The organism is Trichocoleus sp. FACHB-262, from assembly GCF_014696035.1.
Taxonomy (GTDB): Bacteria; Cyanobacteriota; Cyanobacteriia; order FACHB-46; family FACHB-46; genus Trichocoleus.
Genome location: NZ_JACJPK010000117.1, coordinates 1 through 56,908, shown reverse-complemented (window position 1 = coordinate 56,908; position 56,908 = coordinate 1). Strand labels below are relative to the sequence as shown.

Annotated in this window: 48 protein-coding genes and 2 pseudogenes; 35 read left to right on the top strand and 15 right to left on the bottom strand. The window is 46.3% G+C overall.

From position 1 onward, the window contains the following. Positions 1 to 80: 80 nt before the first annotated feature. On the bottom strand, positions 81 to 275 hold the full coding sequence (locus tag H6F68_RS28265) for a hypothetical protein (RefSeq protein WP_190564277.1): 195 nt from the start codon (positions 273 to 275) through the stop codon (positions 81 to 83). Positions 276 to 851: 576 nt separating this feature from the next. Here H6F68_RS28265 and H6F68_RS29550 point away from each other — a divergent pair. From H6F68_RS29550 to H6F68_RS28230, 8 genes are all read left to right on the top strand, one after another. Next, a complete protein-coding gene (locus tag H6F68_RS29550) occupies positions 852 to 1,517 on the top strand; it encodes a type I restriction-modification system subunit M N-terminal domain-containing protein (RefSeq protein ID WP_277876179.1) in 666 nt (221 codons plus the stop codon). A gap of 55 nt (positions 1,518 to 1,572) precedes the next feature. Further along, positions 1,573 to 2,367: a class I SAM-dependent DNA methyltransferase gene (locus H6F68_RS29545; protein WP_277876178.1), complete on the top strand. Its 795-nt coding sequence runs from the start codon at positions 1,573 to 1,575 to the stop codon at positions 2,365 to 2,367. Between the two features lie 40 nt (positions 2,368 to 2,407). Then, entirely contained in the window at positions 2,408 to 2,977 is a 570-nt protein-coding gene (locus H6F68_RS28255; protein ID WP_190564275.1) for a Uma2 family endonuclease, read from the top strand. Positions 2,978 to 2,980: 3 nt separating this feature from the next. Further along, the gene (locus tag H6F68_RS28250; RefSeq protein WP_190564273.1) at positions 2,981 to 4,087 is read left to right on the top strand and encodes a restriction endonuclease subunit S; all 1,107 of its coding nucleotides are present in this window, start codon (positions 2,981 to 2,983) and stop codon (positions 4,085 to 4,087) included. A gap of 93 nt (positions 4,088 to 4,180) precedes the next feature. After that, positions 4,181 to 4,750: a Uma2 family endonuclease gene (locus tag H6F68_RS28245; protein WP_190564271.1), complete on the top strand. Its 570-nt coding sequence runs from the start codon at positions 4,181 to 4,183 to the stop codon at positions 4,748 to 4,750. A gap of 61 nt (positions 4,751 to 4,811) precedes the next feature. Beyond that, a complete protein-coding gene (locus tag H6F68_RS28240) occupies positions 4,812 to 8,225 on the top strand; it encodes a DEAD/DEAH box helicase family protein (protein WP_190564269.1) in 3,414 nt (1,137 codons plus the stop codon). Positions 8,226 to 8,547: 322 nt separating this feature from the next. Next, positions 8,548 to 9,264 (top strand): ParA family protein, encoded by a 717-nt coding sequence (locus H6F68_RS28235; protein WP_190564267.1) that lies wholly within the window; start codon positions 8,548 to 8,550, stop codon positions 9,262 to 9,264. After that, positions 9,257 to 10,042 carry a ParB N-terminal domain-containing protein gene (locus H6F68_RS28230; RefSeq protein WP_190564265.1) on the top strand — a complete coding sequence of 262 codons (786 nt, stop codon included), beginning with the start codon at positions 9,257 to 9,259 and terminating at the stop codon, positions 10,040 to 10,042. The genes H6F68_RS28235 and H6F68_RS28230 overlap by 8 nt, the downstream gene beginning before the upstream one ends. An 83-nt stretch (positions 10,043 to 10,125) precedes the next feature. Here H6F68_RS28230 and H6F68_RS28225 read toward each other — a convergent pair whose 3' ends face one another. Beyond that, complete coding sequence (locus H6F68_RS28225; protein WP_190564263.1) at positions 10,126 to 10,281, bottom strand: hypothetical protein; 156 nt, start codon at positions 10,279 to 10,281, stop codon at positions 10,126 to 10,128. Between the two features lie 421 nt (positions 10,282 to 10,702). Between H6F68_RS28225 and H6F68_RS28220 the strand changes: the two genes are divergently transcribed. Together H6F68_RS28220 and H6F68_RS29940 are read left to right on the top strand one after the other, a co-directional pair. After that, entirely contained in the window at positions 10,703 to 12,808 is a 2,106-nt protein-coding gene (locus tag H6F68_RS28220) for a DUF4157 domain-containing protein (protein ID WP_190564261.1), read from the top strand. Positions 12,809 to 13,442: 634 nt separating this feature from the next. Then, on the top strand, positions 13,443 to 13,745 hold the full coding sequence (locus H6F68_RS29940; protein ID WP_190564259.1) for a BrxA family protein: 303 nt from the start codon (positions 13,443 to 13,445) through the stop codon (positions 13,743 to 13,745). 608 nt (positions 13,746 to 14,353) lie between these two features. Here the strand turns inward: H6F68_RS29940 and H6F68_RS28210 are convergent. After that, the gene (locus tag H6F68_RS28210) at positions 14,354 to 14,944 is read right to left on the bottom strand and encodes a salt stress protein, Slr1339 family (RefSeq protein ID WP_190564257.1); all 591 of its coding nucleotides are present in this window, start codon (positions 14,942 to 14,944) and stop codon (positions 14,354 to 14,356) included. Then, on the bottom strand, positions 14,928 to 15,530 hold the full coding sequence (locus H6F68_RS28205) for a VWA domain-containing protein (RefSeq protein WP_190564255.1): 603 nt from the start codon (positions 15,528 to 15,530) through the stop codon (positions 14,928 to 14,930). Before H6F68_RS28205 ends, H6F68_RS28210 begins: the two co-directional genes overlap by 17 nt. Before the next feature lie 406 nt (positions 15,531 to 15,936). On the opposite strand from H6F68_RS28205, the gene H6F68_RS29540 reads away from it, so the two are divergent. Further along, positions 15,937 to 16,062, top strand: a complete 126-nt coding sequence (locus H6F68_RS29540) for a hypothetical protein (RefSeq protein ID WP_277876177.1) — start codon at positions 15,937 to 15,939, stop codon at positions 16,060 to 16,062. 283 nt (positions 16,063 to 16,345) lie between these two features. Here the strand turns inward: H6F68_RS29540 and H6F68_RS28200 are convergent, their stop codons facing one another. The 3 genes from H6F68_RS28200 to H6F68_RS28190 all read right to left on the bottom strand — a co-directional run bounded on the left by H6F68_RS28200 (position 16,346) and on the right by H6F68_RS28190 (position 18,831). Then, the gene (locus H6F68_RS28200) at positions 16,346 to 16,840 is read right to left on the bottom strand and encodes a hypothetical protein (protein ID WP_190564253.1); all 495 of its coding nucleotides are present in this window, start codon (positions 16,838 to 16,840) and stop codon (positions 16,346 to 16,348) included. 409 nt (positions 16,841 to 17,249) lie between these two features. After that, positions 17,250 to 18,071 (bottom strand): recombinase zinc beta ribbon domain-containing protein, encoded by an 822-nt coding sequence (locus H6F68_RS28195; protein ID WP_190564251.1) that lies wholly within the window; start codon positions 18,069 to 18,071, stop codon positions 17,250 to 17,252. Continuing rightward, the gene (locus tag H6F68_RS28190; protein ID WP_190564249.1) at positions 18,055 to 18,831 is read right to left on the bottom strand and encodes a recombinase family protein; all 777 of its coding nucleotides are present in this window, start codon (positions 18,829 to 18,831) and stop codon (positions 18,055 to 18,057) included. The genes H6F68_RS28195 and H6F68_RS28190 overlap by 17 nt, the downstream gene beginning before the upstream one ends. A 1,345-nt stretch (positions 18,832 to 20,176) precedes the next feature. On the opposite strand from H6F68_RS28190, the gene H6F68_RS28185 reads away from it, so the two are divergent. Further along, on the top strand, positions 20,177 to 23,002 hold the full coding sequence (locus tag H6F68_RS28185) for a phage/plasmid primase, P4 family (protein WP_190564246.1): 2,826 nt from the start codon (positions 20,177 to 20,179) through the stop codon (positions 23,000 to 23,002). A gap of 166 nt (positions 23,003 to 23,168) precedes the next feature. On the opposite strand, the gene H6F68_RS28180 is transcribed toward H6F68_RS28185, so the two are convergent. Further along, positions 23,169 to 23,888: a hypothetical protein gene (locus H6F68_RS28180; RefSeq protein WP_190564244.1), complete on the bottom strand. Its 720-nt coding sequence runs from the start codon at positions 23,886 to 23,888 to the stop codon at positions 23,169 to 23,171. After that, positions 23,888 to 24,082, bottom strand: a complete 195-nt coding sequence (locus tag H6F68_RS28675; protein ID WP_206755573.1) for a hypothetical protein — start codon at positions 24,080 to 24,082, stop codon at positions 23,888 to 23,890. The genes H6F68_RS28180 and H6F68_RS28675 overlap by 1 nt, the downstream gene beginning before the upstream one ends. Positions 24,083 to 24,154: 72 nt before the next feature. On the opposite strand from H6F68_RS28675, the gene H6F68_RS28670 reads away from it, so the two are divergent. The 5 genes from H6F68_RS28670 to H6F68_RS28155 all read left to right on the top strand — a co-directional run bounded on the left by H6F68_RS28670 (position 24,155) and on the right by H6F68_RS28155 (position 28,645). Beyond that, positions 24,155 to 24,445, top strand: coding sequence for a hypothetical protein (locus H6F68_RS28670; protein WP_199300463.1), 291 nt, complete (start codon positions 24,155 to 24,157; stop codon positions 24,443 to 24,445). A gap of 344 nt (positions 24,446 to 24,789) precedes the next feature. Beyond that, on the top strand, positions 24,790 to 24,993 hold the full coding sequence (locus tag H6F68_RS28170) for a hypothetical protein (RefSeq protein ID WP_190564242.1): 204 nt from the start codon (positions 24,790 to 24,792) through the stop codon (positions 24,991 to 24,993). A gap of 127 nt (positions 24,994 to 25,120) precedes the next feature. Continuing rightward, positions 25,121 to 25,477 carry a hypothetical protein gene (locus tag H6F68_RS28165; RefSeq protein WP_313930279.1) on the top strand — a complete coding sequence of 119 codons (357 nt, stop codon included), beginning with the start codon at positions 25,121 to 25,123 and terminating at the stop codon, positions 25,475 to 25,477. Positions 25,478 to 25,873: 396 nt separating this feature from the next. Then, the gene (locus H6F68_RS28160; protein WP_190564239.1) at positions 25,874 to 27,031 is read left to right on the top strand and encodes a GUN4 domain-containing protein; all 1,158 of its coding nucleotides are present in this window, start codon (positions 25,874 to 25,876) and stop codon (positions 27,029 to 27,031) included. A gap of 381 nt (positions 27,032 to 27,412) precedes the next feature. Then, a complete protein-coding gene (locus tag H6F68_RS28155) occupies positions 27,413 to 28,645 on the top strand; it encodes a toll/interleukin-1 receptor domain-containing protein (protein WP_190564236.1) in 1,233 nt (410 codons plus the stop codon). A gap of 495 nt (positions 28,646 to 29,140) precedes the next feature. Here the strand turns inward: H6F68_RS28155 and H6F68_RS28150 are convergent, their stop codons facing one another. The 3 genes from H6F68_RS28150 to H6F68_RS28140 all read right to left on the bottom strand — a co-directional run bounded on the left by H6F68_RS28150 (position 29,141) and on the right by H6F68_RS28140 (position 31,502). After that, entirely contained in the window at positions 29,141 to 30,586 is a 1,446-nt protein-coding gene (locus H6F68_RS28150; RefSeq protein ID WP_190564234.1) for a hypothetical protein, read from the bottom strand. 424 nt (positions 30,587 to 31,010) lie between these two features. Beyond that, positions 31,011 to 31,157: a hypothetical protein gene (locus H6F68_RS28145; protein ID WP_190564231.1), complete on the bottom strand. Its 147-nt coding sequence runs from the start codon at positions 31,155 to 31,157 to the stop codon at positions 31,011 to 31,013. 51 nt (positions 31,158 to 31,208) lie between these two features. After that, on the bottom strand, positions 31,209 to 31,502 hold the full coding sequence (locus H6F68_RS28140; RefSeq protein ID WP_190564229.1) for a hypothetical protein: 294 nt from the start codon (positions 31,500 to 31,502) through the stop codon (positions 31,209 to 31,211). A gap of 434 nt (positions 31,503 to 31,936) precedes the next feature. Here H6F68_RS28140 and H6F68_RS28135 point away from each other — a divergent pair, with 434 nt between their 5' ends. The 15 genes and pseudogenes from H6F68_RS28135 to H6F68_RS28075 all read left to right on the top strand — a co-directional run bounded on the left by H6F68_RS28135 (position 31,937) and on the right by H6F68_RS28075 (position 49,833). Beyond that, on the top strand, positions 31,937 to 32,467 hold the full coding sequence (locus tag H6F68_RS28135) for an NUDIX domain-containing protein (protein WP_190564227.1): 531 nt from the start codon (positions 31,937 to 31,939) through the stop codon (positions 32,465 to 32,467). Between the two features lie 133 nt (positions 32,468 to 32,600). Then, positions 32,601 to 32,990, top strand: a complete 390-nt coding sequence (locus H6F68_RS28130) for a hypothetical protein (protein WP_190564225.1) — start codon at positions 32,601 to 32,603, stop codon at positions 32,988 to 32,990. Positions 32,991 to 33,040: 50 nt separating this feature from the next. Beyond that, complete coding sequence (locus H6F68_RS28125) at positions 33,041 to 34,267, top strand: hypothetical protein (RefSeq protein ID WP_190564223.1); 1,227 nt, start codon at positions 33,041 to 33,043, stop codon at positions 34,265 to 34,267. A 476-nt stretch (positions 34,268 to 34,743) separates the two neighbouring features. Next, a complete protein-coding gene (locus tag H6F68_RS28120) occupies positions 34,744 to 35,193 on the top strand; it encodes a hypothetical protein (protein ID WP_190564221.1) in 450 nt (149 codons plus the stop codon). Positions 35,194 to 35,199: 6 nt separating this feature from the next. After that, positions 35,200 to 36,546 carry an NB-ARC domain-containing protein gene (locus H6F68_RS28665; protein WP_199300461.1) on the top strand — a complete coding sequence of 449 codons (1,347 nt, stop codon included), beginning with the start codon at positions 35,200 to 35,202 and terminating at the stop codon, positions 36,544 to 36,546. Beyond that, positions 36,527 to 37,867: a tetratricopeptide repeat protein gene (locus H6F68_RS28660; RefSeq protein WP_242065697.1), complete on the top strand. Its 1,341-nt coding sequence runs from the start codon at positions 36,527 to 36,529 to the stop codon at positions 37,865 to 37,867. Before H6F68_RS28665 ends, H6F68_RS28660 begins: the two co-directional genes overlap by 20 nt. Positions 37,868 to 38,049: 182 nt before the next feature. Further along, a complete protein-coding gene (locus H6F68_RS28110; RefSeq protein ID WP_190564219.1) occupies positions 38,050 to 38,310 on the top strand; it encodes a hypothetical protein in 261 nt (86 codons plus the stop codon). Between the two features lie 78 nt (positions 38,311 to 38,388). Continuing rightward, positions 38,389 to 38,976, top strand: a pseudogene (locus H6F68_RS28105) (tetratricopeptide repeat protein); the annotation flags it as partial. Next, positions 38,959 to 39,183 carry a tetratricopeptide repeat protein gene (locus H6F68_RS29935; RefSeq protein ID WP_399315343.1) on the top strand — a complete coding sequence of 75 codons (225 nt, stop codon included), beginning with the start codon at positions 38,959 to 38,961 and terminating at the stop codon, positions 39,181 to 39,183. The pseudogene H6F68_RS28105 and the gene H6F68_RS29935, both read left to right, overlap by 18 nt. 104 nt (positions 39,184 to 39,287) lie before the next feature. Continuing rightward, positions 39,288 to 41,180: a tetratricopeptide repeat protein gene (locus tag H6F68_RS28100; protein WP_190564215.1), complete on the top strand. Its 1,893-nt coding sequence runs from the start codon at positions 39,288 to 39,290 to the stop codon at positions 41,178 to 41,180. A gap of 14 nt (positions 41,181 to 41,194) precedes the next feature. Continuing rightward, on the top strand, positions 41,195 to 42,757 hold the full coding sequence (locus H6F68_RS28095; protein ID WP_190564213.1) for a tetratricopeptide repeat protein: 1,563 nt from the start codon (positions 41,195 to 41,197) through the stop codon (positions 42,755 to 42,757). Between the two features lie 68 nt (positions 42,758 to 42,825). Then, a pseudogene (locus H6F68_RS28085) lies at positions 42,826 to 44,064 on the top strand (tetratricopeptide repeat protein). Between the two features lie 88 nt (positions 44,065 to 44,152). Further along, positions 44,153 to 46,600, top strand: coding sequence for an NB-ARC domain-containing protein (locus tag H6F68_RS28080; protein WP_190564210.1), 2,448 nt, complete (start codon positions 44,153 to 44,155; stop codon positions 46,598 to 46,600). Positions 46,601 to 46,632: 32 nt separating this feature from the next. Continuing rightward, complete coding sequence (locus tag H6F68_RS28775) at positions 46,633 to 46,896, top strand: hypothetical protein (RefSeq protein ID WP_206755572.1); 264 nt, start codon at positions 46,633 to 46,635, stop codon at positions 46,894 to 46,896. Between the two features lie 216 nt (positions 46,897 to 47,112). Then, positions 47,113 to 49,833, top strand: a complete 2,721-nt coding sequence (locus tag H6F68_RS28075; RefSeq protein WP_190564209.1) for an NB-ARC domain-containing protein — start codon at positions 47,113 to 47,115, stop codon at positions 49,831 to 49,833. A gap of 20 nt (positions 49,834 to 49,853) precedes the next feature. On the opposite strand, the gene H6F68_RS28070 is transcribed toward H6F68_RS28075, so the two are convergent. The 3 genes from H6F68_RS28070 to H6F68_RS28060 all read right to left on the bottom strand — a co-directional run bounded on the left by H6F68_RS28070 (position 49,854) and on the right by H6F68_RS28060 (position 51,593). Next, on the bottom strand, positions 49,854 to 50,393 hold the full coding sequence (locus tag H6F68_RS28070; RefSeq protein WP_190564208.1) for a hypothetical protein: 540 nt from the start codon (positions 50,391 to 50,393) through the stop codon (positions 49,854 to 49,856). A 36-nt stretch (positions 50,394 to 50,429) separates the two neighbouring features. After that, positions 50,430 to 51,056 (bottom strand): hypothetical protein, encoded by a 627-nt coding sequence (locus H6F68_RS28065; RefSeq protein WP_190564207.1) that lies wholly within the window; start codon positions 51,054 to 51,056, stop codon positions 50,430 to 50,432. A gap of 345 nt (positions 51,057 to 51,401) precedes the next feature. After that, a complete protein-coding gene (locus tag H6F68_RS28060) occupies positions 51,402 to 51,593 on the bottom strand; it encodes a hypothetical protein (protein ID WP_190564206.1) in 192 nt (63 codons plus the stop codon). A gap of 199 nt (positions 51,594 to 51,792) precedes the next feature. Here H6F68_RS28060 and H6F68_RS29930 point away from each other — a divergent pair, with 199 nt between their 5' ends. The 3 genes from H6F68_RS29930 (at position 51,793) to H6F68_RS28050 (ending at position 56,800) form a co-directional block, all read left to right on the top strand. After that, positions 51,793 to 52,053, top strand: coding sequence for a tetratricopeptide repeat protein (locus tag H6F68_RS29930; RefSeq protein WP_399315341.1), 261 nt, complete (start codon positions 51,793 to 51,795; stop codon positions 52,051 to 52,053). 248 nt (positions 52,054 to 52,301) lie between these two features. Continuing rightward, positions 52,302 to 52,427, top strand: a complete 126-nt coding sequence (locus H6F68_RS29535; RefSeq protein ID WP_277876175.1) for a hypothetical protein — start codon at positions 52,302 to 52,304, stop codon at positions 52,425 to 52,427. 119 nt (positions 52,428 to 52,546) lie between these two features. Continuing rightward, positions 52,547 to 56,800 carry an SEFIR domain-containing protein gene (locus H6F68_RS28050; protein WP_190564203.1) on the top strand — a complete coding sequence of 1,418 codons (4,254 nt, stop codon included), beginning with the start codon at positions 52,547 to 52,549 and terminating at the stop codon, positions 56,798 to 56,800. Positions 56,801 to 56,908: the final 108 nt, after the last annotated feature.

Sequence of the window (56,908 nt, the reverse complement as noted above, 5' to 3'; positions counted from 1 at the left end):
CTGCAATTAGCAGAGCTGACCACGACACTAGCAAAGCTGGAGAGCCAGGTATACCAGCAGCAGGCCAGCCAACCTGCGGCTTAAGCCAAGTGTCCTACTGCTGTTCGAGCAATAGGGCGAACTCGGCAAGAAGGAGCTTGGGCGTTCTGATGGGCAGCTGAAATCTGCAAGAAGCCAGACGCTTGACTAACAGTGATTAGGAGAGAGTGGTAGAACGCTTGAGCTAGAAGTGCTATGGAGATGTAAGCTCTGCTGTCGGTGGTATTGGCAGTCATTTTTATGCTGATCAACTTTGTTGGCCCTAAAAGGGAATTAGGGAAATTAGTAGTGCCTAATAAGTAACGATACTTGGTGGAGTGGAGTTGTAGTTCTCAGTAATCTTCTGCTTTCGATCTCTGAGTGTTTGCTGGTAGGAATTGAGATTCTGCGTAGGCAGAAATCGAAGTTGTTAACTTCCAATATCTTCGATTTCTTATCAGCCTGATACATTGCAAGATGCTGTGGAAGCATATGAAGAAGTAAGCACGTCGCACCTCCAGGTTTAATAATTCCCAGCACAATATCGGCAACTTACTCATTCAGTGCCAGTTTTTCCTTTTGGAGCTGTTGCTTAGGTCTGTGATGAGCGGAAGAAGTTTCCTCTATTTTGGCTCACTTAGCTAGAGGTAAAACCCAGGTCATCTAGTGGGCAGGAACCTTTACGTTTGGGCATTCAGTGAAGCGCTTGCCAGATTTGGGCATTTTGTAGTGAAGACTGAATTACGTTGCGGAACAACGATAGTCTAGTTTTCTTGGCTCTGATACGATGACGCGGGTCCTTGTGTAGGGCAGCCTTCTCAGGAGATGAACGGATGATCACAGGTGAGTTGAGGTCGAAGGTCGATAAGCTGTGGGAGACATTTTGGAGCAATGGGATCAGCAATCCAATTTCGGTGATTGAGCAGATCTCGTACTTGCTCTTCATCAAGCGGCTGGATGACCTAGAGCTGACGAAGGAAAAGAAAGCGCAACGGCTCAACCGACCTGTGAAAGACCCGATTTTTTCGGGTAAGGATGATCCGCGTCGCTGGTCCTATTTCAAGAATCTGGACAACCCAGAAGAGAAATTGCAGGCAGTGCGGGATCAGGCATTCCCATTCATCAAGAATTTGAAGGGAGAGGCAGGGGATAGCACCTATGCCCACCACATGAAGGATGCCATCTTCTTGATTGCGAACCCGGCGCTGCTGGCGAGTGTGATCGAGCAGATTGATAAAATTTTGGACCTGTTGGATAAGCAGGCGCAGACATCTCAGGATCAGTCCTATGTGGATCTGATGGGAGATCTGTATGAGTACATGCTGTCGAAGCTGACTCAGGCAGGGCAAAACGGGCAGTTTCGCACACCGCGCCACATCATCAAGATGATGGTGGAGTTGATGGATCCGGGGCCGAGGGAGATTATTTGCAATCCTGCCTGTGGCACTGGGGGATTTTTGGTGGCGGTGGCGGAGTATTTGCGGGGACTGAAGGAATAGTGAGGGAAGCTCGATCCTGAATGCGCCAGGGAACCGGGAGCACTTCAACAAGGAGATGTTCCACGGGTTCGACTTTGATGCGACGATGCTGCGAATTGGCAGTATGAACCTGATGCTGCACGGCATTGAGGAACCCAAGATTGAGGCCCGAGATTCGCTGTCGGAGGACCATGCTGGGGTGGAAGAGGCATTTACGATGATTCTGGCGAATCCGCCGTTTAAGGGTTCGCTGGAGAAATCTACGATTGCCAAAGACCTGACCAAGATTGTTTCGACTACCAAGACAGAGCTATTGTTTGGGGCGCTGTTTTTGCGGTTGTTGAAGAAGGGCGGACGGGGCGCAGTAATTGTGCCGGATGGCGTGCTGTTTGGCTCATCAACGGCGCATAAGGCACTACGCAAGGAGTTGGTAGAGAATCACAAGCTGGATGGGGTGATTTCGATGCCGTCGGGGGTGTTTAAGCCCTATGCGGGGGTATCCACAGCGGTGCTGATGTTTACAAAGACGGGAGCAGGGGGAACAGATTGCGTCTGGTTTTATGACATGGATGCAGATGGGTTGTCGCTGGATGATAAGCGGCAGCCTGTGCAGAAGAATGACATTCCTGACCTGTTGCAGCGGTGGAAGCATCGCAGTATCCAGGCGGATACTAATCGGGCAGCGAAAGCATTTTTTGTGCCGAAGGCTGAGATTGCTGCAAATGGCTATGACCTCTCAATCAATCGCTACAAAGAGGTTGCCCATGAAGAAGTGCAGTATGAGTCGCCTAAAGTAATTTTGCAAAAGCTGCGATCGCTCGAAGATGAGATTCGGGCAGATTTGGATGCTCTGGAGGGGTTGTTAGGATGAAAACCATACCTCAACTGTTCGTACAGGAGGCTGGGCAATCATGGCTATTGCATCTCAGAAAATGACTCTGGAAGAGTACCTCAACTATGACGATGGTACAGATACCAAGTATGAATTGGATAATGGAGAGCTAGTTGCTGTGCCTCCAGAAAGCGAACTGAATAGGCGGATTGCGTCTTTGCTATTTGCCTTTTTCTTAAAGCAAGGAATTCCTAGCTACCGTGTCAGTATTGGAACTGAAATTGTGGTGAGTGGTTCACGCGTAACGACACGCTTCCCGGATGTGATGGTGTTGTCTGAGGAACTGGCAACTGCTCTCGAAGGGGCACGCCGATCGACAGTCATACTCGATATGCCGCCGCCGTTGCTGGTGGTTGAGGTGGTGAGCCCAGGGCAGGAGAAGCGAGATTATCGCTACAAGCGATCGGAGTATGCGGCGCGGGGCATTGTGGAGTATTGGATTGTGGACCCGATGCAGCAAAAGGTGACGGTGCTGGAGTGGGTGGAAGGGCTGTATGAGGAGAAGGTGTATGAGGGAGATAGCACGATTTCCTCACCACTGCTTGGGGCTCTGAATCTCACAACCTCACGGATTGTACAGGGACAATAGAAAATGAGTTCATTACCTACTGGCTGGACAATAAAGCCCTTGGGAGATGTTGCAACACTTCAGCGCGGATTCGATTTGCCTGTCCAACACCGTATACCCAGCGATGTACCTGTATTTGCAGCTAACGGTCCTGTAGGAACTCACAACACACCAAAAGTGAAAGGTCCAGGTGTTGTTACAGGTCGCAGTGGAACTTTAGGTGAAGTTCACTATGTAGAGACTGACTACTGGCCTCTAAACACAGCACTCTGGGTCAAAGATTTTCATGGAAATGATCCAAAGTGGGTTGCAAGGCTTTTGAAATGGATGAGATTAGAAACACATACTAGAGGAACTGGAGTTCCAACTTTAAATCGCAATCTTGTACATGTGGTACCTGTCCTAGTCCCTCCCCCAGAAGAACAACGCCGCATTGCTGCCATACTCGATCGCGCTGATGCAGTTCGACGAAAACGACAGGAGGCGATCGCCCTAACTGAGGAACTGTTGCGATCGACTTTCCTGGAGATGTTCGGCGATCCGATTACAAATCCCAAGGGCTGGGAAATGAAGCCTCTAGGTTCTCTCTGCACTATTGTACGGGGCGGATCACCACGACCGATTAATGAATATTTAGGTGGCACAGTACCTTGGATTAAGATTGGTGATGGTACAGATAGTGACGATATTTATATCTCTAAAACTGCTGAAGCTATCAAACCAGAAGGTGTAAAGAGAAGCCGCTATTTAGAACCAGGCTCCCTAATATTTGCTAACTGCGGTGTAAGCTTAGGATTCGCGAGAATCCTTCAAATTGGAGGTTGCATTCATGACGGTTGGCTGGCTTTCTCTGATATCGATCAGTCCCTGAACAAAATTTACTTACTGAAGTTATTGAACTCGATTACTAATCACTTCCGGGCTATTGCTCCTGATGGTACTCAGCCAAATCTAAATACGTCCATCATGAAGGAATTTAATGTTCCTGTTCCACCACTTCACTTTCAGGAAAATTTTTCTGCTCTTACTGAAGAATTAACTTCTAGCAAAGAGCAATTTGTAGGAGCAAGCAAAGAATCAGATAACCTCTTCAACTCCCTTCTTCAAAGAGCTTTTCGGGGAGAGCTTTAGATTGGGAAGGTAGGGGCGATCTTGCTAGGATGCCAAAATAGAGACAGATCAGTGGCAAAGGATTGAAACGTTGCTAGAAGGAAAGGTTTGCTGATGATTGCTTCCCCACAGCCTTACCTCAATCCTGAAGAATACCTCCAGATGGAGGAGCATAGCCTCATCAAGCATGAATACATTAACGGGCAAATCTACGCGATGGTTGGGGCAAACGATGCTCATGTGACGATTGCTGGAAATTTGTTTGTGCTCCTCCGCAGTCACGTTCGAGGTTCTGGTTGTCGAGTCTACATGTCTGACATGAAAGCCAGAATTGAATCACTCAATCGGTATTTTTATCCCGACGTGATGGTGACGTGCGACCCTCGCGATCGAGAGACTCCGCTGGAGAAGCGATTTCCTTGCCTAATTGTCGAAGTTTTATCCAATTCAACTGAAGCGTTCGATCGAGGCGATAAATTTGCCGATTACCAGGCGCTAGACAGCCTGCAAGAATATGTCTTAATCAATTCCAAACGTCAGCGAGTTGAATGCTTCCGCCGCAATGAAACAGGGCTATGGGTATTGCAGTTCTACACCGACAAACAGAACTTTCGGCTGGAAAGTATCAACTTTGAAGGGGCGATCGCAGACCTTTACGAAGACGTCAAGTTTGCCTCCCCGTAAGTTCACGGTTTTCCTCTCACAATTGGGAATGTTGCAGTAAGAGCAATCTCTGGAGAGGGTAATGGCATCCAACTTCGATTTCTTGCGCGATCGCCAACCCGAACTCTTCAAACATGCCACCCAAGCCGAGAGTTTGGTCTATTCTGCCCCTCGTGCCAGTTGCTTCTATGTCCGCTTCACCCTAGAGCAAGCTGTCCACTGGCTCTATGCCAACGATCCCTACCTCCAGCTTCCCTACGCCAATAACCCGAACGACAACACCCTGGCTGCCCTCATCCACGAGCAGACCTTCAAAGACAACCTGAAACCAGGACTTTTTCAGAAGGTTCGTAGCATTCATAAAGTCGGAAATCTTGCCGTTCACGACTCCACAAGCATTGCTGGGCGAGATGCGCTCCATATTGTTGAAGAACTCTTTCACTTTCTCTACTGGCTCTGTCGCTACTACGCCAAAGACGGCAAAACCATCCCCGCTCTAAACTTCGATCGTGCCCTAGTTCCTCAACCGCAGACCGCTAGCCAAGATCTCTCTCTGCCACAGCTTCAAGCGTTAGAAACCCAGCTTTCCCAGGCAGAGGAGATGCGCCGCATTGCCGAAGAGCGGCAGCAACAAACCGAGCAGCAGCTCGCAGCCCTCCAAGCTGAAATTGCTGCCCTCAAGCAGCAGAACGAAACCGTTCCTGACACCCACGACTATCGCGAAGCTGACACCCGCCGCTACCTGATCGATATCCTGCTCAAAGAAGCCGGATGGAATATTCATCAGCCCAACTGGACAGAATACGAAGTTCAAGGAATGCCCAACCCAACAGGCAAGGGCTATGTGGACTATGTGCTGTGGGGCGATGACGGTAAACCCCTCGCCCTGGTCGAAGCCAAACGTACCACTGCAGACCCCAAAGTTGGCAAACGACAAGCCGAACTCTACGCCAACTGCTTAGAAGCTCAATTCAACCAACGTCCCATCATCTTCTACTCCAACGGCTACGAGCATTGGATTTGGGATGACCAGAGCTACCCGCCGCGCAACGTTCAAGGCTTCCTCAGAAAAGACGAACTCGAACGGCTAATCTTTCGCCGCACCAGCCGCAAGCGACTTCATTTGGTGCAAATCAATTCAGCGATCGTCGAGCGCAGCTACCAAACTGAAGCGATTTGCCGCATCACCGAAGCGTTTGATCAGAAAAAGAGCCGCAAATCCCTGCTGGTGATGGCAACCGGAACCGGAAAGACACGAACAGCGATCGCCCTAGTTGACCTGCTGATTCGCGCCAACTGGGTGAAGCGAGTTCTGTTTCTGGCCGATCGCACTGCCCTTCTGACTCAGGCTTTCCGCGCCTTCAAAACTCATCTGCCCTCTGTCACCCCGATCGATCTCACCAAAGATAAAGCCGTTGAGAGCGCCAATGTCGTTCTCTCCACCTATCCCACAATGCTCAACTTTATCAACCGGGTAGACGGGAACGGGCGCATCTTTGGCTCTGGGCACTTTGACCTGGTGATTGTAGACGAAGCCCATCGATCGATCTACAAGAAATACAGCGCCCTATTTGAATATTTTGATGCCCTGCTGGTCGGTTTGACCGCCACCCCACGCGATGAAGTTCACCGCGACACTTACCGCATCTTTGAACTAGAGAAAGGCAACCCCACCTTTGCCTACGAACTCGAAGACGGGGTTAAAGATGGCTATCTGGTTCCTGCAAGTGGTGTAGACGTTCCCTTCAAGTTCCTGCGTACTGGAGTCAAATACTCTGACCTTACTCGCGAAGAACAGGAAGAATACGAAGAGAAGTTTCGAGACGACGAAACCGGAGCCATTCCTGACCAGGTCAATGCCGCTGCCCTGAATCAGTGGTTGTTCAACATCAACACAGTGGATCAGGCTTTAGAACTGCTGATGCATCGGGGGCTAAAAGTCGAAGGAGGCGATCGCCTCGGCAAGACTATTATCTTCGCCCGCACTAAAAAGCACGCTGAGTTTATCGTCGAACGATTTGACGCTAACTACCCTCACTATAGAGGCAAGTTTGCCCAAGTTATTCATAGCGACATTTCCTACGCTCAGAGCATTTTGGATGATTTCTCGGCTGCTGCCAAAGAACCAACGATCGCTGCCTCCGTCGATATGCTCGATACCGGCGTTGATGTCCCCGAAGTCGTTAACCTGGTCTTTTTCAAGCCTGTCTACTCACGGGTCAAATTCAACCAGATGATTGGGCGCGGCACTCGCCTCTGCACCAACCTCTTTGGAATAGACGATCATAAGACCGAGTTTCTTGTCTTTGACCTCTGTGGCAACTTCGATTTCTTCAAGCAAACCATCCCCGAAGCCAATCAGAAGTTACCCGAAACCCTCACCAGTCGCCTCGTCAAAGCTCGATTAGAGCTGGCTCAACTCCTGAACCAACAGGAACTGTCTGATCGAGACCAAAGCGAACTGCGATCGACACTTCTCAACGACCTCCACCAGCATGTCTCGACAATGGAGCGGGACAACTTCCTGGTGCGCTGCCATCTTCAACAGGTCGAGGAATTCTCGAATCGAGATCGGTGGGAGCAGCTCAATGAAGAAGATGCAGAGACGATCGCTAGTTCTCTAGCGACTCTCCCTAACGGGATTCTGTCTGAAGATCGCCTTGCGAAAGAATTTGACCTGCTCTGCTTCAAGCTGCAACTTGCAATCCTGAAACGAACCAACGACTTTGTACGGCTCCGTGACCAGGTGCGAGATCTCCTCAGCCAGCTTGAAGCGAAGCGAGAAATCCCAATGGTCAAGGATCAACTCTCTCTGATTGAAGAAGTTCAAGCAGAAGACTGGTGGACAGACGTAACCCCTTGGCTGATTGACTACGTGCGACTCCATCTGCGCGATCTCATCAAGTTTATCGATCGCCAGGAGCAGCGCATTGTCTACACCAACTTTGAAGATCAGATGGCAGAAGTGCGGGAAGTAGGCGTTCCCAATCAACAAACTGGCTTCAGTCCCTATCAGTACCGCAAGAAAGTTGAAGCCTACATTCGAGCTAACGAGAATCATGTAGCGATCGCCAAGCTGAAGCGAAATGCCTCACTGACCGAATCCGATTTGGAGGCTCTGGAGGACATGCTCTTCGGTTCAGATGCCATTGAGAGCCGAGAGCAATTTGAAAAGGTCTTTGGCAAAGATTTGAGCCTGAAGCGCTTCATCCGCGAACTGGTAGGGCTAGACCGCAACTCTGCCAAGCAAGCCTTTGCTCGGTATCTAGAGGGCAACAACTTCAGCGCCAATCAGATCCGCTTCGTCGAAACCATCATCGACTACCTAACTCAGAACGGTGTCATGGACCCCGGTATTCTCTACGAGCCTCCCTTTACCGAGGCCCATCCTGACGGCTTAGATGGCATGTTTAAGGACAATGATGCCGATCAGATCGTAACGATCGTTCGATTGTTCAACCAGACCGTTGAAGCAGAGTTTGGAACAGCAGGCTAATACTACTCGGCCTACAACCAGTTCATGTCCGGCTCCTGAAGCCCCCAGCTGACGATAGTAAGTTCACCACTTGGTAGGTGGTTCAGTGCTGTTCGCGCAATAGGGTGAACTCGGTAGAAGGTTCTTCGATAACCAAAGAACCTGAAGTGCAAGTGCTTGTCAAAAAGTGGTTAACCGTTTATGTTGCTGGTTACGGTTGACTGCTTTTTGCATGGGACGTAAGGCAAGCGGGCGTAGCTCAAAGCTGATACGAGTACCCCTAGAATTTGAACCGCAGATAAAGCAACTGATTCAAGCATTGAGGTTCCAGCGAGGAAAGCGTATGAGGACCATTGCGGTCGCAGCTAGAAAGGGAGGTGTAGGTAAGAGCACAATTGCTTGCGGATTGGCATCTGTTCTAGCGAACCAAGGTAATCGAGTCTTGGTGGTCGACTTGGATCCACAGAGTAATGCAGGGTTCGTGTTAGGTGTGAACCCTACTGCTCCAGGAAGTGCCGAATTGCTTAAGGGCAATTCACCGGTTCCTTTGCAGTCAACTGAGATGTTACACGTTTTGCCTGGCGGTCCAGAACTCAGCAGCCGTCATATTCAGTCTTTGCATCCTGAAGACTTAGCTGAGGTTCTTCTGCCCCTTGACTACGATATTGCCTTAATAGATTGCCCTCCTGGGGACGAGCACTTAGAAAGGTTAGGACTGGTCGCCAGTACAGTGGCCTTGGCAGTAACCGACTCACACCCTTTGGCAATTATTGGGGCAGGTCGTGTCCTAGCAGAGCTAGAGACTTACCAGGCGAAAAAACGTAAAGGGCCTTCTCGCTGGGCCATCGTAATGTCTCGTATTGATCTGCGTCGGGTACTGGACAAGGAATTAGAGGACCTTCTGGACCAGGCACATCCGAGCACTCCCCGAATGATGGTCCATCAGGATACAAATTTATCTCTGGCTGCTGCTGACCGTGTACCTTTGATGCAATATGCTCCTACCTGTAAAGGGGCAAAAGACTTGATGGCTATCGCTGATTGGATTAAAGATGCCTAGACGACGGAGCAGTACGGAACGCCTGGCAACAACTAAAGCTGTTGTTGCTGATATGCATGCCTCGGATCAGGCTGCCGAGGAACGGGCCAATCGAGAGCGGGAGGAGCGCTCAAGGTTGCCACTCTCCCAGATTCAGCTTCGCCACACAGATACCCGAGAGCTGAGTTCCAAACACGTTGAGGCTCTGGCTGAGTCAATTACCCATCTCGGCTTACTAGAACCACTAGTGGTAGACAAGACGGGTCGGCTGCTAGCAGGAGGCCATCGTTTAGCCGCCCTCAAACTGCTGCAAGAAAGACAACCTAAGAATTTTGAGAGCTGGTTCGCGGATGGTATTCCAGTTCGTGTGCTCAACATTGATGCTGAAGTAGAGACAGAGCGGGCACTTGCAATTGAGGTAGCTGAAAATGAACAACGCCGGGACTACACACCTGCAGAGGTGCGGACGCTAGCAGACCGATTGAGGAGAGCGGGCTACGTCGAACGTGCTGGGAGACCAGCCAGAGGTGAAAAGGCGCTAAAGCCAGCACTCCAAGTAATCATTGGAAAAAGTTGGCACCAGGTACACCGATATCTGAATGTTGAGAAACAGAAAACCCTAGCATCTGCTAGGGTTTCCAAAGCTGAACATCATCTAATTAAGGCGGCCACCGAGCTGAAGGCCTGGTTGGCACAGCCAGAGAAACAAAGGCAAACCGAGCCCAAGAAGGCTTTAGCCAACAATCTGCCCCAGCTTCTAGAGCTTATTAAGAAAGTTTTAGATGAATCTAAGGGTTAGAACTTCTGAAATCTATAGAGGGGGCTTGACAGTTTCCTATTCCACCCAATGTCCACCACCCAATAAGACACTTGGCAACAGCCCTATGACGAAGCAATTCTGAAAAACTGCTTCGCCATAGGCTCGGCTGGCTTCCGCTGCCAACCTTCTAGAAGAATAGTAAACCGAGTTTCGACCGACTCTTCAATGGTAAGTACCGAGTAAGACTTACGCAGTTTATTGAAAAACGGGGACGGCATAATAGATCCTCCGTATTTTAAAGTGTTGTACTGGTCTTTGGATTAACAGTAAACAGGCAAGACTTCTCAGCGTAACCAAAAAACATCAGTGGGCTATTTTCATCTCGCCATACTGAAAGAGGAAGACTAGCCCCACCCCCAACCGATGCTCCCGTTTCGGCAGCTGCCTATCTATTGATTTTTTTATAAGTCTCATACCGAAAGCCTGGACGAACTTCTTTGGCTACCAATTCAAATTGACTGCCTATTAAATATTGATAGTCAGGAAAAAAAGTATTTCCTTCAAAGTTTCCCATTTGTCGAATACCATTTTCAACCAACTGAAGCTAAATTGTCTGTGGCGGCAACTCTACCATCAACGGTGTCGCATTAAGTTAGCAAGTGAGCTACTACTTCACGTAGGCTGCAAGGAGAAAACAGGATGAGCGATCGTATCAGTATTCGGCAGAAGTCACCGAATGTCTCTGGCTTTACGCTTCCAACTCAGGTTTCTGATTCCGCTGCAATACCGTCTCATCCTGATATTACCCCTCAACCTACACCTGGTACTGCAATTTCTGAATCTACTGCAACGGCTCATATCCAGCGGCATACTCAAACACAGGACACACCAGAAACCAAAACGCTAGCGGAGCCGCACTTTGCTGCTGACTTTAGCCAGGTACGGGTGCATACCGATAGCGCAGCAGTGCAGATGAATCAGGGGTTAGAGGCACCAGCATTTACTCACGGTCATGATATTTATTTTGGAGCTGTCAAGTCACCCAGCATCTCCGACCTGACAGCCCATGAGTTGACTCATGTATTGCAGCAGACAGGTAGAGTTCAGCCTCAGCAAGGGGTTAGAGATATTACAGTCAACACCATACCAGGCATCTACAGACAGCAGCAACCAGGAAGCAATAATCCTACCAGTCAGAACAATACGACTATCCAGAATGACACTAGCAATCAGAATGGTGGCAGTGAACCTGGGGCTGAACCCACTTGGCGGGAGATGGGAAACCTACTAGGTGAACCGCCAGTACGCTCTGAGACCAATCCTCCAAACAAGAATATTGTCGAGAATGAAGCGGTTTACAACCAACGACGCCAAGATGCCGAGGCAGCATTGAGAACTCAGAAGTCAAGAGCGGAGTCTTTAGTGACCAAAAACTTTCTTGGTCAAGAATGCATTAGAGACTACCGCTACTGGTTTGCCAAGGTTTATAGCTATGTGACTGAGAATGAACTGAAATTCGCTGCCAGCAACACGTTCTACTACCCCAGCTTTGTTATGGCCTCAGTTCTCTACTTCGACAAAATCTATGAGGATAACTTTAAAGCCTTTGATGAGGGCAAAAAAGTAGAAGAACACTGGCTTAGTGCTTTCAAGGAAGCTCGTAGTAGACAGGGATCAACATGGCAACAAGCTGTAATGACTGTTGGGGGTGTCTTAGCTGCTGGAGCAGCTACTGGTGGGTCTGGTATGCTCCCAGGCGGAATTCTTGGCTGGGCAGCAGGTCGCGTCAATGACGTAGTAGTGTCGCTTACTGCCGCCATGAAAGCTCACATTCGTTACGATCTGCCACGATCAGAGACGTGGGTATTCAATAGTTATTACAGCCACTTTCCTGAAGCCAAGCTTGACAACTTCCGCGCTGACTTTATGTCAATGTCTGGCGTCTTTGATAATGCTGCTCAAGAAATGAACGGCGACATGGTGAAAAAGCTGGGAATTCCTGACGGTGCGATAACGTGGTTGATGCCTCAACTGGTTCAAGATGCATCCATGCGCCTCTGGTTTAAAGCTGACATGGCTGCAGAACGGGCAGATACCTGGCAGCGAGCAGAGGAGTTAGTATTCAGCGGTAAGACTGCCAACGATCCATATCGCTCCAAAAACGGAAAGTTAGAGGGCGACGTTACACAGTCTGATAGCCTCTCTGAAATCAACAATCTGCCTACTAAGTCATTGCGACCTGAAATGGATAAGCCTGCAGAAGCGTACGATGACGATCAAGTCCGCAGCATGGCTAGAGAACAGATTACTGCTGCTTCAACAACACAAAAGATACGAATGATTCGAGGCTTGTTTAATGGTTATACCAGCGGCGATGATGAAAGCACAATTCTGACAATTTTAGATGTGTCACGGGGTACTGGAGACTTAGTGACAGTGATAGATGGAGCAGATGCATGGGACTTGATGTACGCCATTGATGGTGAGAACGCAACTCAACTTCGAGCTCTCTTCAAAAATCACTACTACGAGCAAACTGTTTCTCAGACTGCACTGCGTCTCATTCGTAAATGTATTGATGGGGAAACAGCAGAATGGGAGGAAGAAATGGTGGCAGACATTTTAGGTTGTCGTAGTGGCGATCGCCATTCCATTGTTGAGCAGTTAGGAAAAATTTATGAGGGTCCTGCAACGGGAGAGGATGCTCACTTCAAGAATGGTTTATACAAACTGGAGTGGCAGCTAGACGGAGCAGAAGAAAAGGCTTTGCAGCAGTTATTTGGCTCTAGCGGTATCGGATGGTGAAGCTTTTAAGGGGTTAATGTGATGAATCGGTAGAAGTAACTGTAAAAATCCCTGATGGAGTCCCAGACACCGTAGCTCAGACAACTACCGAGAATTGCCAGACACTAAAGTTCACCAGTTGTGAGTTCGAAAAGGGTTAGTAGCTGTTCTCTGTCGGTCACGAAATAGGTCGGCGATGAAATTTAGAGTAGCTAGAACCCACACTAAGGTTATTGCGCAATACATTAACATTCTACTTGTAGAATGAGAGTCAGCGAGGTTTCGCTCACTTTTACACTAGCTATGATGTACCTTAACTGATTCGCAACATCCCTAGTTTACTTTCTCTGAACGCAAACTAGGGAAAGTTACTCTGCCCTTTTTCAATCTATAAACTCTGAAATCAGTACAACGAAGAAGCTTGAGCTGACCTATTGGTCGGGGTGCAATAGGTCTAGATTAGAAAAAGTAGCTTGAGAAACCAACTAATCAAAACCTAATCTCTATTTCTAGGAGAGTTTCCAATAGTCCAGGTCTCTAACGCCCTGATTGGCGAGAACCTCGAAAGCTCATGATCAAACTAATAGGTAGAGTAAAAGGCGTTTTTCAAACAATCTGTAAACGCTTAGAAAAGCTTTCACCTGACTAGATCAAGTTGATTGCAACTGGGAATGCTGATGTTCGGCGCTTCACGGTGTTGTTTTCTATTCTGCTCGAACACCGACTACTGCGGGAATTGATCACCGAGACTTTGCTGGATAAGCTGAAGCAATTTGACTTAATAATTAAACCTTCAGACCTAAGAATTTTTTTTGAGACCAAGCGAGAGGAGAGTCAATTACTTGCCAAATGGTCAAATGCTACATATCAGAAGGCAGCTAGCAATGCAGTCTTGGTGCTAATTGAGGCTGGATTACTTCAACCAGCTAAACCAATCCTCGAAACTCTGAAAGCTTAATATAAGTACCAACCTGGTCTTTATTGTTTGTTTTCTTCAAAGCAAATGTGCAAACAGGAATACAGGCAGGCTCAAACGCATTATATTCAAGCTGTACTAAAGATGTAAAATGTGTCGTTTAGTCCAGGTCTAGCCCAGGGCTGTAACGGGCTTAAGACTTAACTTGAAACTTTGAGTTGGAGCAGAGGGAATCAGCCGTATTTGAACTTTCATAGGCTCAAGTACGGCTGATTCGCCAAAAAGTGGAATTGAGCCGCCAGAAGCTTCTCTCTACAAGGGTTCCAGCCTTAGCGACCAAAATTTCTCCATTTCTATACATAGGCCGATAGCGTCGATGACTTTTTGACGTAAATCAAGGCTATAGGGCTTGGCCATGACACGGGAGCGTAGAAAGGCTTCTCTTCTACTCTATGTCCTAATCCTCTTGGCTGTAGCTATATACACGGCTCGTTTCATACACTTCTATCTATGCGGTGTAGAATTTCACCGTTCATCCATATTCTAAATCTGCTATCTGGCTCCCTCGCCCTGCGTCTCCTCTGCCCCAGCAACCGGCTCAGCAAGATAACATTGCTTCCTGCTGCGCTTCCTGGTTCCGCAACATCGCCTCAACCAGGCTGACCGCCAACGGAGTGTAGCGCCTCCAGGTAGTCGATCGCCGCTTCCAACCGCGACTCATATCCGCAAGCAAACTCTTCAAACCAGCCTCCTTCGGTCGATCGGGGATCAAATTGCTTTAGCCATGCCTGCGCTTGCTCAGAAAGTTCCGCCCGCCGCTTGAGCCGGAGTTCTTCCAGTCGTCGCTGCTTCTCCTGCGCTTGTTTTTGCCGCCGTTGCTCGGCAGCCTGGATTTCCTGCTGTTGCTGCATCACCGCTGCCCGATCGCGTTCCTCATACCGAGACTTCATCTCTGCCAGCAAGGGATTTGATCCAGATTCAACGGGGCTGCTTGACGGAACTGGGCGGGTGGCAGGTTTAGTCGAGTGGTGCAGCAATTTCGTCTGGACAGATCGCCGGGTGTCCTGATCAAGATCCTGCAACAGGGTATCAAGCGATCGCACCATTGCCCCTGTATCTGTTGCCCCCGTATCCGATCGGACTGAAGTTGAGTTTGTCTGCGCTGTTTCTGGCTTTTCCGCTTCGGCTTTGAGATCGGCAAGCAGTTTATCCACCGCGTCCATATCAATCGCCCACTGCATTCGTCAATACTTCCGCGAGGCTCATATCCGCCATGTCATCCATCGTGATCGTGTCACAAATGTCGAACTTGGCCCCCACGCCTTCCAACTGGTCATCCAATGCGTTAAGAAACTTGGTAGCCTCAAAATCCGTCCCTACCTGGATAAACGAGATCGCCAATTCCTCATCTCGCTCCATCCGGCGCGTTGCTTCGATAATCGTTTCCACCACCGATCGGCGATCGTCCGGTGCGCCATCCGTCACAACCAGAATTGTTTCACCTGCTGGTTTCGTTTTTCCGGCAGCCTTGCGCTGGAAGTAGTTGTTCGCAGCATCCATCAGCACCGCAGTCAGATTGGTGTTTCCGACGGGATCGTTCTCCATGAAGATCTGTTCTACCTTGCTGGAAGTCACATCGTCATAGCGTTTGAACCGACTGGAGAACAAATAAACCGTAATTCCATCTGGGTCAAACTGCTCACACTTCCGCGCCAGTGCCAGAGTCGATTCTTGAGCAGCGTCCCAGCGGCTTTTTCCACCTGCTCGATCGCAGATAGACATGCTGCCGCTCTTGTCAAGAATCAACGTATAGTCCCGGTCTTTCATACAACACCTCTCTGACGTTCTGGTTGGCGCTCAGGCCGGATTTTGCTCTATCAATCTAGCCGATCGCAGCCCAACCTGGGTAATCATCTGCAATCCTTTTCCTTGCGGGGGTAAACGAAAATCTCCGCGATAGTGATGGATGAGCAACGAATACTTTTTCTTGCTTCACCCTGTGATGTCTTGTTTAGTACCGACATTCCGCAGGTTGACAAAAGGAATAATTAGGGGGTGTGGTTTAAGCAAGCTATAGCTGATTTGTGAAGTAATTGTAGAGGAGACGAAACAACGCAGAATGAGCCAAACGCCCAGCAAAAACAATTGCCTCATTCATCTGGGACAGGTGCTCGTAATCCTTGTTTAAGCGTGATACCGGCCTAATAACCAAGCAAAGTTCTTCCTCTAAGTGGTGAGGCATCATATCCCAGCGAACATTGTTTGCGCGGAGCCGATGTCAAGTGAGGAACGGCTGATGAATGCCATTGATATCACTGCTGGAAACGCCGGAGCGCAACTGTTTGAGCAATTGGTGTGACGGGTGTTTAAGACAACAAAACTAGCAGAGGAAGACGAACTGCTGTTTTAAACTGAGCAGGAGGTCAACAAGAACCTTGAAGAAGTCAAGTAACAATTGCTGAGCCATTCTAAAACCGAGCAATTGGTGTTTATGAAGGTTGAGACGAAGGAACGTAACAACGGGAACTACTGTCTCGTGCAAGTTTAGGAAGGTTTGCTTAAAACTTCAAAAAATCCCAAAACTTCCACGATAAGAGAGTTTAAGGGACTAGACCTACTGCTCGGGGTGCAATGGGTCTAACTCAAAACTTCGACTTCAGCCACCTGCTGACAAGCTTTACATCAACCCCAGTAAGTTTTGCAACCTCATCTGGATTCTTTCCTTCTGAGGATAGCTTCATGCAACTTTTCCTCACCCATTTGTAAACAGTTTCAGCATTAATACCTGTCAACTCTTCAATTTGATTGCAGCTCTTACCCTCAGCTCTTAACCGAAGGCAGTCTTGCTTGACTTCCTGTGAGTACATAGAGGGACGACCACCAGTGTTTACCCCCCGAACACCTGCTTTCTTAGCCCAATCCTTCACCCGTTGAGCAGGTACGCCAGTCAGCCGCGCAACTTCAAGCATTGTTTTTCCTTCTCGATATAACGACACGCAGCGTTGCTTCAACTCATCCAGGTACTTGGATTTGCGGCTCCTGCTCGGGCTAATTGCCCAACGCTTAATCAGCTTTATCGAAACTCCTGTTATCTCTTGAATCTGTTTAGGCTTGTTGCCCTGCTCTAGTAGTTGCAAACACTGCTGTTTCAGCCCAGACTGCAGAACCCAACTGAACACAGTTTGAGCAGGAACTCCTGTTAGCTCACGAATCTTCCCTGGAGGATGCCCTTGAATGTACAGAGCTATACACTGTTGTTTAACTGTACTAGCGTGTGGAAGCTTAATGATCGGAGCCCAAGCGGTCGGAAAAACTTGCTCGGGAGGCTGATGCAGTTGCCTTTGGATGAGTGACCCTAGTTCAAGACAGCCAGAACAGCTTTGACATTCCAAACGCTGACCAGGTGTGGGACAGTTGCAGGCTGGCTGCCAGGTTTTCAGTACCTCTTTCTCTGCCTTAATAAAGCTATCAACAGCTTTATGAAATTGTCTCCGCACAAACTCAGCCATGTTCAACTCCTTCTCCTACTAAACAACTGGACAAGCACTAAACCTTCAAACTCACCGGTAAGATCACTTCGCCGCCTAGAATAGTCACCCTATTCACAAGCTTCCTATAAATCACTTCTCGGTCTTCTTTTGTGCGTGTACGCCAGAAATTGATGTTCTTAGCCGTCGGGTGAGAGATGATGTACTCAGCTGTTCCGTCTAAAGTAAGCTCCTGTTTTGCCAAGGCTTTAGTTCTCTCTATTTTTGCAGTCAGTTCATCTTTTGTAGCCCTAAGGGAAGGGATAGAGGCATAACCCGGTACATTCTCGAGGTCGGCTAATATCTTCTCTAAAGTTGTTAACCCAGCTGGCTGACTCTGCTCTTGCAATGAGTTCTCAGGTTCCTGGCCAGTAGAAAGCGCTCGTGTAAACAAGGCATTAACGATAGCTTGGTCTATTTTCTCCAACCTCACGCACTTACGATTGCTGCATCCCCCTCCCGAATGCCTGCACCCGTAGTAGCTGTGTTCCGCAGTACGCTTGAGCACACACTTATAGCCACACTGACCGCAGAAGACTAGTCCAGTCAGAGCAAAGTTGGCCCCCTTGACCTGGCCTATATTTCTGGAGTTCTGCTTGAGAATCGCCTTGATCTCAGCAACCTCCTCATCGCTAATTAATCGCTGGTCAGGATGAGTATCACGATGTATCTCCCATGCACTGGGGTCCTGCCTGCGTCTGTTTTTAGACTTGTGATAAACCGTATGCCCTTGAAGCACAGGGTTATTCAGCCAATCTCTAAGATCACCACCGTAACTCCAAAAGAGCAATTGCTCAGTGAGGACTAAGTTTGTTCGGACTTCCTTAAAATGCTGCCTCATCTTCTATCTCCTCAATCATGACAGGCACGAGCTTGGTCTTGGCTTGCTTGGGCACTCCATAACGGCTGTGCAAGTATTTCAGGACTTGTCTAGGCCGTCTTAGGCTTAAAAAAACGTCAACTGCTTCACGAGCGATTTGAGCTTTGCTCCTACTAGCTAGACGCTCAGAACTATCCGGTTCGCTGTATAGCTCTAAATAATTCTCAGGTCTCTCCTCGAGCAAGCATAGAAAAGGTCTGTCGTCTAAAACGTATTTGTCAGTCTGAATTGCCCCACTGTAACTTTTAACGGTTGTATAGCCCCAGGGAGCTCTTGCTGCTGCTGCTCGCTTTTTTCGGCGGTGTTCAAAGCCTCGTGTGACCCGTTCCCGCAGCATCCGCCGTTCGTGTACAGCGAAGATTGCCTGCATATCAGCGCTGAGTTCTCCTGCTGCTGTTGAAAAATCTACCTCTCCTTGGTCCAACAATCTCAACTTGACGTTGGAGTCCTGCAGTAGCTTTTTCAGCTGCAGATACAGTGCTTCGTTTCTGGTCAATCTATCCCAGCGAGTAGCGATAATTGTTTCGACCTTGCCCTCACGAACTAGGTTGAGGAGTTCTTTGAAAGCTGGGCGTTCAACACTCGCTCCTGACTCAACGTCAGTGAAAATGCGCTCAACACCTGCTTCTTTAACTCTTGCAGTTTGCTGCGCTAAAGCATTTGAGTTCTGGGCCTGTTCACGGCTAGATACTCGTACGTATCCAAAATGACGATCGTGCATAAATCCTCTTAAGTCTAAAGAAAAAGGCTCTTTTCAGCTGGCACACTTAACTAAGTCCAATCGGTACCTAAGACCAAGTCCTGTTTTTAATCCAAGCAGCTAGGGTCATCTACTCTGCTGCCATAGCAAACGAAAGCCTGTGTCTTAGGCAGCTACTGGCATCGGTGATCAAAGCTTTGCTAAGGCCACTCAAACCCTTTGAAGGCTCATTCTCTTGAGTGGTTACACATTAGAGACAAGGGGTGCCAGAACTGGATAGGCTCATGGTATTAACCTAATGGTATTAACCTAAATGAATCTTACGAAAGTTACCAAATTTGTGCAAGTGTTATCCAAGTGACTCCTGCACAACTTCTGTTGAGAACTTCAGAGAATCAAGTTAGTTAATTGTGGTTCATAAATTTCCTCCAAAGAGACTAAGGCCGCAGCAATAGACCTCCAAGCTTTTTGGCTTTCGGGTGTGGCTACGACCTTCCTTAAGGGGCTAGGCAGTGTTTATTGTTTTGGTGCAAGCCTGTTTTAGGCTGCTAGCAGCATAACTACAACCCAGCCTGAAGTACAGGTCACTCTACATTTCTTCACAAAGTCTAATGCTTAGCCTCAGTCAGGTATCCCTCTAGGGACAATAACTCCTCAAGTTTAATCAGGTGATTCACTAGCTACTTCAGGCGGTGTAGATGGCTAGGTAAGAACATTTACTGTCCTACCAGCACAGCTAGGAGCTATCTACTCAATCACTCAGACTCGACTATGCAAATCTGGGAGTCGTCTTAGGTCTGGCTAATACTTTACATTGAGCCGTTGCTAGAAAAATGGCTCATTATTCATCGCGCTTAGCACAAGTGCTCTCTCAAATATGAATAGAGATAGTAGATCCTTTTGATATCCTCTCAAATCCGTTCAGGCTGCCTGTAGGGCTATTTTTTCTGTCTGAATTCACTGCTCGAAAATTGCTTCTTATGCAAATTACTCGTGCCCCAGAACTTTTAATTTGAGCGGTGATTTCTCGCTCTACTACATCAAATTTAGTTCTGGGGCACGGCACATTAAGATTATCTTGGTGCCCCAGAACTATGCTCTTGTAGGCAGAAATTGAGCCAAAAAATCTAAAAAAAACGATCCAAAGATGGACTTATAGGTGTACGCTTTTTAGTCGAGCAGCCGGATATTCAGTGCGAGTTGCTTAAAATCGAGATTTCAAACGGAGGATTAGCGGTCAGCGAGGATTTGTTAAGGCCGAAAAACTGGAAGCGCCACCAGTTGCCACTGGAGACGCTTCACCTGTAAACCCGGAGCGGACTGCATTCCACCGCGGGATGCTCCGGATCACACATCTAAACTATATATGCCTAGTCTAGACGATTCTTGCCCACATAGGGCAAGCAGTTCTGTTGTCGATTCTCAAACATCGCCTCATACACCTGCTCCCTTGTCTGTCGCAAGGCAACGTCTTGCCGAACACCATTACCAGGATCTACGCTCCTCCGGCTTAAGTGATAGCCAGATTGCTCAAACCGGGCACCGCTCCGTAGATAAAGCTACCGCTAAACAACTGGTCGGTATCGATCAGCCTGGCCTACTCTTCCTTTACAGGGACATCCATGGCAATTTAATTAAACGCAGTGACGGTAAACCGTTTCTGCGTTTAAAGCCTGATTACCTTGGTGGTCGGCCTGAGGGAGCACCGAAGTACCTCAGCCCTAAAAATCAGGGTAATAGACCCTACTTCTCGCAGCTTCTGGAAAACTGGCCAGGGGTGGCTAAGTCACCTAAGCACGATCTCGATGAGACCGAAGGTGAAAAAAAGGCTGATGCCCTCTGCAGCCATGGCATTGCAGCTATTGGTTATAGCGGGGTTTGGGGGTGGTTAGATAAAGAGCCTCGACTGGTTGAGCAGGTGCAGGAGCCTGCACAGCTGCTAGAGGATCCATTCGACCCAACGGACTTACAACACCTGTATAAGCTCGAAGAAAGTCGACCACTGCCCGAATTACAGGACTTAGTTTGGCCCAACCGCCGGGTGAATCAGGCTTTTGATAGCGATTGGCGTTTTAACAATGCTGTCAAGGCGGCGCTGTTTCATCGAGCACGGGACTTATACCGTAGAGGAGCCAGACCGCATCTTGTAGACCTACCTAACGAGGTTGATGGTGCCAAGAACGGGGTTGACGATTTTATTGTGAGGCACGGGCCCGAAGCTTATCGAGTACTGCGAGCTAATGCCCGCCCATCGCTAGTACCCAAAGGTAAAGGACAGAGTCGCCGGTTATGTCTCAATATTGGCGAGCCGACCAGTCATATCAAGGCGCTAATGGCTTGGTCTGTCCTCAAGGAACGGTGGGCTTATCGCCCGGCGTTAGGCTGGTACGAGTGGCAAGGCAATCGTTGGCAACCTCAGTGCAAGAATTGCTTCGAAGCAGAACTCATGCAGTTCATGGATGCTCAAGGCTGGCAAGACTACAGCAACGGGCAGCTTAATTCCCTAGTGCGCGAGCTAACTTCCCGCTTGATAGTGAAAGTTTGGTGTCCCGAAACTAAACTCGCTTTCAGCAATGGAACACTTGATCTCGTTAGCGGCGAATTTACAGACAAGCATGAGCCGCTCGACCGTCTCACTTCAGTCCTGCCCTACGCTTTTGACCCCCACGCTCACTGCTCAATCTGGTTAGCCTTTCTACAGGAAGCTACCGGCGACGACCGAGAAGTTATTAAGCTGCTGCAGGCCTGGCTGAAGTACGCTATCTTGCCTGTACCTCAGGACCGTAAGTCAGGAATTGAAAAGAGTCTGGACCTATTCGGCGCTAAGGGAACAGGTAAGGGCACCTTTCTCGATATCCTGGGTGCTCTGGTGGGGGACGAGAATGTGGGTCCAGCCAGCCCAGAGACCTTCAAGTCGGCCCAAGGTCTGGCCGCACTGGTGGACAAAACTCTAGCTATAGATCACGATTCGTCAGGGTTTCTGGAAAACGTGGGGGTCTATAACAAGGTGGTATCCAACGAACCCGTGGAAGTTCGGAAGCTCTACCGCGACAGCACAACAATACGCTTGGGCGTCAAGGTAGTCAGGAGCTATAACCAGTTTCTCCCTGTTCCCGATGGTAGCGAGGGTCTTGACCGGCGGCTAACAGTGGTCCAGTTCAAAAACAAACCACAGCATCGGGACGAAGACCTCAGCGAGAAACTGCGAAACGAGCTACCAGGTATCTTCGCTTGGGCTTGGGAACTGAACGTTGAAGCAATGAAGAGGCGTATTCTTTGGTCTGGCTCGATCGAAAGTGTTGCCCGAGCAAGTATCGAGCGCTTTGAGGCAAACAACCCAGTCTTCCTCTTCCTTTGCGAGAAATTTCCCAAGGGGAAGGCAGAGATCCAGGCTATAGAACTCTTTACGAGTTGGAGTGACTGGGCCAGAAACCGCGGGCATACTGTTGGCTCCCAAAACCGATTATCCGCAGCATTAAAAGCTCTGAATTGCCAGAAGTCACCTAAAACCAACGGCGTCTACTTTTGGAACATTCCGGATATGTCGCAGTTTGATGTGTCTTGCCATCTAGGCACCTTACCAACAGTGGTCGAGGACAATCTCAGGGACAATCTCAGGGACACCTCAAACCCAGAGTTGGAAAGCAATAGGGACACTTGGGGACACTTAGAGAGGCAAAGTAATCTAGAAGAGGAAGAAACCAGACAACAGGCACTAGCTGATCCACCAGCTTTAGAGAATTATTCTGACCTCGAAGTGTCCCCAAGTGTCCCTAAGCCTGATGAGAAGCGCAAAGCAGGTGTCCTGAGTGATGCAGATGGCTTGCGGCAGTCAGCTACATCTTCCTCCATAGATTTAGCCAAGCGCCTGCTAGCTTGCCGCACGTCAGCCGAGCAATCCACATTAAAAAGCAACACAAGCATTGAGAGACTGAAACAGGCCTACAATCGCTACCTCACCCCTGCGCAACGCTCCCTCATCAAGACGATCCATAAGCATGGAACAGAGCCTACTCTCTGTAGTGATTTTGCTGAGGGTGAGGTTGTTTGCTTGCGATACGAGCCTGGAAAACAAGGTCAGATCATCCGATTTTGCTCAACTGGTAGGTTCGAGGTGCAAATTGGGGCACGCACTGATTTTTACCGAGCCCGAGAACTGCTAAAAACATCCTTGAATGGGCAGAACGGATAGGTAAGTCCCGGCAAAGCAGTTGAGGTTACTGGTTGTATCTTAAGGTGAGCACCATGATGACGGTGGCTCAAAGAATTGAGTGAACAGAGAGTTGGTCAGCTGCAGCGAGTGGGATAAGAGAATCTACAACTTCACAAGCACCCTATTGTGTTTGTAGAAGACTCGATTAGCTCAAGGCTTGACGATCTGGATTACCCTGAGACTCAGAGAGCTTGAGCCACACACCAGAAGGCTCGTAAAAATCTAGCCGTTGCTCCAATGTATAGTGCCATTCACTAGTCAACAAAAGCCCTAGCCAAACCTCAACCAACGGCATCTCCAACCCCTGCTGCAACTCCAGCAGAGACACCGCTCTACTGGTAGCTAATCTCTCCAGCCATCCCACCACTGCTCGGGACCAAGCCGCAACATTCTCTGCATGAGCAACTGCTAGTGGATCAGATGCCTCTGTTGGGGCTATCTCATCCAGCGCTTCTAGTAAAACTGCCTTATCCACCACGCCAGCGACTGACTCGCCTGTCCCCTCTGCCCCGACTCGTCTGCGTCGCTGCTCGGGTACCGGTGGTTCTAGTAACTGGGCCAAGTCAAACGTCATCGTCTGTCGCACGAGTGCTGTCAACCAATACCCACTCACTACAGGTCCTTCAACCCTACCCCTGTCTTCCCAATCCCCTAGCAGAGCCCCAGAGCGCAGCTCATACAGCTGTACCATCTGCTCAATCGCAGCAGCAGCCACTTGTAGCCGGTTCTGCTCTTCTACCGTCGCAACCACTGCTTCCAATTCCCCTAGCAGCAGGCCAATATCAGCTCCCTCAGGATCTGCACTTGCAGCCTTGAGGTCCTCCCACAACTTGAGTTCCAATTGCTCAGTGAAGCTAGAGGTCATCAGGGGTGTAAGGGGCAAGGGCGAATCGGGCAGTTTTGGGGGTTCAACTCCACATGGCTGGCAAACTTCTCCAGCCGCAGCGGTTTCCCATCCTGAGCCCCATACTTGGCCGAGAACACTGCCAACACCTGCTGAGCATAAGCAGACAGCTGGCTCGGGGTTAAGCCAAAGCAGTGGACCGGTTCGATGCGCATTTTGCGCTCCTGACCAATCCATAACTCGGCACCGAGTGCATGCACTGGGTCGTCCACCCTAGCTCGATATAAGTGCAGCACGGTAGCCGGGACCGCCAAAATCTCAACCCGCTCGACCGCCAGTTCCCCACTGCGTTGCAGACGACGGCTTTGATTGAAGCGGTCGCGGTGACGGTAGTAACTGCGGCGGCGATTGTAGCGGTTGGCATCATCGGTCCAGCAGCCATCACCTTCGGGTCCGTGGAGCCGTTATGCTCCAGGGGCTGTGAGCTTGGCACAGCGTCGGCATTTCTCAGCTTGGGGACGAGGCATGGCACCGCCACTTGCAGCACCAGCAGTTTACCTCATCCTCATCTTACTTAGTCGTAGTATAGTCGTACTTAAGATAAACGATACTTATCCAACATTAGAGCGGCGCTGGGCCTGTAAAACTCGCCTTGGTTCGGGGCTACCGACGGGTTTGAAGTTGGGAGGAGATTAACGGCTCGCCTGATGAAAAAGGCGTTTTGCCTCCCATCCCTTTGATTTCCCTCAAGCATGACGGTGCCCAGACCACTGCTTTAGAAAGGTCACCTTCAGACTTACGCGGCTTGAGAGTGGAGGAGTTTCTCTCTGCTCGCTCGCCTCAAATTCTCGCAAGGCATACCATCAGGAGCTGCAGCGCTTTTTAGACTGGGCAAACCGCTCCTCGAAGGACATCACTCCTCGTGGTTCAGTTCAAGGAGCATCTTAAGGCTCAAGGTCTAGCCCCAACCTCCGTCAACCGAGCACTAGCCGGTCAAGAGCTTCTTAAGTTGGCTCGATATCCCCACGCTCTTGAGTTCAATCCTGCTCCTGCTGTGGCAATGGAAAAAGTCCCAGAGCTGGAGGCCCATGACCTTCTGCCCATCGAAGTGCAAGCACTCCTATAAGCCCTAAAGACGAAGAAAACGAATCAGCTCAGGGACCAAGCCATCTTCGCTGTTCCCACTCATGACCCGAGAGCCAGTGAGGTCTGTGACTTGAACATGAGGAATTTCGACGGGGTAAGGCTGCGAAATCGTAAAGCCAAGGCGACAGCACCGGGACGGTTCCCCTACTCCAAAAGGGACGAGAGGAGTTGAACCGGTACCAGACGATTTCAATATGATCCTCCTTTGTGTGCGAGAAGCCATGCTCTCTCGCCCTGACCTAAAAGCAGCTGTGTTTATTGGTGGTATGGAAGGGGTTGAGATTGAGTACGAAATGTTTAAGCGATTCCATCCTGAAGCGAAAGTGTTACCTGTAGCAGCACCAGGGGGCGCTGCACAACAGCTCGCGATAAAGCTTGAAGGCTATAGCGAAGCTGATCTAGAAGATGCTGACTTTGCTCATCTCTTTCACAATGAGTTAAATTTAGGAGTACTTGGGCATTAACCTAACAGTCATTTCTGTTAAGTTGGTTAATGAAGGAACAAATTCTTCTACCGCTCCTAGCTTTCTTCAAACAATCGACTTCCTCCACAGCAAAGGTTATTTAGGAGCAAAATTGTAATTAAGAACGTAATTGAAAAGAAATATTAGAAGATTTCAGGATGCTATCTCTATTGAATAATTGCTTTGAGAACAATAGATAATTGAGAGTTTTTGAAGAGAACAGAATTAGCTACGTAGCTGATTTTAGAATTTCTGGTGGTGAAGAGATTGCCCGTTCTACTTTGCTTTAAGTGAGAGCGCTACAACATAGGCTTTTCAAAAAAGGACCTTTTAGCTCTAGAAGGGAGTCAAGTATAATCGATCACAAACCCCATTCAAGCCTTATTGGAGAAGTCAGTGTCAGCGGAAGCACAAGTACCTACAAAAGTTTTTATCAGCTATAGCTGGGACTCAGAAACTCACAAAGAACGTGTGTTAATGCTGGCGAATACGCTACGAAACCCGTGGGGAATAGAAGCTGATATAGATCAGTATGTTAGAGCTAAACCTCCGTATACCCCAGGACAAGGATGGGATCTATGGATGGAAAAAAGGATTGAATGGGCTGAATTTGTTCTGATAGTTTGCACTGAAACATATAAGCGGCGATTCAGAGGAGATGAAGAGCCAGGGTTTGGTCGAGGAGTTACATGGGAGGGAACAATCATTAGGCAGAACCTGTATAACGATCAATTGAGAAACACTAAGTTTATTCCTGTTGTATTTTCTTCTCAAAACCTGGTTCACGTTCCTATTATCCTCACTGGGAACGATAAATATGTCCTTCAAGATGAAAAAAGCTTTAGAGAACTGTGTTACCGCCTCAGAAAAGAGCCGATTGTTGCAATGCCAGATGTTGCATCAGCGAAGTTGCCAGCACCGCCTGAACCCAAGTTCTTCTCTCCCCAAAACCCCTCGACAGAACCTCCACCAGTTCGTTTGGATGTTCCTGAAATTCAAGACCCAAATGCTACCTCTAAAGGACAGAAAACAACTGAACAACCACCACTCGACACTCCTAGAGGGGATTATACTTACCTGGAAGATCTGTTAAAGGCAGGAAGATGGAAAGAGGCAGATCAGGAAACGGATGAGCGAATGTGTGAAGTGATGAGGCGACAGAGAGCAGGCTGGCTGCGAAGTGAAGATCTCGAGCAGTTTCCCTGTGCTGACCTTCGCGAGATCGATCGCCTCTGGTTAAAGCACAGTAACGGTAGATTTGGCTTTAGCGTCCAGAAAGAAATTTGGCAGAAGTGTGACAGTCCAGAAGGTTACTATCAAAGAAAAGAATGGAAAAGGTTTGCAGAGGAGGTGGGATGGAAGAAAATGGGTGTGCTTGGTATAGGAGGCGACTGGAAGTCGAGGGATGAACACACTTTTTCATTAAAAGCTCCCCCCGGGCACCTCCCGCTGGTTCCTGTTTCGTTGTGGATGGCGATTGGGTGGGGAATGATGACTAGGGGGGTGTGGAGGCTTGGGAAGTTCTTCTCTCGCGTCCAGACTTGTAAACTGTAATATTCAATAGTTTCAGCTGTTCCCAAAGATTTGTAATAACCTTCTCGTCTAACGTATTACCTGCATTTCGACAATTCATTATCTGGTATCGAACTAAAACTTTGATAGGATCATTGCGGGCTGATGATTATAACAATTTGCCTCAATAAATGTTTTCGCTACTTCATAAATGTCTGGTGTTAGTTTCCACATATCCCAAAGGTCCATTTGCCAAAGGCTAGCCGATCGCTATCTGAACTTCCTCCTATCATCTCGAATTTGATGTTTCTAAAATCAACGTTGCCATACTGCCCATCTTGGTGTCAATGCAGGGTTTTGTGGTTCCTGAGAGAGTGAATATAATCGATCCGCAAATCTCATTCATATCTTTCGGAGGAGTCCGTGGCAGAGGGAGCTATTAGAGTCTTTATCAGCTACAGTCGAGATTCTGAGGAGCACCAGAAAAAGGTTCTGGGTCTTGCTCAAGCTCTACGAGACGATGGAATTGACTGCATGATCGACGAGTTTGTTTTATCGCCTGATAATTGGGATCGTTGGATGCTCAATCAAATTGATGAATCAGATTTCGTTTTGATCATTTGTTCTGAGAGGTATTATCGACGTTATAGGGGGCAAGAAGAAGCTAGTAAGGGATTAGGTGTTACTTGGGAATCAACCCTCATTATGGGGAGAATTTATGATGCTCAGGGAAAGAATGGCAAGTTTCATCCCGTCTTCTTTGGTTCTCCTGATAAAGCAATTATTCCTGATGGAATTCGTACCTCTTTTTACAATTTATCGCAATACGATTTACCTAATTTAGAGACAAACCCAGATCGCTTGAAAAATGATGGAGGTTATAAGGAGCTTTACAGACTTCTCACTGATCAACCTTTTGTAGTGCCTAAAAAAGTAGGATCACTTAAAAAACTAGAGCCGTTACATGGACAATCTGAACTCTTGACCGTTTCACCCTCGCAAGATGCTGATTCCTTAGCAAACTTGGTATTAGAAATGGATTCAGGAACATTACAGCAAAATCTAGTTAACCTGCAAAAGCAGGGGACAGCAGAAGAATGCAGAAAGGCGATTACACAAACATCTCAATGGTTGCTCCAACATCCAAACGAGTCCTATGTTCGTAATCAACTCCTTAAACTAGTTCAGTCAAAAGCAAAAGTAGATCAGCAATATCAAGTCATTGATCAAACAACTCTCTGGCTGTCAGAAAATCTTGAGGCTAGCAATTCATACACTCTGACGGAGTATCTGAAACTAGTGACCTCACAAGGAACACCAGAACAGGGACAAAATGCTGTTTCTCTAATATCAAAGTGGTTGGAGCAGGTTCAACCAAATGATCCTTACGTGCGTAGAAATTGTCTGATTCTCGCTAAACAAAAAGCTACACTTGAGGTGGCTCAAGAATTTCTTACCCAAACATATTCTTGGTTAAGTAAGAATTTAAAAGATTGTGATTCGTACATAATGACAGAATATCTTCGATTAGCGATCGAAAGCGGAACTACTGAGCAAAAACAAAAAGCTAAGGAGAAAGCTGCGAGTTGGTTAGAAAGTTCAGACAATTCTTATGTTCGTACTCAATATCTAAAGTTGCTAAAAATTGTCAGGTAAAGCTTCAATGAAGTTTTGAAGTGGGCCCAGTTAGTTGGCACCTTTGGAGCCTGCTCTAGGAGTACAAGCAACGATAGAGCTTCTGCTTCCTCAAAGTCCCGCTATTCTCACCAGCCGTGTCTTTGTCAGGAAGCCGCAATGGGTAGAGGTATTAGTCCTCATCATGGCTCTGACTCTATTGGCTTACACCTTTGGACAACGCAAGCTCAGGCACTAAACAACAACTGAGCTTGACAAACCAGACCTCTTGACCAGAAGCAGAAACCGACAGACAACCCTACGTTGCGCTGGGTCTTGCAAAAGTTTCAATCCATCTATCTGGTAACCCTCAACAGCACTCAACAGGTGAGTAATCTAACTAACGAGCGCAAAAAATTATCTGTCTGTTTGAACTACCTTATTGCCGCAAATATCTCCTCAACTAATTCCTGTTAACCCGCAGAATGTTGGGCTCTGAGCTTCAGCCCTCTATTCTTCAAGATTTGCAATATTATCTTACCGGAACCTGAGCCACTGACTGAGTAGCTTTCCAAACTCCTGCTTGTCGATTTTGTATTGCCTATTCACCGCCTTCGTAATTGTGTCTGGAACGTTGGTCGAGTTAGGTTCAGTTGGCGTTGTCTTTTGCTTAGGCCACTGAAGTTCCTTATCAAAAGCTGCTGAGATTTCTTCTTCCGTCCATAACTCAGTTTTCCACTCGCCAAGGTATGGAGTCATCTGCTGCTTCTTACTTGGTAGCTTTGACATAAGATGCTGGCGGAGTAAGCCTGTCACATAACTATTGTCATACTCTGTCCTGAAGCACGAATTTTTATACACTGGAAGAAGTCGATTGACGGTAACTAGAATCTGCTCGTTAATGTAGTTCTGTTGCATTGACTCAAAGCCATCATGAAATAGGTTATAAGGTATGGGAGGTATCGTTGATGTCCAGTTTCGCAGCGAGACAAAATCTGGATGTTGAACCTCATCACACACAATTGAACATTTCAGTGAAGACACGATGTACTCATATACACACCATCCTCGGCTCATATAATCAGGGGAATGAAGAATAACAACGTTTTTAATTAACTCGTTCATGTTCTTCATAATCTGTTGAAAGTCAGCTTCCTCACTTTTACTCCTAGGAATTTGCGGAAAAGAACTATAGTCATAGATGATGAAACAGTTTTCTAGGAGACATAACTTGGGCAATTGTTTTGCTAATGGATCAGGATGCTCCTTGGACTCCCATCTATGTGACACAAATAGAACAGGTTGTGTGAATTTGCTCTGCTGAACCTCAGCAACTTTTTGCTTCTCATCCTCATTCATCTCTGATAACTTCTTGCGGAGTGATCTAATCTCGTCTTCATATAGCACTCTAGAAGGACAGGAATAGGAAACCTTCACCTCTCTCTTGAACCATCCAGTTTCTACAATTAGTGCAGCATTCTTCACATTGCCAAATTCGCTGTTGATTACGGTTGCTCTCAATCTATTCCGCATTAACGCGATTTCCTGTTTTTTGCGAGAAAGCGATCCAGGCACAGTTATGTAGAAAGTGTCATAGACAACAAGCTCATTGTGATCAATCTCATCTAAACGCTTCTTGACATCGAGAAACTTGCTCACCTCACTTCTAAGCTTCTCGATGTGTTTTGAACCAAGCAGGTACTCGCGATAAGAAATTCCTTTAAAGTCTTGGCATCTCTTAAAGCTATGCCAAGTTCGTAGTTCCTCAACATGAATGAGTTTAACTGCATCCCAGTAATGTGGAATTTTATCTGATGTCATTTCATGAATGGGTTCAACTACATCCCCGGGATTTGGAATTTTATCTGACGTTATTTCATGGATAAGGTCAACTGCATCCCAGAGATTTGGAATTTTATCTGACGTTATTTCACGAATAAGTTTAACTGCATCCCAGGGATTTGGAATTTTATCTGACGTCATTTGACTTTTCCTCCTAATAACTTTTATCGCCGGCAACTAACAAATACTGTGAAAGACTCAACTCAACCGGTAAAAACATTGTGACGATTGTTTTGAACCTAAGACATTCCAGAAATATTGAATATGTCAATCAATGCCGAAAATGTCTCTTTTTGCCAATAAGTATCTGGGGAAGGGATACAGGTATTTAGAAACATCTGAATCATAGATCATCGAGTTAAGAGGTTGTGAAGCACAAGAAATCAATGTAAAGCTTGTGACAACTTTAGGAATAGCTATCCCTATTTGCTTGCTGGACAATCTCCATAAGTGCCATGAAGAGTTGAGTCCCCACAGCGAGAACAGGATCTGTCAAGTAACCAGTTTCTCGGTTACGGTCAACAATATATAGCCCTCCATAGGTAAGAACGGTGATCCTTGGCTGCTATGTCGGAGTCGTGTCTTGATGCTGCTCGACGGTAGGTGTACTTCCAACTAAGGATGCCGCAGCATCCATTACTTGCATAACGAGCGGACGAGTATAGGGATGATCTACGTTTTCCCAAATAAGCAAGCCAGCAACCCCTTTCATTCCATTTAGGTAACGCAGTCTACCGTCTGAGTAAGCTGCCAGCGTATCAACTCAAGTTTCTACAGGAATTTCAAAGACAACGCCATGCACCTCATTTGCTACCGAAGCAGACAATTCCTCTCCCATCTGTCGTAGCGCCTTCCATGCCCACAGTTTGTGACGTACTTCAGTTGTGGGGTCAGCCGAAATTTGCTTTAATCTCGCGATCACCGCGTCTAAGCTACCTTCGCGCCAGAGTTGGTAAGGCTCAGAAAACAAGCTACTCTCGGAATTGTATTGTGTTACCAACTCTTCAAGAGACTGATCAACAAACAATAGTTTCTTGTAATGTGCATCCTGGTTCATAGGATCTTAACTGAAGTGAACCGGTCTGTAGAAAAGGGAATAGGGGAGAAACCAGAGAGGAGTTCAACAAGCGTAGGGCAGTCAATTATCTACACAAGTGGGTGTATGCCAGCTTATCGCCCACAAAGTCAAGATCGAGAGCAACTACCCTGAGGCAAGCGTTCATAGACCTGAGTCGATAGAGGCAGATGGTTTAAGTGTTTGGTTGGCTGGGTAGGCAATAAGGTGGTGTGGTCAGCCAACCAGCATAGCAACAGAGTGCAGCAGGTGACCTGAGTACTGAAACTTAAAAACACTCTGATTCTGTAAGGTTGAGCCAATATTCATGTGGCTTCTACCAAGCTGAATCTGTTATTGGCAGCTGCGGTTATTCCTTAACCAGGTCAAGAGTCTCAATCTATAAGAAAATAGGTACAGAGGGGCGGACTCAATCTATGGAAACAGATCGGACTATTTTTCAAACAGAATGGATTGCTGTCAAGGAAAGCCCTCGAGGGTTTCAGTATCTGGAGCGCAAGGGTAAAAATTCCGTTGCTGTTTTTTTATTAAGAAGAACTAGCGGGGATCCACAGAAGTATGAAGTTTTGATTCGGCAGCAGCATCTCTGTATTGATAATCAGGAAGTGGATGGAGCACTAACCCTCTTTCCCTGTCCTATTACTGGAGCACTAGAGGAGGGAGAATCGCCAGAATCTGCTGCAATACGAGAAACCTATGAAGAAACTGGGTATCGTGTGCAGGTTTCTTCCTTTGGCAAGTACATCGTAGGCACTCAAGTAAATGAAATCTGTTACCTCTACTATGCCGATGTTACTGAGATAGAGCCTGATTTCGCTCAACAGGATGGCACCTACCTGGAATCGATCGGAAAAAACGAATGGCATCCTTTCCATTACTTAAAGAACTGTAACTATGCAGCCTGTCAGATTGGGTACTTTAAGTTGCAAGAGCAGCACTTCCAGTAGAATTGGTTGGCTTTCGATCGTGAAGCGATGATTGCTGATCGTAAACAATGTCAGAACTATGCCAAACCTAAGCGAAGAAAACCGTGATTACTGGATTAAACAAAGCGAGATGTTGCAGAGCACAATCGCTCGTATGGCAAACAACTCGTTAGAAGTAAAGAAAGTCGGCATCACGGTTTGGGCGGCGATCGTAGGGTTTGGGTTTACTAATCGAAATACTGCATTGTTTGTGTTAGCATTTGTCGCCTTTTTGCTGTTTGGTGTCTTAGATATTTATTACCTGTATCTGGAGCGGAAGTTTCGTGATAACTTTAACCGCCTCACTCGCATTATTGGGGGGTATGGAACTAATGAGGATGACGCATGGAGTGAGAGAGCTAAAGGAAACTTCTTGAAGCCAGATTCCTCAACCACATTCTTACAACAACTGCCTAGCACGCTTAAGTCTTGGTCAAACCTTCCCTATCTAATCGCATTTTTGATTACGATCGCGCTTCTAGTTGTGTCTCTACCAGCTGCATAGAGTGAATTACCAATCTGAGCTAGACAAATTGGGGAGATCGAGCAGTAATTATGACAACAATTTTCTTTTTCAGGGTTCATAATGATAATGGTCAAAGCCTCTTGGATCGCTATGTTCAGCCTGCTTGCAACCGTCTTAGCCTCAAGCTAACAGTATCCCAATCTGGTGCAGATCGTTTTGATTCATTTAGAGCAAGTATGAGCTCAGATTTAGTACTTTGGGATGGGTCTGTTGAACCTGGTCACGCTTACCATGCCTTCAGCGAAATACCTAAACAGCGAGGAAGCAAGCACATAATTATTAGCAGAACCTCGTTGCCACGCAATGTGCTGGCTTATAATCAGTTTGCCCCAATTCATGGTGAGGCATTTACAAACGAGGAGCTAGGAGAATGGCTCGACCAGTATCTATCTGCAATTCTTGCTGGTAAGCGTTTCACACCTAGCAGAGCCAAAAACTCTACCAGTTCAATAGCAAGCCAATATTGGATGTTTAGTAATGCTGCTGATGTATTTTTAAGCTTTCGTGGAACTCAGCAGAAGGCCGCAGAAATTTGGAGTCAAGAATTCGCAACGTCATCTGGTCTCAATGTTCGGATGGTGCCCGAAGCAGAATACTCATATAGAACAGAGTGCGTTACACATCAACAGATGTGGGAAGGTGTAGCTCGGTTAGGACATGAAATAACATCAACAAACAAAGCCGTTGTTTTTCTTACAGATGATTACTTCGATTCCTTTTGGACTTGCTCAGAACTACTCTTTTTGATTGATCGTCGAAGAAATTCAGACAAATCCATTCAAGGAGCTTATGTTATCCCAGACAAATCTCGTCCTGATTTGGCTCCTCTTTTTATTGAAACTTCTCAATTACCAATACCCTCATTAACGTCCACTCAATCCCATCGTTTATTCAAAATATTAAATAATAGCGACCCGCTCACAGTTGGTCCTGATACGCGAATTTCACCTTCAGGACCTAACAAGTTATTAGCTTTAGTGCTTCGCCCTATCTTTGGTTGGTACGACCCTGAATTTATGGAAGACTCTTTTTGGAAAACGGTTCGAGTGCCTTGTCCACACTGTCGTCCTCAAAATCGTTTCCCAGGGCATATTGATTGGGATAGGCATCTCAATTTGGCAGCCTGCGATCCAGAAGTTGACTACTTCGGGTACTTTCCTACTTCTTCAGAGCGACTTGCTAATAAAGTCGTCGAATGTCCGACCTGCCATAATCGAATTCGCCTAGAAAATAAGCGTCCTCCTAGAACCCTCTAGTGTCCCATTAAAACTACTGAGCGAGATCAAACCCGCTCTGTCGTTGAAGAATATCCAGTTTGGGAGGTTATCGTTTAAAGAATCTGTGCCGAGCTGACTACACCCATGTAGCAAAGTTGATATAACCTTTATCTTCACTCCAATCGTAAACTCGCTTCAGTTGAGAAAATTCAAAAAACTTACCTCTGTATTCTACTGCTATAGAATCACATCTATATGATGCTTTGAAGAGGAGCGCCGTAACAAGATTACTGATAGCAGCAACCATTTCCTGGAATCCCTGGGGCAAGTTCTTAAGGAAAGCCATCATGAAATGCAGTTGATAGTTTTAGTTTAAGAGAAAATTGAATGCTGCTTGGTAGCTCCAGTAGGAGTTTGAGGCGCTTAAACTTTGCCTCTCCAAAACTCTCCATTCCGACCCTCGTTTACCAAGAAGGCTATAACAGAAAGAGGTATTGCCTTCAGGAGAAACTTTTATGGCAGACCCAGTTACAACAACACTGACCGGTAGTGCGATCGCCACCTTAGCATTCCAAGAATTCATTAAGTCCGGAGCAGGTGAACTAGCGAAGAAGTTTTCGGCAGAGGCGATCGCCAAAATGAGCGAACTCCGTAAGAAGATTTGGGATCGGTTGAGAGGTAAACACCCAGCGGCAGAAGATGCATTGGCAAAAGCTGAAACTGGGGATAAGACTGCGATCGAAACTGTTGGAACCCTATTAGGAGTGGAAATGCTCGACCCAACGTTTGCTGCGGAGGTTCGGGCGATCGCCCAAGAAATCCACGCTGGAAAGCTACAAGATAACAGCAGCATGACTCAAAACAACTACGACAACGCCAAAGGGTGGCAAACCAAAGTCGAGGGTGGCACGGCTTACATTGGTGAAATTCATCAACACAATACTCCTAATCCTCCACAGCAGTGACTATCTATGGCTGATGAACTGATTCAGAAACTTAAACAATTGATCGAAGAAGATTTACAAACGGCACCTGCGGCGGCTTCGATCGAACAATTGGTTGAACATCTACAACAAGACAAGCGGTTTGGACAAGTTATCCAAAACAACTCTGGTGATGCCGTTGGATTTCAAGCCCTAGTCGAAGATGGCGGTGTTGCCAATATGGGCATTCACCTCCACGGCTTAGATGAGGAAAAGCTAACAAAGGCTCTCCAGTTATTTCTGAAGTCACTTCAACCTAAAGAAATCCCCAACAACGTCCCCCGCAGTGGCGTTGCCAAGTTCATTGGACGCGAACCAGAGTTAGAACGGCTTCACACGCAGTTGCAACAAGGCAACCTAGTTTCCATCTCCGCAGTTGAGGGCATGGGGGGTGTGGGCAAAACTGAACTAGCAATCCAGTACACTCAGCGATATGCCGATGTTTACACAGGTGGCATCGCCTGGTTATTTGCTAGGGAATTTAATCTGGGCACCCAAGTGGTGGGGTTTGCCCAGTCACAACTGAACCTGAAGATTCCCGAAGGGCTGGAACTTCCGGATCAGGTTGCCTTTTGCTGGCGCAACTGGAGAGAAGGAGAAGTGCTGCTGGTCTTAGATGATGTGGTTAACTATAGCCGCGATGTGGAACCCTACCTGCCACCCCCTGCCTCTAATCGCTTCAAGGTAGTAATGACCACCCGACTCACCTTTGGTCCCCCGATCCAATCTCTCTCCCTGGATGTATTGTCCCCAGAACAATCTCTGGAACTGTTGACTGTGCTAGTCGGGGAAGCACGGGTACAGCCAGAGCTGGAAATTGCCCAATCTCTTTGTGCCTGGTTGGAACATCTGCCCCTAGGGATTGAGTTGGTTGGTCGCTATTTGCTCAAACGCACGGATCTATCGCTAGCGACGTTGTTGTTTCGGTTGCAAGAGAAAGCCAAGCAACGCAAAGCAATCAAGCATGATGCCCTGCAACGAGATGAGGCAACAGCAACATCGACGGCAAGGCAGGGAGCAGAGGCAGCGTTTGAGTTGAGTTGGGAGGAGTTAGATGAACCCAGTCAACACTTGGGCAAGTTGTTGAGCTTATTTGCTCCTGCTCCGATTCCCTGGTATTTGGCAGAATCTGTGGAGAAGAAGTACTGTGAGAATTCTGAGGGGAGCAAGGAGTTTGATGTTGAGGGGTTCGAGAAGGCTAGAACTAAACTTCTGGACTTTCATTTACTGCAACTCTCACAACAACAAGCGCAAATCTATCGTCTCCATTCATTAATTCGAGAGTTTTTCAGAAGCAAGCTGGAGGATGAGACAGATGTTGCAGCTGGAGATTAAGCAAAACACAGAAGCAGAGCAGCTGAAACAGTCATTGTGTCAGGTAATGCTCCAGATTGCCTATCAGATTCCGCAATCGCCCACACAAGATTTAATTCTAGCAGCTACCCTTGCTCTACCTCATCTGAAAGAAGTAGCAACCGTCCTAACTCCCTGTATTCCCGATGAGGAACTAATTTGGGCATATGTTGGTTTAGGTCGTTTTTACCAAGGACAGGGAGCTTACAATCAAGCACAACCTTGGTATGAGCGATGCCTTGCCGCCATCAAAGTCCGCCTAGGTGAGACGCATGCTGATGTTGCCGGAAGTCTCAATAACGTGGCAGGGCTTTACCAGTCTCAAGGACGCTACAGCGAAGCAGAAGCGCTCTATGTGCAAGCACTAGAGCTGAAATGGCAACTATTTGGCAAAGTGCATCCTGACGTCGCGCTCAGTCTCAACAACCTAGCGTTACTCTACTATGCTCAAGGACGTTATAGCGAGGCAGAACCGCTCTATGCACAAGCCCTGGAACTGAGACAAGTGCTGCTGGGTGAGACGCATCCTGACGTCGCGCTCAGTCTCAACAACCTAGCGTTACTCTACTATGCTCAAGGACGCTATAGCGAGGCAGAACCGCTCTATGCACAAGCCCTGGAACTGAGACAAGTGCTGCTGGGTGAGACGCATCCTGATGTTGCTCAGAGCCTTAACAACCTGGCAGAACTCTATAGGTCTCAAGGACGCTACAGCGAGGCAGAAGCACTCTATGTGCAAGCCCTGGAACTGAGACAGGTGCTGCTGGGTGAGACGCATCCCGATGTTGCTCAGAGCCTCAACAACTTGGCGTTACTCTACTATGCCCAAGGACGCTACAGCGAGGCAGAAGCACTCTATGTGCAAGCCCTGGAACTGAGACAGGTGCTGCTGGGTGAGACGCATCCCGATGTTGCTCAGAGCCTCAACAACTTGGCGTTACTCTACTATGCCCAAGGACGCTACAGCGAGGCAGAAGCACTCTATGTGCAAGCCCTGGAACTGAGACAGGTGCTGCTGGGTGAGACGCATCCCGACGTTGCTCAGAGCCTCAACAACCTGGCAGGTCTTTGCCAATCTCAAGGACGCTATGGCGAGGCAGAACTGTTCTATCTAAGGGCACTGAGCATTGTGGTCGATTGTTTGGGTGAGAGCCATCCTACCACCATTACAGTGTGGCAAAACTTTGTTGAGTTGATCTCTCAGGTTATCCAAGCAGAGCAGACTGCTCTCCTTTCCGATCATCCCCTCGTGCAGCATACCCTCCTCCAACTTCAGTCCATTCCCAATCGCCCCTCCATATGAACCTCCACTCCTGCCTCCTCATAAAATATAAAATCATAGATTAAGGTCAAACATCATCGCCACTACATTCCTAGTCAGGCATCACCAAAATTTATCGCTAGTCTAAGCCGCTTATTAGAACAAGTATCAACTACCAAAACTAACTACAGAACAAACAAAAAATGTGATGACAGGGAAAGGTGATGTCAAACTTTGATAAACCAGAAGCTTCTAAAACTAATCGATTAAAGCAAGCTTTCTGCCAAGTCATGGCAGCAGAAGCGATCCGAATTCCTCAAACACCCACTCAGGCTTTAATCGAAGAAGTTACCCCACTCATTCCTCATATCATTGCGGCTACTGAAATAGATTCAATGTTGGATAAAGAATCCTTGATTGTTCCCCATACTCGTATCGCATGGTTCTACCAGGGGCAGGAAATTTATCCTCAAGCATTACTTTAGTTAGAACGATGTAGGAGCATTACGGAGCAACATTTGGGCAAAACACATCCTGAGTCAGCGGCTAGTTGACACAATTTAGCTGCGCTCTACAGTCTACTGGGACGCTTTACCGAAGCTGAAGCACTCTATAAGCAAGCGATCAATGTTCTAGAAAGCCAATTTGGTAAAGAAAACGTGATCGTTGCAGTTAACTTCAATGCTCTGGCAACTCTATACGACGCACAAGGGCGCTACGCCGAAGCTGAATCTTGCTTTCAGCGATCGCTGAAGATTCGCCAAAACCTGTTAGAAACAGACAGTCCCGATGTCGCAAGAGTTCTCAACAACTTGGCGTCGGTTTACAACAACCAAGAACGTTTTACTGAAGCTGAATCCCTACTAAAAAGAGCTATAGAGATTTACGATCATCAATTAGGCTTGGAACATCCTGTTACTGCTACTAGCCTCAACAATTTAGCAGAAGTCTATCGTGGTCAAGAGCGTTATTCTGAAGCAGAATTGCTTCATCAACAGGTACTTGCTATCCGGAAACGTCATCTAGGGAAAGACCATTTAGACATTGCTCAAAGCCTTAATAACTTGGCGATAACTTTGACTGCTCTGAAGAAGTTTGATAAAGCTGACCCCCTCCTGCGACACTCCTTAGAAATTCTTGAGTATCGACTAGGGACAGGGCACTATCAAGTTGCTATTAGCCTCAACAATTTAGCAATGTTTTACAAAGCTCAAAAACGCTATGAGGAAGCTGAACTTCTCTATAAGCGATCACTGCAAATCCTGGAAAAGCAATTATCACATAATCACTCCTTTGTAGTCTTTGTACAAGAAAATCTGAAGAAGCTTCACCGTCAACACGTGCCGCCCAAAAATTAAAGATAATTCCGCGATTGTTACTCTTCTTGTTTTCACCCATCCTTCTAACTATTTTGATTAAAGGACTAGTCCATTCAGTTAAGCAGTTCATGAGGTAACGAATCATGCAACAGTTGGTTCAAATATGGCAAAAGTCCGAAGCAGAGCAACTCAAGCGAATGTTTCTAGCAACAATGACGGAAGTTGCTAGAAATATCCCCGACTCATTAGCTTTTGGTTACATTTCAGAAGTTACTCTAGAAATTCCACACTTAATTGAAGCAGCTACTAATCATCAAGATTCTCTACAAGATGACGATCTAATCTGGCCCTTTGTAGGTTTGAGTCGCTTCTACACTAGACAAGGAGCCTATACAATGGCCACCTCCTGGTATGAGCAGTGCCTCGCCATTGTTCGCGATCGCCTTAACGAGGATCATCCAGATTTATCTACCAGCCTGAATAATTTGGCAGCAGCCTACGTCATGCAAGGACGCTACGCTGAAGCAGAACCGCTCTTTATAGAGGATTTGCACCTGAGTCAAAACCTCTTTGGTGAAGCCCACGCCAATGTTGCAACTAGCATGAACAACCTGGCAGAACTATATCGTCTACAGGGGCGTTATGCTGAAGCAGAGCGACTGTTTGCCAAGGCTTTAGTATTGAGGCAACAAGTGCTGGACAAAGAGCATCCAGAAGTGATTCAGAGCTTGAATAATCTGGCAACCCTTTATGCAGAGCAGGGACGTTACAGCGAAGCAGAGCCACCACTTACAGAAGCCTTGACCTTGAGTGAGCAGGGTTTGGGTAAATCCCATCCTCTAACGATCGCTACTATGAACAACGTAGCAGAACTCTACCGCTTTCAAGGACGTTACGAGGAAGCAGAATTAGTGTTCCAAACTGTTTTGGAGCAGCGGCAGCAGGCCTTAGGCGAAAATCATCCAGATGTAATTCAAAGCTTAATCAACTTGGCAGCCCTCATTGAATCTCAGGGACACTATAGAGAGGCAGAAAGTTTGTATGGACAAGCGCTGGAAGGAAGCCAACAGGCTTTAGGAGAAGCACATCCATTAGCGATTGCCACTTTAAACAACTTGGCAAGCTTGTATCATTCTCAGGGACGCTACAACAAAGCAGAATTGCAACTTACTCAAGTCCTGAATTTGTTGAAGTCAACTGTTGGCGAGGAGCATCCCTATTTTGCTAGCAGTTTGAATAATCTAGCCGGAGTGTATCGCGATCAAGGACGTTACACCGACGCACAACCCCTCTACCTACAAGCACTAGAACTCAGGCAGCAGATTCTAGGACAGGTACATCCCGACGTTGCCATTAGTTTAAACAATTTAGGGCTGCTTTATGCCATACAGGGGCGCTATCCCGAAGCAGAACCCCTTTATAGACAATCTCTAGAAATCACTCAGCAACTTCTGGGTGAGTTTCACCCAGAAGTTGCAACAACTTTGAACAACCTGGCGGAACTGCACCATTTACAGCAACATTATTCTGAAGCAGAATCCCTTTACAAACAGGCGCTAACCCTCACAAAACAGGCTTGGGGTGAAACTCGTCCAGATGTTGCTACGATCCTGAACAATCTTGCAGAAGTTTATCGGCTTCAAGGCAACAATGAAGAAGCTGAAGCACTACATCTCCAAACCCTTGAAATGCGACGACAACTCTTTGGAGAGGTACATACAGATGTGGCAGATAGTTTGAGCCATTTAGCACTGGTGTACACCTCACAGGAGCACTATTCCCAGGCTGAAGATCTCTTGAAACAGGCATTAGTAGTCAGACAGCAGATTTGGGGCGAGATGCATCCAGATATAGCTCAAAGTTTCAACAGTTTAGCCGTGTTGTATTTTGCTCAATCTCGCTATAGCGAAGCAGAATCTCGTTTGGTTCAGGCACTAGCTGTTGCCGGGCATGGATTTGGAACCGATCATCCTCACACAGTAACTATTCGTAAGAATTTGGAGAGTTTGCGATCGCGCCAAAATTGTGTAGATTAGCAGGAACAAACTTTATGCAGCGAGAAGAGGAACAACTCAAACAGGCATTTGCGACAACATTAGCAACATTGGCTAAGCAAATTCCAGAGTTGCCAAGTTATCAATTACTCACATCAATCTTGCCCGCCATACCACACATAGAAGAAGTGGCTACAGAGCTAACTAATTCTTTGAGTGATGAGGATTTAATTGCTCCCTTCACTAGTTTAATGAGAATCAGTCAGGGACAAGCGGATTATGCTCATGCCGCACATTGGGGTGAACAGAGTTTATCAACTATTCAAAGACGCTTGGGTAATGAGCATCCATACACAGCAAGCAGTTTGAATAATTTAGCTTTGGCTTATGAAAAACAAGGGCGTTATTCTGACGCTGAACCACTTCTTTTAGAAGCTATAAGAATTTATAAAGCCTCCCAAGAAATAGACGACTATCGTATAGCTAATACTCTAAATAGTTTAGCAGGACTCTATGTTTACCAAGGGCGTTATCAAGAGGCTGAAGATTTTTATCAGGTAGCTCTTGAAATTTCTAGAAATCTTTTTGATCATCTTCACCCATTGATAATAAATATCACAAGTAATTTCGCCTATTTACGTCGTATCCAGGGATATTATCAGGAAACTGAAAAACTTTATCTAGAGGCACTAGAAAATTCTGCGAAGGTCTTGGGTAAGAATCATTTAGAGTTTGCCCAGATTCTAAACAACTTAGCAGGTCTTTACGAAGCACAAGGTCGCTATAATGAGGCGGAACCTTTGTATTTAAAGACTCTTGAGCTTTACAGGGAGTTGCAGGGCGAAGACCATCCAGATTTTGGTGTCATCCTTAATAACTTAGCTGGCTTTTACCGAGTTCAAAGACGTTATCAAGAGGCGGAACCACTCTATCTACAAGCTCTTGAGCTTTCTAAACGCTTTCTAGGTGAAAAGCATGTGGACTTTGCCCAAACTTTAGACAGCCTTGCAGTTCTTTACGAAGCACAAGGGCGTTATAGCGAGGCAGAACCCCTTTATTTACAGTCTCTTGAGCTTTATAGAGACTTATGGGGTGACAATCATCCCGACACAGCTCGAGTAATGAATAATCTCGCAGTGCTCTACTACTATCAAAATCGCTATACAGAGGCAGAATCACTTTATTTGCAAGCGTTAAGCCAGAGAAAGCAGTTTTTTGGAGAACAGCATGTAGATGTTGCTCAAACTTTAGATAACCTTGCGACACTCCACCTTAGTCAAGAGTGTTATAACGAAGCAAAATCACTCTATTTACAGGCTCTTAAAATTTACAAGGAGCTGCTTGGTGAAGCTCACCCAAATTTCGCTCAAAGTCTGTACAACCTAGCTTTTCTTCATGCATCTCAAGGGGATTACGCAACAGCTGAACCTATTTTTCAGCAAGCCCTAGTCATTTTTGAAGAAAACCTTGGAAAGAGCCATCTAAATACAATCAAAGTTCGTAATGAATTAATAAGTTTACGGTTGAATATAGGTAGAAAAAGAAAAACACCTAAGGGTAAAAGAGCTAAACACCGTGAAGGTGGACGTGGTTTTGGCAACAGCAAGGGTAAAAGTTAAACCCAATAAATACTCTTTTTTCAGAAACATGGAGCAGTTCGATCGCGTAAATCTAGCTTGGCAAGTATATGCAATCTATTGAAGTAGCGCAACTTAATCAGGCATTTACTTCAACCATGGTAAGCATAACAAAGCAAATTTCAAAATTGCTGACTCATGAACTCATTATGAATTTTTCTTTAGCTATACCTCATGTGGAACATTTAACATATGAATTTGATGAATGGCTAAGTAATGAAGATCTGATTCAAACATTCGTAGGTCTAGCTCGATTTTATGAAGGGCAAGGAGCTCATAACCAAGCAATTAACTGGAGAAAAAGGTGTCTTTCAACGGTTAGCGAGAAACTTGGTGAAGCTGATCCAAATATCATTGCCTCTCTAAATAACTTGGCAGAATCATATCGATTGCAAGGGAAGTACAAAGAAGCAGAAAGTTTTCTGCTATAAGCATTTGAGGTGATCAAGAATTCGTCGGATCAGGAGAGCTTAGATATTCTAACTAATCGTATTAACTTGGGATTATTGTATACGCATCAAGGACGTTTCTGTGAAGCAGAATCTCTTTACCAAGAAGCATTGGAGCTTTCCCAGGGGGAATCAGGAGAAATCCAGCTCTATATGGCTCAAGTTCTAAATAACTTGGCTGGTCTTCACAATTTGCAAGGACGTTATTCTGATGCAGAACTGCTTTATGGTCGAGCGATAGAAATTCGTAAGAACTTGCTAGGGGAGAAACATCCCGACTTGGCCCAAACGTTGAGTAATCTAGCTAGTCTCTACTACGATCAGAATTACTTTGATGAAGCAAAGAAATTGTTCTTGCAGGCTCTTGAAATATATAAGCAATTTTTTGGGGAGACTCATCTCTATGTAGCATGGATTCTGAATAATCTATCAGTAATTTACAAACGACAAGGATGTTTTGATAAGGCGGTACTACTATGTAGCAAAGCTCTAGAGCTTAGGAAGCAGTTGTTGGGCGAGAATCATCCAGATATCGCAATTAGCCTAAATAATCTGGCGGCTCTTCATCGTTCACAGGGTAACTACAGTGAGGCAGAACCGCTTTATCAAGAGGCTTTGAGACTCAAAAGACAACTGTTAGGTGAAGATCATCCTGATGTGGCAATTGGTCTGAACAATTTGGCTTTTCTATACAAAGCTCAATGCCGATATGTTGAATCTGAAACTTGCTACCAACAAGCTTTAGAGATCTCCGAACGTCAACTAGGGATTGATCATCCCAATACGCAAACATTCTGCCAGAACTTAGAAAGGCTTCGATCTCACAAATCCGAACATTAGAGTCTGGGGCGTAACCAGCAGCCATAGGACAAAGAACATAAATAGGGCTATAACAGAATCAACGCCTTCACCTCATTTCAAGTGATTGATGACAGACCCTGTGACCTTGCTGGCGGAATTGATTGCGGATGATATTGCTGGCAATCCTACAAAAACACAAAGCGAATTTAATATCGCCCAAACGCAAACCTTGTATCAACTGGTTCAGGACAAGTTTCAGCACGATTCCGAAGTTGCAAATACTTTGGCATCTATTGAGCAGGGTTCCAGCCCAGAATTGGATCATCTGATCGAGCACTTAAAATCGACACTTCAGCAGGATGCTAAATTCGCTGCCGAAGCGCAAGCAATTATTCAAAATATTTACCCAGAAAAATTCCAGAGTCTGGATGGCATGACTATGACTGCCTCTGGCCATGCTCAAGTCTTTCAAACCAAAGTCGAGAATGGAACTGCCTATATTGGCTATATCCACATCAATCAACCCCAACCCTTACCAGCTCCTGTTGGGATTCCCGAAAATCTACCTTGTAGTGGTATTGAACTAGAAAAATTTGTTGGTCGTGCTGATGAACTGAAATGGTTGCATAATCGATTGCGGCAGGAGAATTGCATTGCGATCTCTGCGATCGCTGGTATGGGCGGTGTTGGTAAGACAGAACTTGCTCTTCAGTATGCGATCGCTCATCAAAACGATTACAGTGGCGGTGTCTGTTGGATAGAAGCACGAGAACAGAATGTAGCGGCGCAGATTGTTGACTTTGCTACCGTGTATTTGGGCTTGAACCTGCCGAACAGCATAACAGAATTAACTAATCAAGTCCGCTGGTGCTGGCAGCACTGGAATCCCAATCAGGTCTTGGTCATCTTCAATGATGTTGCTGACTACACCAAAATCCGACCTTACCTCCCACCACCCAATTCTCGGTTTCATGTTCTCCTTACAACAAGGCTACGACTGCTGAAGGATTCGGAACGACTGGAATTAAACGTTCTCCATCCTGATGCTGCAATTTTGCTATTGGGTCTTTTAGCAGGAGCAGAACGAGTCGAGGCAGAGGCAACCGCTGCCAAAGCAATTTGCCAGTGGCTTGGCTATCTTCCTCTTGGTTTGGAATTGATCGGACGATACCTTGCACGAAAACCAGATTTATCCCTAGCAGCAATGCTGGAGCGCTTGCAAGCTAAACGGTTGGAGCAGCAGGCACTCAAGAAACCGAAGTCTGAAGCTGACATGACGGCACAAATGGGCGTAGCTGATGCTTTTGATTTGAGTTGGCGAGAGCTACCCTCCCTCGCCCAGATGGTCGGGTGTTTTCTCAGCATTTTTGATGTTGTTCCAATTCCCTGGAACTTAGTAGAGGAGTGTTTTCCCAACTATGAAGAGGAAGAACTGGAAGAAACCAGAGACGATTTCCTGCTAGCTTTTCATCTGCTTCAACGTGAAGATAAACAGGCGTACAGGTTACACGAACTGATCCGAGAGTTTTTCCAGGTCAAACTGGTCGAGTTAGAGCAACCGGATAGCTTATGGAAGGCTGTTACTCTAAAAGTAGCAGCGATCGCAAAACACAATCCCTTGCTGGTCTCTGAAATTCTTCGTAAGAAATGGTTGGACTGGCAGTGGATTACAGATGTTACTCAATTGACGGCACTTGATTGGGGATGGCAGGTACGAACTGCGTCACATGCCTGGATACAGGGGTTGGGTGCATTAGCCCGTATCACCTTCCATCTGCGGGATAACGATACTCTTCCTATCCTTGGAGTCAGTTTAAACCAGCAGTATTTAGACCAGCCTTGGGGACCGATCTCCTACGTGCAAACTGGCTGGAATTTTTCACCTTCTGGCGCAGAAACTGTTGTTGACTTACCGCCAGAAAGTCAACACATTTTTCAGGATGACGATGCTGCTCGTATTTCAGCCTGGAGCATACTTTCTGATGCTGGTTGGAACCATTTCAAGTCTTCACCGCTAAACCCTCAGGCATCTTGGGCTTGGCAACGAACGTTTGAAGACATTGTTAGCTTGTCGACTGCACAGTTAAAAGGTCGATCGCTTCCTGTACAACCTAGCTACCTTTCTTTGGAAGCAGCTTGGTATGCAGCAGCTCACCTACTTAAACGTGATCCGTTCCTTATAACCCCGATCCTCCTAGACACCTTAGAGGAACCACTATTTCGGACTAAACCGTCAAGTCTTACATTGAGAATGCAGCACTGCTACAAACAACTTGGAATTGAGATTGAGGCTGCACGTCAAAGGGGGCAAACGCACCTTTGTCTCCCACTGTCTGTTCAGAACTTTAGACAGCACAATTGGACTCCTGATTCTTTGTTGGCTTACGCTGCAAACATCTATCAGGGAGCAGTGGAAGGGTATGAACAGATTGTTAAGACTTGGTTTTCAAGATTGGTACCTAAATTACCACTTGCAGCAATCTTTCCAGTTCAGCTAGTCGGTGTAGTGGTGCCACCCAAATCTGGCTCAGATAAAATTAGAGCATTTATCAGTTTTGGCAACCACTACCCTTAAATCAGTCTAGTGACTTAAATCAGTCTAGTGAGGTGAACTTTAGTCTGAGCGATCACCCAATTTCCGAGGATGATTCTCGCTGGCGGGCGGCACAAGAACAGTTCCGATGCTTGCGCCCTCAAACGTCAATGTATCCAACTATTACATTCAACTCAACTTCGCCGTTGACTTCTCAATGGTTAGGGGCATGCCCTGTAACAGAATTAGTTTACCAATGGCTCTGGAATGATTTACAAAAGGCTGGCTGGGCTAAAGAAGGAAGGCTAGAAGAGGCTGGGCATCCTTACTGGCGGTAACACTGGGGTAAGGAGAAGTGCATAGGCTAATTTATTTAAACATGCTTTGGCAAGTTAGGGAGATAGGGGAATGTATATCAATTTCCTCTTATGAAAGTGTTTTAATTGCTACCTTGGTAAAAGCTTCAGGGTTCCAACCATAAAATCCCGTCCCTGATTACCTGACATTTAAAGAAAAATTGGCACAATAGACACAGCGACTTCACCTAAAACTGTATGCTCCGCGCTGTCATTTTAACTGCCCTCCCGGTCGAGTACCTTGCTGTTCGTGCCCATCTCGTTAACCTGCGGGAGGAGATTCACCCGCAAGGAACCATATATGAGCGAGGCCAATTCACAGCGGATAGCCAAACTTGGGAGGTTGGGATCGTTGAAATTGGGGCAGGTAATCCGGGAGCGGCGGTAGAGGCAGAACGGGCGCTCGCTTACTTTAGCCCAGATGTGGTTCTTTTTGTTGGGGTTGCGGGAGGAATCAAGGATGTAGCGATCGGTGATGTCGTGGCATCTACCAAGATCTATGGATACGAATCCGGTAAAGCCGAACAAAGATTTAAGCCTAGACCAGAGATTGGCTTACCTGCCTACAGTTTGGAGCAACGTGCTAGAGCTGAAGCAAGAAAAGGTGAGTGGTTGCAGCGACTGGCTACTGTACCTGAGCTAATACCTCGTGTTTTTGTGGCTCCGATCGCGGCAGGTGAGAAAGTGATTGCCTCAACACAATCAGAAGTTTTTCAGTTTCTGCAGTCGAACTATGGAGATGCGATCGCTGTTGAGATGGAAGGTCTGGGTTTTCTGGAGGCAGCACGAGCGAATCAACGGGTGTCGGCAATAGTAATTCGGGGTATCTCAGACTTGATTGATGGCAAAGAGAAGTCAGATAAGGCAGGTTCCCAGGAGATTGCCTCACGCCACGCCAGCGCATTTGCACTTACGATATTGGCAAATTTGGGGCTGAAAGATGGATCAGTGGCAGGCGTTGGAGAGACACCACGCAGAGAAGGGATGGTGCAAAGCAATGCTGACAATGCCAAGGGTTGGCAGACTGTAGTCCAGGGTGGAACTGCGTATGTCGGTGAGATTCATATTTATGGGGCTAATACTGAAAACTCACCTTCCAATCCCCTAGTTCTGCCAGAATCGGCTCAGAAAATGAATCTTGATTCTCCATCACCAAAGGTTTTTATTAGCTACAGCCATAATTCTCAGGAGCACAAGGAACGGATTTTAGCACTGGCTGACCGTTTGCGGAAGGATGGAATTGACTGCACGATTGACCAGTACGAGGAATCGCCTGCTGAGGGCTGGCAACGCTGGATGCTGAATCAGGTTGAGATGTCAGACTTTGTACTGGTTGTCTGTACGGAGCAGTATGATCGCCGTTTTCGAGGACATGAAGAGGTTGGCAGAGGCAAGGGAGTGACTTGGGAGGGGGGCATAATTATCCAGGAGCTTTACGATGCTCAAGGGCAGAATTCGAAGTTCATTCCTATTACCTTGACTCAGGAGGATGCCAACTTTATCTCTGGTCCTCTTCGCAGTGCAACCAGCTACAGGCTAGACACTGCAGATGGCTATGAATTGCTCTACCGTCGCCTAACCAGTCAACCCAAAAACCGTAAACCTGAGTTAGGCAAGTTACGAACAGTGGCACCGCGTGATCGCAAACAGGTTTTCCCAGCTTCTAATTCTAGTTCGCAGTTTACAGAACAGCAGACTCAGGAAGCGCCATCGCCACCTTCCCGTATTGAAGTGCTCTTAAGAACGAAATCTAAGCAAATCCCTCTAAATGCGCGTTCCGAAGAAATTCAGCAGATAGCTAGTGAGTTGTTTAATAGTGATCGATCTCCAAATATGGTCGTTCTATGGGGACCAATAGGTTGTGGAAAGACTGCTCTAGCTCGAACCCTATTGGCTTGCCGTAAAGATGAGATCCTCAATCATTTTACCGGAGGAATCTTCTGGGTAGATTTAGAAGAAAATGATATTTTGAGAGCAATAGAAAAAATACATCAGGAATTAACAAACTCAAATTTTCTACATGCTAAAGATATAGACACGTATTGCGTTGAAATATTGAAACAATTGAGTAATCAACCCTACTTAATTGTGTTGGACCATGTACAAAGCAAAGAAGAGTTAACCCATTTCTATAAGATTACCAATGAACACTGTACTTTGCTAATAACCACTCGTAACAAAAGCACCCTCACTGGACATATTACTAATGATATTAAAGTAGATTCATTGGAATCTGACGAAATGATTTTTCTTTTAGAATATTCTCTTAAGAAGAATGGTGAAATTAACAGGGATAAACTTGAACAATTAGTCAATAAAATTTATGAATGGCCACTTCTGTTCAGTTTAAGCAGAAACATAATAGATGAGAGAATTCATCAGGGATATAATCCCAACCTTGCATTAGATTACATGATTAAAAGCATTAATGAAAAAGGATGGAAAATTTTTGAGATTGAGATTTCAAAGCATCTTAGAAAGAGCCTTGATTCTTTATCAGAAGATAAACAGGAGTCCTTTAAAGAAATGATTATTTTTCCAGCGGAAGAATTTATTCCTTTTTCAGTCATTAAAAGACTTTGGAGGAGGAGTGAGTTAGATACAGAAGAGTTATGCGGTGACTTATACGGTTTAGCGCTCCTAGAGGAATTTGATCCAAACCAGCAAGAAATTCGTTTAATTAGTTATTTAAGTAAATATCTAAAGCAAACGGAAAAACTCAAAGAAACTCTACCTAAAATTCATAATAAATTACTAGAGTCATATGAAAAAGAGTATCAAATTGAGCTAAGTAGTGAGCTTCCTACCCAACTTATAGATGCGCTTTCAAGGGATGACGAGAAGGTCTATTTAGAGCGATTTTATAAGTATCATAAAAGTCGAGCAAAAAACCGGAATAAAACCTCTCCAACTATCTAAATATAGCAATCTACAATATCTTAATCACTCTCAGTGATTGTTATTCGATAATGAGGAAGTTGGATGTTTTCAGAGTCTCCTATCCAGAAGGAATAACTTCCTCTTGAAACACGTCCTTGCCAAAGATTCGCTTCCTCAAAATGAAATGTCTCGGTTTCTTTATGGCGGTAATCTTGACATAAGTCCTCGAATTCCTCGTTATTGTTGGACTTAATTATTATGACCGGATCTGTGCCTGAACCAGATTTTGCTTCAGAACGAACACCAATAGAAATCGAGCTTGAATCTTCATTCACATTTAGAATAAATGAAGCATTTCGATCGGTGTAAACTTCAGGTGTTCTTCGCTGTATTGTGCCAGGACATACTGACTTACGGGGATCTAGCATTTGTCTAGGATCACTAAGCTTTATCCTGAAGGTAATTCTTTCGAAGCCAGGAGTCAAATTAAAGTGAATAGGTTTGTCAGAAGTATTTAAACTTAAATCGGTAGCAGTAACTAGTATAGGAATACTTGCGATAAGAGAAATAGATATAATTTGGCGCTTTGAAATTCTCATAAAAGCCTCATGAGATTGTTTTGGATTATGATAATGTCATCTGATTTTTTGAATACGAATGACCGAGAAGGGAAGAACCAATCCGAAAACTAAGTTTAAGAATAACCAAACGCGTGAATGCAAGCTATCCAACTCATAAATTTTGATATCTGTGTCTCCAATAGGTATCCATTGCAATAGCAAATCTCCAAGGAGGTGAGCCGAAATACCAACTAATAAACCTATAGCAATATTCCTTAAACTACTCAAAACTAAACGTAAGCGGAAAACAGCCGACAATATTGCTATTCCTAAAAGAATGAGTGGGATTAAAATAGAGCTAAATAGCCAACTACGATGTTGAAAAAGATCAGACTGCCTCCCCATAGATAAAGGAATATCCCAATCAGGAATTGCGTAGCATAATAGTTGTATAATTAAATCTTGACTGTATGGCAAGAAAAAGAAACCACTTGCACCCCAAACAAGCATAATTACGAATAAGATAGGATTTACGTAGAGAATCTGCTCTCTTGCATAACGTTCACAAAACTCCCAGAAAGCATAACCGAGCGCCATTCCAAAAAACAAGTACAGTGTATCCTTAATGTTGTCAAGGACACCAAAATCCTGAAGGGATTCCATTGAATTTCCTCGAATTTGTTGAAGCTTACTATCTCCCACGCACGTTCTCCAATTTGTTGAACGATTGACAAACAGCGTTGGTAAGCATCAGTTGCCCAAACATAATCTGACAACTATTTCTAATAGTACCAATAAATACTAGCGAGTGAGCTTTCCCAAGACGGCTTTCTTGTGAAAGTGTATCACGAGTGGCTGAATTGCGGTAGATAGCGAGAACTGCTTCAAACGACTGCAATGCCTCTTGAAACTGATGAATTTGATAATGCCCACATATTATCAAGTCCTAATCGCTTTAGAAGTACCCAACAGGGTACCTTGACAGCTCAAGCTCCTCACGCTGCCGAGGACGCCGCCATTACTACTACTTGCAAGATCGTTCGCACCTTAATGCTTACCCTCCGCACTCAAGCCAGCGGCAAGCAAGCCACTATCAAGAATAGGTAGCAAATTCTTCACCATTGATCGACGCTTAAGCGCAATTCCATCACTAAAGGGGTAAGCGGCGATCGCTCTGGTGAAGCAACCGCGCTCTGCAATCTGGGAGTCACATTGATGGAATTGCAGCAGGATTTGCAAACCTTAGAGTCATTACAATAAGCACGTGAAATATATCGTGATGTAGGTGCTCACTCGATCTATTCACTAAACTCCTCGGTAAGCTAAGTTCTACCTGGGAAACGGTCCTGCTCAATGGACTCAGTAACTTCTACAACTCTCTGGGTAACTACAATCAAGCAATCGCCTACCAGCATCAAAACTCAGAAATTGCAAAACAATAGGCGCTCGCAGAGGCGAATGTTCTTCTCTAGCCAGTATTAGTAATATTTTTTACCATTTGGGGGACTATACTCAAGCCATCGAGAAGTATGAACGTAATCTGGTCTTAGCAAGAACCATTCAAAATCGTCGCAGTGAAGGAAAATCCTTAGGCAGTTTAGTAGTCGTATACGAGGCATTATGGGATTATTCCAAAGCCATTGACTACTGCCAACAACAGCTTGCTATCACTCAGAAAAACAAACATGGGGACACCTAGACAATATTTACTTTTCCCTCACTGCTTATGAACAGCCCATTGTCCATCATCAACACCACCTGGAAATGGCTGAAGAAGCTAGCGATCTACAAGGGCAGGGCATTGCTCTGGGCAATCTGGGAAATGTTTGTTTTGCCTGAGACTGCTACGATCAGGCGATTGAGTGCTATCAAGAACGGCTGACCATTGCCGGGGAAATCAGAGATTGTAGAGGAGAATATAATGCGTTATGAAATTAGGGAGCTGTTTTGATCCGGCTAGAACGCTATCCAGAGACTATGGAGGAGTTGCAAGTGGCTCTGGAATGGGCGATTGCCCTGAAAATTTGCTACACAGAAGCCGTAACTCTCCAGAATCTGGCTGCGATCTACTGAAAACTGTGTTAACCAGACTTGGCATTGGAATTCTGTGATCGCGCCCTGTCTGTTGCTACAGAGTTAGGGATTCCTCTGGCTCAGGACTGCCAGAACCTGAAAGAATAAATTTTGAAAGGATGAACTCTACTGAAGTGGCTCACAAGGTCTTTATCAGCTACAGTCATGACTCCGAGAAACATCAACAGGATGTTCTGGAGCTTGCCGATCGCTTAAGAAACGAAGGTGTTGATTGTATCATCGACCAATACGAGGAATCTCCAACCGAAGGTTGGGTTCGTTGGGCTATCAACCGGATTGAGGAAGCCGAATTTGTTCTTGTTGTTTGTACAGAGCAATATAACCAACTGTTCGCGGGCAAGGGTAAAACAACTGAAGGGCAAGCAGCTAATTGGCAGGGAGCCATTATTACTCAAGCTATTTACGACTCCCAAACAAATAACACTGAATTTATTCCGATTGCATTCTCTACCCAGGATCTCACTCACATTCCAATTATTCTTCGCAGTGCTACATCTTATGTAGTCAACATTAGTGACGGCTATGAACAGCTTTATCGCCGTTTGACTAATCAATTTGCAACTCCGATGCCAGCACTTGGTACTATTCAACAACTGCCACGTCTCGATCGCCAGCAGTTTTTTCTAAGCCAGGATAGCCTGAATAGTTTGAAAGAGGAACTACTGAATGCCTCAAAAGGTTTGTTGAATTGGAGGACAACATTTGGTGACAACCAACAAATTACTCGTCCCGAGCTAGCTCAACTGACCAATCGCATTGAGACAGAAGCGTCTTCTACAACAATTGTCCTTGGTCCTCCTGGTTGCGGTAAATCAGCGCTAATGGCAAGTTTGGGACATTGGGCACTAGAAGAAAAGTATCCCCTGCTAACAATCAAAGCTGATTTTCTCAATAACACGATTAATACAGCCGAAGACCTACAGCGCGCTCTTGAGTTAAACAGGTATCCAAAAGATGCAATAAAAGCGATCGCAAATACAGAAAAGATAATCCTTCTGATTGATCAACTGGATGCAGTTTCAGAACTCCTGGATCGTCAACCAGGGCGATTGAACATTTTATTGTCATTGATTCAATCCCTTGCTGGTACTGAAAATGTTCATATTGTAGCGACCTGCCGTGAATTTGAGTTTCGTCACGGAACCCAGTTTGCTCGGCTTGATTACTTTGAACGCTTGGATCTCCATCTCCCAACATGGGAGCAGATCTCTCCAATTCTGGAGCAAGAACAGCACGATCCAAATCGCATGGGCGAGCCATTACGTGAACTGCTGAAAAATCCTTTGCATTTGAAGATTTTTCTGGAAATCGCCAAACCTGGTGAAGCGTTTGAATCTTTTCCAAAACTGCTAGATCGGCTGTGGGAAGTTCGGATTAATAATGAACCTGAAGCACAACAACTAATCGTATTTCTCACTCAACTCGCTGAACGCATGACAGAGGAAGAAGCATTGTGGCTACCATCCTCAATCGCTGATGAAAATCCTGAAATTTGCCGTACTTTGCGGCGGGCTGGAATTTTGATGACTAGCCAGGAAAACTCAACGCTTGGTTTCTGCCATCAAACTTTCTATGACCACACCTTAGCACGAGCCTTTGCCCGTGGCTCCAAATCGTTATCTGACTTTGTATTGAAGCGCCAGGATGGTCTTTTCATTCGACCAATTTTACTGAGGAGTCTTAACTATCTACGAGGCACCGCACCTCAGCAGTACCAACGCCAATTACAAATTCTCTTAGGCGCCGCTAAACAACAAGTCAGACCTCATATCCGTACTTTGCTGATTGAGTTTGTGGGAGCACAACATAATCCCGATCCTGTTGAAGCAGGATTACTCATTCCCCTGCTGAACTCAGAAACAGAGGCAATCAAAGTTCCGGATGCCATGATTGGTAGTTCGGGTTGGTTCAGAAGGTTGCGCGATCAACCTGAATTCAGACAGTGGTTAGAGAGACCAGTAGAACAGGCAGTCTATTGTTGTCCAATCCTAACAGCCGCTGCAAAACTTGCGGCGGAAGATGTTTGGGGATTGCTAGAGGAGTATTGGTTGGATGAGCAAACCTATGACTTTCTCAGCATCCGAGTCATTTGGAATATCACTCAATGGACTCCCGCGAGGGTTTGGTTGGCACAACAGGTCATTCAACGCTCCAACATTGGATGGCATGATGTTGCTGCGATCGCGGAAAGGATAGCTGAGGCTTTACCTGATTGCACTGCAAGAGTTATCCATGCTCATTTAGAATACCGACTGACTCAGGCACTTGAAGCCAGTAGAGTACCACCCCCAGAGTTACCAGCGGATGCTAATGAAGTTGAACGCTCAGTTCATGCCTATCGGCACGACCCTTTCAATCCCCTAAAGACATTACTCGAAAGTGAAAGCGATTTTTACGAAATTGAGAAATTTGCTGAAGTTAACCCACAAAGCTTTTTAACATCGATCTGGTCATGGTTTGTTGATCTCATTCAGCAACTTGCCTACGATGCAAATTCCGTTACTATCAGTTATCGCTGGGATCGGGTAGGTGATTTCAAATTTTCCAGGAGTGAAGTGATTCAGTCTTTGCTTACAGCTATCACCGAGTTAGCAAAACGAGATAAAACTGCTTTTCTTCAGTTCGTTGAGCAAAATGCAGACTCAGACCTATTAGTTGTTCATCGGCTTTTGGCGCATGGATTGGAGGTAGTCGCTACAGAAGAGCCTGCCATCGTTTTGGGTTACTTGTCGGCAGATCCAAGACGATTCGGCTTGGGTAGTCAGATGGGTGGCGATCGCCATCGAGAAACAGAAAAGCTGATTGCGGCTATCTTTCCTCGTTTACAACCGGAGGATAGAGCACGGCTTGAGCAGACAATTCGAGAGTTTACCTACTGGCAAACCCAAGACGATAAGGATGCTGATTTTCGTCGTAGATGTCTGGAATACAATCGTGAACATCGACTGTCTCTTCTAAAAGCTATCCCTGAGGAGCATTTGAGTCCTCAGGCAAAGCGGTTGAAAGAGGAGGAGGAACGGGCACTGCCGTGGTTTGATCTGCGAAAGAGTAGCGGTGTAGTAATCGCTCAAAGCGTTGGACCTCGCATGACTAAAGATGAGATGAGTCATGCAACAGATCAACATCTGTTAAATCTCTTTGATGAGTTGTCTGATGAAACAGAATGGAACCATCCTCGCCGTCAGTGGTCTGACGATCGTTCCCGAGCAGGTGGAGCAATTCAGCAATCTCGTGAGTTCGGTGAGTTGGCGAAGGACGACCCATCAAGATTCATTCGTATTCTTCCCCAACTACAACCACAGCGGCATGAAAGCTATGTGGGCGATGCACTAGAAGATTTAGCTGAAACCGATTTTCCAGCAAATGCCTTAATCCGTACTATCGAGGAGCTTGATCAGCGGGGCTTTGTCTCAGAGGACTTTCGCTCTGATGCTGCCCATGCTTTGGAAAAGGTTGCAGAGCGAAATCAAGGTTTACCACAATCCTCTTTATTGTTGTTGGAGGGGTGGTTATCTAGCCACTCTAAACCAGAATTGGAACATTACAGAAGCAAAGAGGAGCAGCACTCTGACCTAAAATTACCCATTCTCTTTGGTATGGGTGGCTCTCACATATTACCCGGTGGTCGAGGCAATATTGTGCGGGCGATCGCTGAGGGGTATCTTAGACAAAATCCTCCAGACTTGCGGGGTTGGGCAAGATTCATCCGATCGCAACTAGGCGTAGAACCTCATCCAGCCGTATGGGTTGATATATTGTCACGAATGCCACCGTTGCTGAATGGCGATCGCACTGAAGCAACTGAGCTTTTTGATCAAGTTATTCGTAACTGCTCAGAAGTTCTTCAATATGCTTGGGCACTATATTTCATATCACGCACAATTGGTTGGTTTGAACCTGAAGAAACTGTGCATGGTTGGTTAGAAATGCTTCAGGCTAACACCTCAAACTTCTCCCAGCAAGCGTATGGTGAATTATTACTGATTCAGTACCAGCAATATCAAGACGAATGGTCAGTTAATCGAATACGCGCTCACCTTGCAACTCAGGACGATGAAGCAATCCTTTGTGGGCTTGCTCACGCAGCAAGTCATTTATGGGTTCAACGGAGATGCAGGGCGATCGCAGCAGAAATTCTTTATACTCTTGCTTCGTCGCCTTCTACAGCTGTTCAACATGCTGTGGCGAATGTTTTCCGTTGGAGTCGAGATCATTTCAGATTGGACAAGGGAATGCGGAAGATCATTCGAGCAGCTTGCAAGAACCAGGGAGTACTTTTAGAAGCTGCCAATGATTTGACTGAAATCATCGAAGCAGAGGAGCTAGTAGACAATAATCCAGAGGTTGTATAGCCCTACGCACGCACGTTAGGACGCTATTCTAGAGAGAGAAGCATTGAGATACACCCATGCCTGCGCCTTACAGTTATGACCTACGCACCAAAGCGATCGAAGCCGTTA

What these genes read in the sequence shown, in the direction of transcription:
- H6F68_RS28265 (WP_190564277.1), bottom strand. Translation starts at nt 275, where the DNA reads ATGACTGCCAATACCACCGACAGCAGAGCTTACATCTCCATAGCACTT.
- H6F68_RS29550 (WP_277876179.1), top strand. Translation starts at nt 852, where the DNA reads ATGATCACAGGTGAGTTGAGGTCGAAGGTCGATAAGCTGTGGGAGACA.
- H6F68_RS29545 (WP_277876178.1), top strand. Translation starts at nt 1,573, where the DNA reads ATGTTCCACGGGTTCGACTTTGATGCGACGATGCTGCGAATTGGCAGT.
- H6F68_RS28255 (WP_190564275.1), top strand. Translation starts at nt 2,408, where the DNA reads ATGGCTATTGCATCTCAGAAAATGACTCTGGAAGAGTACCTCAACTAT.
- H6F68_RS28250 (WP_190564273.1), top strand. Translation starts at nt 2,981, where the DNA reads ATGAGTTCATTACCTACTGGCTGGACAATAAAGCCCTTGGGAGATGTT.
- H6F68_RS28245 (WP_190564271.1), top strand. Translation starts at nt 4,181, where the DNA reads ATGATTGCTTCCCCACAGCCTTACCTCAATCCTGAAGAATACCTCCAG.
- H6F68_RS28240 (WP_190564269.1), top strand. Translation starts at nt 4,812, where the DNA reads ATGGCATCCAACTTCGATTTCTTGCGCGATCGCCAACCCGAACTCTTC.
- H6F68_RS28235 (WP_190564267.1), top strand. Translation starts at nt 8,548, where the DNA reads ATGAGGACCATTGCGGTCGCAGCTAGAAAGGGAGGTGTAGGTAAGAGC.
- H6F68_RS28230 (WP_190564265.1), top strand. Translation starts at nt 9,257, where the DNA reads ATGCCTAGACGACGGAGCAGTACGGAACGCCTGGCAACAACTAAAGCT.
- H6F68_RS28225 (WP_190564263.1), bottom strand. Translation starts at nt 10,281, where the DNA reads ATGCCGTCCCCGTTTTTCAATAAACTGCGTAAGTCTTACTCGGTACTT.
- H6F68_RS28220 (WP_190564261.1), top strand. Translation starts at nt 10,703, where the DNA reads ATGAGCGATCGTATCAGTATTCGGCAGAAGTCACCGAATGTCTCTGGC.
- H6F68_RS28210 (WP_190564257.1), bottom strand. Translation starts at nt 14,944, where the DNA reads ATGCAGTGGGCGATTGATATGGACGCGGTGGATAAACTGCTTGCCGAT.
- H6F68_RS28205 (WP_190564255.1), bottom strand. Translation starts at nt 15,530, where the DNA reads ATGAAAGACCGGGACTATACGTTGATTCTTGACAAGAGCGGCAGCATG.
- H6F68_RS28195 (WP_190564251.1), bottom strand. Translation starts at nt 18,071, where the DNA reads ATGAGGCAGCATTTTAAGGAAGTCCGAACAAACTTAGTCCTCACTGAG.
- H6F68_RS28190 (WP_190564249.1), bottom strand. Translation starts at nt 18,831, where the DNA reads ATGCACGATCGTCATTTTGGATACGTACGAGTATCTAGCCGTGAACAG.
- H6F68_RS28185 (WP_190564246.1), top strand. Translation starts at nt 20,177, where the DNA reads ATGCCTAGTCTAGACGATTCTTGCCCACATAGGGCAAGCAGTTCTGTT.
- H6F68_RS28180 (WP_190564244.1), bottom strand. Translation starts at nt 23,888, where the DNA reads ATGACCTCTAGCTTCACTGAGCAATTGGAACTCAAGTTGTGGGAGGAC.
- H6F68_RS28675 (WP_206755573.1), bottom strand. Translation starts at nt 24,082, where the DNA reads ATGCGCATCGAACCGGTCCACTGCTTTGGCTTAACCCCGAGCCAGCTG.
- H6F68_RS28150 (WP_190564234.1), bottom strand. Translation starts at nt 30,586, where the DNA reads ATGACGTCAGATAAAATTCCAAATCCCTGGGATGCAGTTAAACTTATT.
- H6F68_RS28145 (WP_190564231.1), bottom strand. Translation starts at nt 31,157, where the DNA reads ATGAAAGGGGTTGCTGGCTTGCTTATTTGGGAAAACGTAGATCATCCC.
- H6F68_RS28140 (WP_190564229.1), bottom strand. Translation starts at nt 31,502, where the DNA reads ATGAACCAGGATGCACATTACAAGAAACTATTGTTTGTTGATCAGTCT.
- H6F68_RS28135 (WP_190564227.1), top strand. Translation starts at nt 31,937, where the DNA reads ATGGAAACAGATCGGACTATTTTTCAAACAGAATGGATTGCTGTCAAG.
- H6F68_RS28130 (WP_190564225.1), top strand. Translation starts at nt 32,601, where the DNA reads ATGGCAAACAACTCGTTAGAAGTAAAGAAAGTCGGCATCACGGTTTGG.
- H6F68_RS28125 (WP_190564223.1), top strand. Translation starts at nt 33,041, where the DNA reads ATGACAACAATTTTCTTTTTCAGGGTTCATAATGATAATGGTCAAAGC.
- H6F68_RS28120 (WP_190564221.1), top strand. Translation starts at nt 34,744, where the DNA reads ATGGCAGACCCAGTTACAACAACACTGACCGGTAGTGCGATCGCCACC.
- H6F68_RS28665 (WP_199300461.1), top strand. Translation starts at nt 35,200, where the DNA reads ATGGCTGATGAACTGATTCAGAAACTTAAACAATTGATCGAAGAAGAT.
- H6F68_RS28660 (WP_242065697.1), top strand. Translation starts at nt 36,527, where the DNA reads ATGTTGCAGCTGGAGATTAAGCAAAACACAGAAGCAGAGCAGCTGAAA.
- H6F68_RS28110 (WP_190564219.1), top strand. Translation starts at nt 38,050, where the DNA reads ATGTCAAACTTTGATAAACCAGAAGCTTCTAAAACTAATCGATTAAAG.
- H6F68_RS28100 (WP_190564215.1), top strand. Translation starts at nt 39,288, where the DNA reads ATGCAACAGTTGGTTCAAATATGGCAAAAGTCCGAAGCAGAGCAACTC.
- H6F68_RS28095 (WP_190564213.1), top strand. Translation starts at nt 41,195, where the DNA reads ATGCAGCGAGAAGAGGAACAACTCAAACAGGCATTTGCGACAACATTA.
- H6F68_RS28080 (WP_190564210.1), top strand. Translation starts at nt 44,153, where the DNA reads ATGACAGACCCTGTGACCTTGCTGGCGGAATTGATTGCGGATGATATT.
- H6F68_RS28075 (WP_190564209.1), top strand. Translation starts at nt 47,113, where the DNA reads ATGCTCCGCGCTGTCATTTTAACTGCCCTCCCGGTCGAGTACCTTGCT.
- H6F68_RS28070 (WP_190564208.1), bottom strand. Translation starts at nt 50,393, where the DNA reads ATGAGAATTTCAAAGCGCCAAATTATATCTATTTCTCTTATCGCAAGT.
- H6F68_RS28050 (WP_190564203.1), top strand. Translation starts at nt 52,547, where the DNA reads ATGAACTCTACTGAAGTGGCTCACAAGGTCTTTATCAGCTACAGTCAT.